The sequence below is a fragment of the Belliella marina genome (genome assembly GCF_042682445.1).
Taxonomy (GTDB): Bacteria; Bacteroidota; Bacteroidia; order Cytophagales; family Cyclobacteriaceae; genus Belliella; species Belliella marina.
On record NZ_JBHUHR010000027.1, the window covers coordinates 1 to 57,671 of the forward strand.

Genomic DNA, 57,671 nt, shown 5'->3' on the forward strand with positions numbered 1-57,671 from the left:
AAGTCTATCAAAACTGAGAATGCATTTAAGAGAAAAAAGAAACAGAGTGGAATAGTTATGTGAAATTTTAGCCCTTTTGCTTGTTTTTCAACATAGGAGGACACTAAGTCTCAGATGTACTTTAGTCGCCTTTAGGCGAAACCAAACTTGGCGGTCTTAAGCCAAAATAATTTAGTTGTTTTTATACACAGTGGAGCCAAAGGAATACGTAGAAGAAAGGTATTATGGCATCATCAATAATCCGCGAAAATCAGTCAGATCAGCGTCATCAGCGTTCCTTGACTATAGAACACGGATGACACGGATTGTGGGGATGTTCACGGATGAAATTAGGGTATTCATTTGATGAAAACACTGTAAACCACCGCATCCTCTATGCCTAATACTACTGTGGAGTCAAAAAAGCCTTGATTATCTTCAAGCAACTTTCTCTCTCTTCAAACATCCCCATATGGCCTACTCCATTTAATTCATAGTAGGAAGTTGTGTAAGGTTTGTGTTGTTGGCTCGCCTTGATGCTTATAGCAGGATCCAAAGTGCCTGCGATCATCAATTTAGCTCCACCGAAAGTTTTCCACACTTCAAATCTATCTTTTCGATCACGCATGGTTTCAATGTAGGCTAAGACAGTTTCCATTGCGGTCTTTTTCCCATACTGGATCAAAGTTGTTATTTCCTCTTCCAACCTTTCTTGATGCTGGGCAGCAAACAAGGGTGGTACAAAGGATTCTATAAACTTCTCCACACCATGTTTTTTGATAAATGCGATGGTTTTATTTCTCGTATGTTTTTTCTCTTCGTCATCCGCAAATGCAGTAGAATGAAACAGTCCGATTCCCGCCAGTTCCGAACCAAGCAATTCTGCCATAGCCAGAGCAACATATCCGCCAAGCGAATGGCCAATGATGGTTGGCTGTTGGATTTTCTGTTCTTCCATCCAGTCATGGATAATTACAGCGACTTCTTCGAGACTTATTTGCTTGCTCGCTAAACCTGATTCACCAAAACCTGGAAGATCAAGGCAATAGATTGTAAAATTATTGGCAAGTTGATCTGAAAAAGTTTTCCACATTTCTTTTGTTTCACAGAATCCATGAAGAAAGATGATTGGTTTTCCAGTGCCTTGTTTGGTGTATCTGATCATACAGTAAAAATAAAAAAGCCTTGCTGAATTTACAGCAAGGCTTCTCTTAAAATATCTATCAAAATCACCTTTTAACCTGAATCTCTACTATTTCCCTCACTGCATCTGCAATACCTTCCGGATCAAAGCCACATTCCCTATGCAGCTCGATCTGTTCTCCATGTTCTACAACTCTGTCTGGAATACCAAGTCTTTTTACCTGTGCCGAATAGCCTTGATCCAACATCCATTCTACAACTGCAGATCCAAAACCTCCCATCAGCGCTCCGTCTTCCACAGTGATTACTTTCTTAAACTTCCCAAAGACTTCGTGTAGCAAATCAGCATCCAGGGGTTTGACAAAGCGCATATCATAGTGGGCGGGATTTAGACCTTCTTTTTCAAGTGACTCACATGCTTCCACTGCGTAATTTCCAATATGTCCTATCGTCAAGATAGCAACTTCTTCACCTTCTTTGATAATCCTTCCCTGCCCTATCGGAATCTGCCTCATGGCGGTTCTCCACTCCGGCATTACACCTTGTCCTCTTGGATAGCGGATAGAAAATGGTCCCTGGTATTTCGTGGCAGTGAACATCAGGTTTCTCAGTTCCTCTTCATTCATCGGTGCAGAGATCACCATATTAGGGATACACCTGAAAGAGGGTATATCATAGGCGCCATGGTGTGTAGGGCCATCAGCACCAGCAAATCCTGCACGGTCTAGACACAATACAACCTGCAGGTTTTGTAACGCAACATCATGCACAACCTGATCATAGGCTCTTTGCATAAATGTACTGTAAATATTACAGAAGGGAATCAGTCCTTGCGTAGCCAATCCAGCGGAAAAAGTCACAGCATGTTGCTCAGCAATACCTACGTCAAAAGCCCTGTCTGGCATTTCATCCATCATGATATTCATGGAAGACCCTGATGGCATGGCAGGGGTTACGCCCATGATTTTATCGTTTTCTTTGGCCAATTCCACCAAAGTATGGCCGAAGACATCTTGGTACTTTGGCGCTTGGGGCGCTGTTGGTTTCTTTTTATAAATTTCGCCGGTCACCTTATCAAATAACCCCGGTGCATGCCAAGTGGTTTTATTGCCATTTTCGGCAGGGGCATAGCCTTTTCCTTTGACAGTAACACAATGTAGGATCTTGGGACCGGGGATATTTTTCAGATCAAAAAGTACCTCAACCAAATGATTGACGTCGTGGCCATCCACAGGACCAAAATATCTGAGATTAAGGGATTCGAATAAATTGCTTTGGTTTAAGACTGTGGATTTGATAGCTCCTTCTACTTTGGAAATCACTTCTTGGGCAGAAGATCCAAATTTGCTGAATTTACCAAGTAAATTCCAGATTTCGTCTTTTACCTTATTGTATGTCCTTGAGGTGGTGATATCCGTCAGGTAATCTTTTAGGGCGCCCACATTTGGGTCGATAGACATGCAGTTATCATTGAGGATGATGATCAAATTGGTATCTGATACACCTGCATGGTTCATGGCTTCGAAAGCCATCCCTCCAGTCATAGATCCGTCTCCTATGACTGCCACATGTTGTTTTGACTTATCTCCTTTGTACTTGGAAGCCATAGCCATTCCAAGGGCAGCTGAAATAGATGTGCTTGAGTGGCCTACCCCAAAAGTATCGAATGGACTTTCACTTCTTTTTGGAAAACCGGAAAGACCGCCATAAATCCTGTTAGTATGAAATTGGTTTTTTCTCCCAGTGAGGATCTTGTGGCCATATGCCTGATGCCCTACGTCCCAGACCAGCTGGTCTTCAGGGGTATTGAGCACATAGTGTAGTGCCACAGTCAATTCTACCACACCCAAACTCGCACCAAAGTGTCCTCCATAGATTGAAACATTGTCGACGATGAATTGACGAAGTTCATCACTTATCTGGACAAGTTGATCCTTGGAAAATTTTTTGAGATCGGCTGGTGAGTCGATCTGTGCGAGCAATTTACCTGGGTTAATGATCATTATAGATTTTTTTGTCTTTGTAAAAATGATAAACTCTAATCATGTGCTATTGTTTTGAACCAGTCAAGATTCAAGCCAAAGCGTCATGTTAATAAGCTTTTATCTCAACAGAGGTTTAATTTAGCATTAAATTAGATATCTTTGAATGCTTTATTGCTGCAAAATTAAGATAAAATAAATAGTATCCAGTGAGTTTCGAAATCAAATTACCACTTTTCGAAGGACCGTTCGATTTGATGCTCTTCTTTATAGAAAGGGATGAGCTGGATATTTATGATATTCCCATCTTCAAGATTACCAAAGATTTTTTGGATTATCTCCATCATTTGGAAAAAATGGAGATGGAAGTCGCAAGCGAGTTTATCCTTTTTGCGGCTACATTGATGAAAATCAAATCCAAAATGTTGATTCCAAGACCGGAGATCAATGAGCTCGGTGAAGAGGTAGATCCCAGAGAGGAATTGATCAGACATCTCTTGGAATACAAAAAATACAAATCCGTCATAGGTGATTTATCTACTTTGGAGGAAAATCAACTGGCAAAAGAAAAGAGGGGCAATTTAACGGCTGAATTAAAACAGTTGTCCAAGGTGGATGATGTAGAGTCCGAAATGCAGGATTTGGATTTGTACAAGTTGTTGAAAGTATACCAAAGAGTGATGGCAAAGTTCTCTTCCAGAGTGGATGAGACCAAACATACCGTGATACAATATCCCTATTCCATCGAGCAGCAAAAGGATTTTGTGATGGACAAAATAAGCTTTAGGGATCGGGTTCCCTTTACAGAATTCATTAGCTACAAACCGGATAAAATTTTTGTAATCTATACTTTCTTGGCCATTTTGGAACTTCTCCAACTCGCTGTAGTTACAATCAAGATAGGAGAAGGGTTTAATAATTTTTGGGTAGAAAAAACAGAGCCGATAGCTGTGGATTAATTTATGAAGTTAGACAACAAGAAGATTTTTGAAACACTCAATCCAAATAAGGTTTGGGTTCCGGTCATTATTGGTCTGGGGATCGTATTCCTGATGTTCTATCTGGATCCGAGTGTGAATGCAAAAACTTTAAGGGGTGTTTTTGATGCTTCTTTTGGGGCGATATTGATAGCAATAATTGTCATATTTTTCAGGGATTTGGGGTATATCTACAGGATCAGGGCCATCACAGACAAAGAACTTACTTGGACTCGTGCCATTTACGTCATTATTTTATGGGAATTTGCCTCAGCGGTGACACCTTCTGTAGTGGGAGGCACTGCAGTTGCGATTTTTATCTTGAACAAAGAAGGGATCAAGCTGGGAAAAGCTATCGCCTACGTGATGGTGACAGCCATATTGGACAATCTGTTTTTTGTCATTGGGGCACCGATTATTTTGTTTTTTGCCCAAGGGAATATTTTTCCTGCAAGTAGGGTCATGGAGATGAAGCTTGGGAGGAGTTTGGAGATTCTATTTTGGAGTAGCTACGGTTTGTATGCCCTGTATTCAGTCGTCATGGCAGCAGCACTGTTTTATAGGCCAAGGGTGTTCAAATGGGTTTTGTTGAAAGTCTATTCCATCAAGTGGCTTTTGAAATGGAAGCATTCTGCCAATGAATACGGAAACCAGATTATCGAAGCATCTAAGGAGCTAAAAGGAAAAAATTGGAGTTATTGGCTGCCCATCATTGCTGTGACTGTTTTTATTTGGAGTTCAAGATACCTGATGCTGAATGCCCTTGTGGCTGCATACGAAACTTTGAGTGTCACTGAGCATGTGATTGTGTTTGCACGGCAAGTGATTATGTGGATTGTCATGATGATTTCACCAACGCCGGGAAGTAGCGGAACAGCAGAGTTCTTCTTTGCCCAGTTTTTCACCGAGTTTTTGGGTGGCTATACATTCGTGACAAGCATCCTTTGGAGGATGCTGTCCTATTATCCATACCTGATCCTGGGAGCCATATTCCTACCTCGATGGATCAAGCAGGTATTCTTCAAAAAGTAAGTAGGTTCATCAAAATCCCCCACTTAAATATCATGATCCAAGCACTCAGTACAGAGCAAATCAGAAAAATAGTAGGTGATCAGCATCAATCTAGCGCAGCATCTGTTATGATACATCATGTAATCATTGATTCCAGGACAATCATACAGCCAGAGCAAACACTTTTTGTTGCACTGGAAGGTGCAAAATTTGATGGGCATGACTTTATACCCGAACTTTATGAGCTTGGTGTGAGCTGTTTTATGGTTCATAAGTCTTATCAAGAACCTGCACATCTACTGGGTAAATTGGAGTTGGTTTATGTAGAGGATACCCGGGAAGGATTACAGAGAATAGCTGCATTTCAAAGAGATTTGTTCCATAGCCCAGTGATTTCCATCACTGGGAGCAATGGGAAAACGATCATCAAAGAATGGCTAGGCCAGGTATTGGTACAGAAATATGCTGTAGCCAAGAGTCCGAAAAGCTACAACAGCCAAGTCGGAGTTCCACTTTCAGTTTTTGGGATATCTCCATACCACCAGGTGGCAATTCTGGAAGCAGGAATCTCTAAAGTTGGGGAAATGAAAATCCTTCAAGGCATTATCAAGCCTGATATTGGTGTTTTCACAAATATAGGTACGGCCCATGAAGAAGGGTTTTCATCTACAGATGAGAAATTGAGGGAAAAGGCATTGTTGTTTGAAGATTCCCAGTACATCATTTATAGAAAAGAGCATGACCAGGTTTCGGGGTTTTTGGAGTCTGAATTTGAAACAGATAGGCTGATATCTTGGTCAGATCAGCCCGGTGCAGATTATACATTGACCATTAGGAGGGATCAGGAAAGAACAAAAATCCTTTTGATCAAACCGGATATGGAAATGTTCACCTTCTCTGTACCTTTTTCGGATGTAGCTTCATTGGAGAATATCCGCCATGTGATCGTCGCAGCACTGACACTTGGAATGCAGACTAAGGATATCCAGGCTGGCTTGGATCATCTAAAAGCTGTGGATATGCGCTTGACCTTGAAGTCAGGTTACAACGAATCCTTGATTATTGACGATACCTACAACAACGATCTGGCTGGGTTAAGACTGGCGCTTGACTTTATGGCTGCCCAGAGGCCTAAGAACAGGAAAGTAATATTCCTTTCTGATTTTATGCAGGTGGGACAGCCGGGAGAAGTATACCAAGAAGTAGCAGAGCTAATCAAGCATTATGGGATCGATCTGTTGGTTGGGGTTGGGGAAACCATACAGACTTTGGAGGGTGGGTTGTCCTGCGATGCTGTTTTTTATAAAGATACGGAAGCATTGCTCTCAGAACTTCAGGAAGATAGCTTTGACAATGATTTGATATTGGTGACAGGTGCAAGGGTTTATGGATTCGAAAGGATCGTCAACAAGCTGCAGCAAAGAATCCATGGTACGACTCTTGAAATCAACCTGAATGCCTTGACACACAATTACAATTTTTATAAAACCAAAATACATCCACAAACCAAGCTGATGGTGATGGTAAAGGCTTTCGCATATGGTGGAGGGGCTACAGAAATCGCCAATCATCTGCAGCAGTTGCGGGCTGATTATTTGGCAGTAGCCTACACAGACGAAGGTGTGGCGTTAAGGGAAGAAGGGATTGCTTTGCCGATTATGGTACTCAATCCCGCACAGGAATCCTTTTATCTGTTGGAAAAGCATAATTTGGAACCGGTTGTTTACAGCCCTCTTTTTTATAGCCAATTGGGGAAATATTGTCGTGCTCACCAAGTATCGATGAAGATTCACCTGGATTTGGATACAGGAATGCATCGATTGGGATTTGATCAGCAGCAATTGGGTGATTTGAAGGTACTGACCCAGCAGTTTCCAGAATTGATCATAGCAAGTTTGTACACCCATTTGGTGGGAGCTGACGAGGCGACACATGAAGATTTTTCAAAGCGCCAATTGTCACTTTTTGCCCAAATGTGCGAGCGGGTTAATTTGCTTTTGGATTACAAGCCATTGAGGCATGCTCTCAATTCTGCCGGTATCATCAGGTATCCGGATTTCCAATTTGATATGGTGAGATTGGGGATAGGGTTATATGGAGTAGAAGTGAATGGGATTTTTGATCAGAAACTCAGGGCTATCTCCTCACTCAAAACGACAATTTCGCAGATCAAAGAACTAGATGCTGACGAGACTGTTGGCTATAGCCGAAAGGGGAAAATGTCCAAAAAAGGGAAAATAGCCACAATTGCAATAGGTTATGCAGATGGCTACGACCGGAGATTTAGCAATGGAAATGGTTTTGTGCTGATTCATGGTAAAAGGGCGCCCATCATTGGAAATGTCTGTATGGATATGTGTATGGTGTACCTCGATGGGATTGATGCCAAAGAAGGTGATGAAGTACTGATCTATGGGCCTGGCATTTCCCTCAAAGAGCTTGCTTCAAATATTGGAACCATCCCCTACGAGTTGCTCACCAATATCAGCAGTAGGGTGAAAAGGGTGTATTACTTGGATTAGAATTTAAGTTTTTAGAGGGTGGATTTTAGATTTGATTGGAAGGATGAGGGACGAATCAATATATGAGGCAAGACAAAGATCAAACTGAGACTTGAGGCATAAGATCAAAGATGCAAGAACAAAGACACCTTAATACATCCGTCACAATTACCTGAATTTTAGGTAAAAAAGAAATGACTATTATGTTAATAAAACCAAAATTTATATGATTTTTTATAATCGTAGTTTATATTGGAGGGTGATTTAGTTTAGTGTTTGGTGGGACTTTCGATTTAGTTGATTTGAAAGGGTAAAGTTTGGACTGAGTCAATTTCGGGATTTAACGAGTTTAAACATAAACCAACCTCATATGAAGAAACTGATTTTTGTTCTTAGCATTGCTTTTTTGACTTCCTGCGGAGGAAGGGAAGCAGAAACCTCCGGTAATCCCTACGACGACATTCAAATATCAATGGATACTGTAATCGTAGATTCGAAAGATGAAATCCTGATGGCTGCGACCAGCTCCTATGCACAGACTTACAATTCCGATAAAAGCAGAATGATTTTTTGGGATGGCAAGTCGTCCAATTTGGAAATTGTAGATTTGGAAAAACTTGAATTGCTTGAGAAAAAACTTCTAGAAAAAGAAGGTCCAAATGGGGTTGGAAAAAATGAATACCAACAATCAATGCTGATCAATGATAATTTGATCGCATTTTTTGATTGGAATATGGTAACATTGGCTGATTTTGATGGGAATGTACAGCAAAGGATCAAGCTGGATGAAGAATGGATGAAAGAAGGAATAAATGAATCGGAATTTTTAAGTTTAAGGGGGTTTTCTGATGATGGCAAGTTGATGTATTGCAGTATTACAAATTTTGAAAAATTAAATTCCAACATTGTCCAAATAGATCTGGAGCATAAGGATACAAAGTTGATTGAATTGCCAGAGTTTGATAAAAGGGAAAATTTTAGGGTTACAATGACATTTGAAGGTGGAGGAATGTCAATGAACCATCCAAATTTAGAAATGGAAAAAAATTACGATAAAGTCATTTTTTGGACCAATGCATTCAACAATATTTATGTCTATGATCCCCAGACTGATTCTTTGAAGTTTGAAATGATTACCAACAGCATCTTTCCAAATGAAAAAATGGGGAAGTATCATAATGAAGTATCATCTGAAGAAGGCTTTAGAGATGAAATGACAAAAATCAATCAGGAAATAAGCTTTTCGAATCTTTTTTGGGATGATAAAAACCATGTTTACTACAGATTTGCGTATCAGCAACTTCCAAAAGCTGCTGATGAGGATACTAAGTACAAAACATTTATCAGCATCATCGATGAAAATTATAACGTAGTGGGAGAAAAGGAAACATCTGAGGTATTTAAGTCAATACCAACAGCCAAATTTGTGAAAGACGGTCTGATATACTGTTACTTGAATATCGATGATGAATTGGGGTTTATCAGACTGAAAATTAATTGAATTAAGAAAAATTAGCATCTGATGAAAAACCTACTTATAATCATTTTAATGTTTTTAGCTTCTTGTGGTGGAAGGGAAGTAGAAACCTCCGGTAATTCCTACGATGACATAAAAATATCCATGGATACCGTAGTCGTAGATTCCAAGGATGAAATCCTGATGGCTGCGACTGGTTACTCTACTTTTCCCACAAATTCAGATCAAAGTAAACTTTACTTCTGGCATGGTAGGTCTGCGAATTTGGAAATTATAGATTTGGACAAACTCGAACTTGAAGAAAAGAGGGCGTTTGAAAAAGAAGGACCAAATGGTGTTGGGCAAAACGCTTATCAAGCATTTATGGTTGGTGATAGCTTGATTGCATTGAGTGATTGGAACCAAGTGACAATAGTTGATTTGGAAGGAAATGTACAAGAAAGGCTGAAATTAAATGAAGATTGGATAAAGGAAGGGCTCGAAGAAATGGGGTCTTTGTCAGTACTTGGTTTTTCAGATGATGGAAATTTGATGTACTGCGGAATCACCAATTTCACAAGGTTGAATTCCAATATAGTGAAAGTGGACTTGAAAAATAAAACTACCCAATTGCTCGAGTTGCCAGAGTATGACAAAAGGGAAAATTTCAGGATAACACATAAGTCAGAAATAAATGGTGGGACATCCATGTCCATGGTTTCGCCAAGTCTTCAATTGGAGAAAAATTACGATAAAGTTATTTTTTGGTCAGATGCCTTCAATAATATCTACATCTATGATTCTAAGACTGATTCATTAAAATTTGAAATGATCACCAGCAATCTTACTGCAAACGAGAAAATGGGGACTTACAAAAATGATGTCTCTTCCCAAGAATCCATGACGGCAGAAGTTGAAAAATTCTTCTTGGAAGTAAGTTTTTCAAAATTATTGTGGGATGATAAAAACAGTGTGTATTACAGATTTTCCTCCTATAACTTACCCAAAATAGCCGATGAGAATTCAAAGTCTAAGGTTTTTTTCAGCATCATCAACGAAAACTTTGAAGTGATGGGGGAAAAAGAAGTTTCAGATGTTTTTAAAAGAGTACCTGCAGCTCAATTTGTCAAAGACGGCTTGATTTATAGTTTTCTCAATGTGGATGATGAATTGGGTTATGTTAGGATAAAAATTAACTAGCAAGCTAGAGCTCTTAAAAAACAATGATGATGAGAAACTTTAAATTTTTAGTGCTTAGTCTTTTTATCTATTCCTGTGGAAAAGGTGAAAAAAAAGAAATCACGGTACAGATCGAACTCTCTTATTCCTTCGACACAGTCATTGTGGATTCAGGGGAGGAGTTTTTGCATCTGAATGATAGGCTTTTATTTTCAGATCTTTCTAGTAATGGAAAATACCTGTACAATTGGAATCGCAGTGCCTTTTACCTCGAGAAAATTGATCTTGACGAGCTTCGGCTAGTGGATAATATAAAGTATGAAAAAGAAGGACCTGATGGTGTGGGGTCATATGTAAGACACGTTGATTGCAGCCCAGAAGGCAATTCCATATTTTGGTCTTATGAAAAAAAGGGGATTTGGGATCATCAAGGTAAGCTTCTTCGCAATTTATCTATAGAAAGTATTTTGAAAGATGCAGATTTTCCTGAAGATTTTGAGTTGTTTCAAATCACCCAATTTCCAAATGAACCCGATAAGTTTCTTACATTATACGATGAATGGGATACCAACACATTAAATCTCCTGATTTTTGATTTTTCCGATGCCAGCTTTATAAAAATAGATCTCCCAAAAATAAATAAATCCATTGAATTTTATGCAGAGATTTTACTGAATGGTTCCAAGGTTGGGCGCTTAAATAAAGATGTAGAATATACTGTCGATCAGAATAAAGCAATCATTATAACAAACGCTTATAATCATGCTTATATCTATGATATGGCCACGGATTCTTTATCATATAAGACTTGGGACGGCCCATTGGTTGGAGACAAAAAGATGTCCCAATATCCAAAAGAAGTTGATTATGAAAAACTGTGGGAGACTGCTAGACTATCAGAAGAGGATATCAACTTTGGTGTTTTTAATTGGGATGAAAAAAATAAGCGGTATTATCGTTTTGCTGTTAAAACTATTTTTGGTGAAGAGAAGTACGACTATGGCGCATATAAACCAATTGATGCGGAAGTTTTTCTCAGCATTTATGGTGAAGATCTTAACCTTATAGCAGAATCAAAAATCCCAGAATTCCAGAATAGACCTGCCAAGCACTTTGTCAAAGACGGGAAAATCTGGCTTTTTGAAAATATAGATGATGAGTTGGGGTTTGTGAGGATGACCATAAACTAACTTACAATGAAAAAATTAATAATTGGAATGATTTCAGGGCTGGCATTTATAGCCGCTTGCTCTACTGAGAAAAATGAGTCTTCGGAGAATTTTGAATTTAACCTAACCCAGGATACAGTGGTGGTGGATTCAAAAGATGGTATTATCAACCTGCAAGATGGGCTGAGCTTTCCAGAACTCTCAAGTGACGGTAAACACCTGTATAGCCTTGTTTTTATGCAGCCAAAAATTGATAAAATCAATTTAGAAACATTGACTTTAGAAAAGACCCTTGAATTTGAGAGAGAAGGGCCGAATGGTATTGGGACATATGTTGCAGGATACTCTTTGACTCCTAAAGATCAAATCATGATGTGGTCCTATGGGATCAATGCTATTTTTGATCAATCTGGAGAAAAAGTGAAAGATTTCAAGCTCGACCAAATAGCTGGGGAAGAAATCAGTGGTTCAGGGTTTCTGCCTTTGCGCTTGGTTGAGCATCCAGAAGATCGAAATATAATATTTGGTCTTTATGTAAAATGGTCGGATTATGAATATTTTTTGATAAAGTTTGATATAGAGAGTGAAACATTTGAAAAAATAGCTTTACCTGAAACAGTGAAGCTTAATGAATTTAGAATGGAAATTGAGGTTGACGGAAGACCTGCGGGTGGTTTCGGGCCTCCACCGGTGGCCACAATAGCAGATGAAAAAATAATTTTGACTAACAGTGGATTCAATGAAGCTTATGTCTATGATATGATTTTGGATTCTCTTTATTTGATTTCGTGGGATAGCAAGCTTACAGGTAATAAAAACGAGGCGAAACTTCCAAAAAAGGTACAAATGGAAGAAGCAAATGAATACGCGAAGCAGTTTGATGAATCAATCAAATTTATGCCCATTTCTTGGGATCCTATTACTCAACAATACATTAGGCTGTCAAGTAAAAGTAGGTTTGGGGAAGAGTTGGATCAATATGGAAATACAAAAGAACTTGATTCAGAGGTTTTTTTGACCATCATCGACAAAAACCTGAAAATAGTGAAAGAGACAAAACTTGAAAATTATACCAAACAGCCACCAAAGTATTTCTTTATTGACAATACCATTTGGCTATATGAAAATATAGACGACGAGTTGGGTTTTGTAAGAATAACCATAAACTAATATAAGGTGAAAAAATTTGCATTAGGATTGTTTTCTGGCCTATCATTATTGGCTGCCTGTACCTCTGAGAATAAAGAGTCTGTCGGGGATTTTGAATTTAACCTAACCCAGGATACAGTGGTGGTGGATGCTGGTGATGGAATTATTGACCTTCAATATGGCTTGAGCTATCCAGAGCTGTCTAATGATGGCAAATATCTATTCAACTATATTTTCAATCAATCAAAATTTGATAAGATCAATTTAGAAACATTGACTTTAGAAAAAACACTTCAATTTGAGAGAGAAGGACCTAATGGAATGGGGTCATATATTGGTGGTTATTCTTTTACTCCTGAAGATCAAATTATGATTTGGTCTTATGGGCTTAGTGCAGTCTTTGATCAGACTGGTAAAAAAGTCAAAGATTTAGATTTGGATAAGTTTGGCCCACAAGAGATCAAGGGAGCAGAATCATTTCCGATGCGATTGGTCGAACATCCAGATGATCCATCCCTGATTTTTGGCGTTTTTATAAAGAATACGCCAAGGGAGTTTTTTATTATGAAGTTTGATTTGGAAAATAAATCTTATCAAAAGATTCCTTTACCCGAAACAGAAAAGTTTAGTGAGTTTAATATGGAATTTACCTCTGGTGGTGGGTTTGGCATTGTTCCTTTTCCAACTGTCAATTCAGGAAGAATTATTATGACCAACAGTGCTTTCAATGAAGCCTATGTATATGATATGTCCTTTGATTCACTCTATTTGATTCCTTGGGATAGCAAGCTTACGGGCAATAGAAATGAAACCAAAATGCCACCAACAGCGGATACAGAGGAAGGTTTGGTTTACAGAAGAAAGTTTTTTGAATCCATTAACTTTATGGATCCAATATGGGATCCAATTTCACAGCAATTTATCAGGTTGTCATATAAAAATAGGTATGGAGAAGAATTAAATGAATATGGAGAACCAAAACTCTTAAATTCAGAAGTTTTTTTGACTGTCATTGACAAAAACCTGAAAGTCATCAAAGAAACAAAATTGGAGAATTATACCAAGGAGCCACCAAGACATTTCTTTCTCGACAATACCATTTGGCTTTATGAAAATATAGACGATGAATTGGGATTTGTGAGGATAACTATAGATTGAGAGGGAGAAAGTTGTTTCCAATCGGACATTGTTCATTACTGATCGCTTATATGTTCGATTGAAGTACATCTTCATCCCAAACCAAAGGTTAGGCTCTTTAGTTGTAATTTTAAGTTATTGGAAATCAATATATAATGCATGTTGTGTTAATGCTGGCATCAAATTCTCACTGCTTCTAAATGTTCATTTACCCATGTCTCAGAGTTATTTTGAATCAAATTCTGTAATTTGAAGCCCAAATAATCATTATATTAATTTTACACCGCTAAGCTCCAATATCTTGGAAGGTGTGCTCCATTTAACCCAAATACGAATGAAAAAACTGTTATTATTGATTCTATCATTATCGCCTTTTGTTTCGGCAATGGCGCAATTGGATGCAAGATTGATGCATCACCCTGATGTTTCTGAGACGCAAATTGTGTTTTGTTTCGGAGATGATATTTGGATTGTACCAAAAGAAGGAGGCACTGCCCAGCGCTTGACTTCACCAGAAGGGCCAGAGATGTATCCTAAATTCTCTCCTGATGGAAGCCAAATCGCCTTCACAGCCAATTATAATGGAAACTATGATGTCTATGTCATCCCCTCCACTGGAGGGATTCCAAATAGGTTGACTTACCATGGTATGTCTGACCTTGTATTGGACTGGTCACCTGATGGCAATTCGATCCTTTTTTCATCTGGAAGAGAAAGTGGTAAGGAACGTTTTTCACAATTCTATACCATTCCAGTTACAGGAGGGCTTCCTGAAAAGCTCCCAATTCCTTATGGTGAGTTTGCTTCCTTTTCTGCTGATGGGAAGTCTATCGCTTACACAGATCGAAGTAGGGTGAATCGTAACTGGAAGAGATACCGTGGAGGAACAGCACCTGATATTACGGTTTTCAATTTGGAAAATTTCGAAACCGAAAATATCACCTCCAATGATGCCAATGATGAGCTTCCTATGTGGATTGGGGATGCAATATACTTTATGTCCGATCAAGGACCGGAAGGGAAAAACAACCTTTGGAAGTATGATTTGAACACCAAATCCCAGCAACAGCTGACCGAATTCAAGGATTTCGACATTACTTTTCCTTCTAACAGTGACAAAGAAATCGTATTTGAAGCGGGAGGGAAACTTCATCTCTACAATATTGCTTCAGGAAGCACCAAGGAAGTGGCTGTTCAGGTTATTTCGGATCAGAAAGCCTTGATGCCTGTACTTAAAGACGCTTCCAAAGACATCCAATCAGCCAAAATTTCACCTGATGGAAAAAGGGTACTGGTATCTGCTCGTGGTGATGTATTTAACCTGCCTGCTGTAGATGGGTTTATTGTGAATGAAACATCCAGCAGTGGGGTTGCAGAGCGCTTTCCTGCTTGGTCACCAAATGGCAAGTACTTGGCTTATTGGTCTGATGCTTCCGGCGAATACCAACTAGCACTCAAAGATCTTGAAAACAAGACCACAAAAGAGCTTACTTCTTTCAAAAAGGGCTTTTACTACAATATATACTGGTCACCAGACAGCAAAAAAATCGTGACAATCAATCAAGCGATGGATGTTTTGTTGATTGATGCGGCTACTGGATCAGTCAAGTCTATTGACAAGGGGAAATATATGTTTGAAGGAAACCTTCAAGGTTTTGAAGTCAATTGGTCTCCCGATAGCAGGTACTTGGTGTATAGCATGTCCAAAGAAAACAGGGCTACATCTGCAATCTACCTTTATGAGCTTGCCAACAACAAAGTAAGCCAAATAACTTCCGGATTTTATTCTGACAATTCCCCTGTCTTCAGTGAAGATGGGAAATATGTCTTCTTCACTACCAATAGGACATTTAATCCAGTCTATTCGGACTTGGACAATACTTTTATCTATCCAAATACTACCAAGATTGCTGTAGGTACAGTGGCCAAATCAGTTCCTTCCATTATTGCATTGAAAAATGATGCTCAGGAAGTGAAAAAAGATGGGGATGACAGCAAAAAAGAAGAGGACGGAAAGAAAGCTGATAAAGGGAAGGACAAAGAAAAAGATAAGAAACCTGAAAAAATCAATTTTGAAGTTGAAGGTTTTGAGAATAGGCTGGAGATGTTAGATGTTCCTTCGGGAAATATTGTGTCACTTGCATCTATTGAGGGAAAGTTGCTTTTCCTTCGGTATCCGAATTCGGGAAGTGCTTCGGATGTAAAAACAAAGCTTGAGTTCTATGACTTTAAGGAAGAAGAGACCAAGACTATCATCGAAAGTATCAATGGCTACCAACTTGCCGCCAATGGTAAAAAATTATTGGTGAGTTCAAGAGGTCAGTTGGCAGTAATCGATCCTGCTCCGGGGCAGAAATTGGACAAGCCTGTTCCTACAAAGGATATGATGATTTCGGTAGTACCAGCGGAGGAGTGGAAGCAGATTTTCAATGAGGTGTGGAGATTGGAGAGGGATTATTTTTATGACCCAACGATGCATGGGGTAGATTGGGAAAGTATGAAAACGAAATATGGTGCTTTGGTAGCACAGGCTAATTCCCGAAGAGATGTCAATAATATCATTGGGAATTTGATCGCTGAGCTGAATGCTTCCCATACCTATGTGAGTGGAGGCAGTATGGAAAGTGCCAGCAGTATCAATGTTGGTTATTTGGGAGCTGATTTTTCCTTCGAAAATAATGCTTACAGGATCAAAAAAATCGTTGCTGGTGCACCATGGGATTTGGAAGTGAGATCACCACTGCAAAAACCTGGGGTAGATGTGAAAGAGGGAGATTATATTTTGGAAGTGAATGGTGTGGCATTGGATTCGGAAAAATCTATTTTTGCGGCATTGCAGGGATTGGCAAACAAGACTGTGCAGCTTACTGTAAACAGTCAGCCAAATCTGTCAGGTGCAAAGAAAGTATTGGTGAAGCCACTTTCTTCGGAGGCTAGACTTAGAAACCTCGCTTGGATCAATGGATTCAGGGAGCGTGTAGAAGAAGCTACAGATGGGAAAATCGGATATATTTTTGTACCAAGTACAGGTGTGGATGGACAGAATGAATTGTTCCGTCAGTTTTATGGCCAGATGAATAAAGAAGGGTTTATCATTGATGAGCGTTTCAACAATGGCGGACAGATTCCAGATAGGTTTGTCGAATTATTAGATAGAGGTCCTTTGGCTTTCTGGGCTGTGAGGGATGGTGAAGACTGGGCATGGCCTCCTTCTGGCAACTTTGGTCCAAAAGTGATGCTTATCAATGGTTTCTCTGGTTCAGGGGGAGATGCATTCCCTGATTATTTCAGAAAGCGCGAAATCGGACCTTTGATCGGTACCAGAACCTGGGGAGGGTTGATAGGGATTTCCGGAGCTCCTGCTTTGATTGATGGCGGATCTGTGACTGTGCCTACTTTTAGGATGTATGATCCCGATGGGACTTGGTTCAAGGAAGGGCATGGAGTAGATCCTGATATTGAAGTTGTGGAGGATTTTAGTAGTCTTGCCAATGGAAAAGATGCACAGCTGGAAGCAGCTATCCAAGAAGTCATGAGACTTTTAAATAGTAAGGATGCCTTTAGCAAGCCAAAAAGGCCAGCTTACGAAAAAAGGTGATAAAGCAGATAATCATAAAAACAATACCCCTTCCGAATCTCGGAAGGGGTATTGTTTTTTAGTCAAATTTTGAAACTGTATTTTTATCCACTCCCGTTAACTGGGCGATTTCATTATAACTGACCTCACTGCCCACTTGAAAGGCTAGCGCCTAAAGAATTTTTTCAATTCATCAATTTTAATGAAATTTGGTGAATCAATTCACCGAAAATTATAATAATTGGTGAATTGAAGCTAGCAAAACTTTCCTTTGGATATTTAGCTGACATTAAAGACTCTAGCTTTCCGCAGCAACTTTAACTCTTACTGCATCATGAATCCCATCCCACAGCACTTTTCTAGCTTCCAAAGCTTCTATGGCTGCATACTTGGTTTCTTCCCACTTTACAGGATCGTTTCCACAAAGGTGATCCAACATTTTCATCGCCAGTGGACCATGGTGATCTTCATCCAAATGGATATGTCTTTCGAAGTAATATTCCAATGTTTCCAGTTCGCCCGGTTTGCTTTTGATAAGGTCATTCACCAATTGTCGAAACAAGTCTGGAATCAACTCTTCCCTACCAAATGTGAAAGATGCCGCTATTTGGTGAGGCTTCCCTGCTTGCACCACTGCAAAGTTTGTTCTTAGAAAATGCTTGACAGAATCTGGCTGATCGAGACTTTCTACGACTTCATCAAATGACTGTCCAGTTCTCAATTCTTCTATAACACGTTCTATCTTGCCTGTACCTGCCCCAGCTTCTTTCATAGCTCCCAAGTACAACTCAAAGTGGCTGCAATATCCTCCTTGTCCATCTTCGTCGCTCTCTTCAGCAAGAACGATGTCATTGATCAATCTTGTGACCATTGGCTCATTGGAAGGAACCCAAGGGATACTTGTGCCTGTCAGTTTCGATTGTAGGGCTTTGAGTAAGGTCATAAAATCCCATACGGCATAGACGTGCTGTTCCATGAATACTTGGAAGTCTTCAAGGGTTTTGAGGTCATTATAAATTGGGTGCTGTAAAAGGGCAGTTCTATAAGGCTCAATGGCCTTCATCAGTTTTTCAATACTTTGATTCATTATATCAATTGGGTGTTTTTTTGATAACAATAACTTACGGCAAAAAAAAATGTTTAATTTCAAAACCGTACACCAACCCGGATAGGAATTAAGCTGGCTTGTTGTTGGATCATTATGCCTGTTTTTGCATACAATTGGACTTTTGGTGAGAGCTTGATCATTGGGCCAGCCGTAATTTCTCCATAGAAGTTTCTTGCACCATTTTCATATTGATTCCAGAGATGCCCATTTCCCAATTTCAGGTTGATCAAAGGAGATACTTTTTTCATGTAATTCGCATATTCGAGATTAAAAAATGCGGCTATGCCATGGTAGGTTGGTGAAGAGGCAGCATAAAAACCATTATAACTGATGCCTAGACCAACATTGAGTTTTTCTCGAAGGATAATCCCATTGATGACAGACAGTTCATAACCGTTTCGACCAGAAAGATCATGACCTTTCCAATTTGGTCCAGGATCTACATCAAATAGCGTATTTCTAAACTGGAGATGGCCAGCTTCTATGTTTAATGAGTACTTGGCTTGACCAAGCGCAATTTCTCCATATGCTAGGAATAGAAAAGTTAGAATGTATTTCAAATGCCTCACCACAGTTAAACTTATTCCGCAAACTGTAACCTTACCAAGTTGGCATAAAAACCATCTTCTTGCTCTGCAAGATTTTCGTGTGTACCCTCTTCCACTATTTCTCCGTCTTTGAGGACATAGATTCTATCCACTTTTCTGATGGTAGACAGTCTGTGGGCAATGATAATCGTAGTCCTGTTTTTCATCAGTTCGTCCAAAGCTTCCTGTACCAAGCTTTCAGATTCGGCATCAAGTGAAGAGGTGGCTTCATCCAAAATCAAGATTGCTGGATCTTTCAAAATGGCTCTTGCGATGGCAACACGTTGACGCTGTCCCCCAGAGAGTTTGATTCCCCTTTCACCAACTGTTGTTTCCAAACCTTCGGGGAATTTGCTTATAAACTGCCAAGCATTGGCTTTTTTGGCAGCTTCTATTATTTCTTCCTCTGTGGCATCAGGTTTTGCATATGCGATGTTTTCCCTGATACTTCCACCGAAAAGTAGAACTTCCTGTGGAACAATACCTATATTTGATCTGAGTTGTTTGAGGTTCCATTCTCCCACAGCTTTCCCATCTACGGTAAGTGTACCTCTGTTGGTAGGGTAGAAATTGAGCAAAAGTTGGATGATGGTTGATTTCCCTGCACCACTATGTCCGGCCAGAGCGACTTTCTCCCCAGCGCCAATGCTCAGGTTGATGTCTTTGAGCACTTCTATTTCAGGTCTGGTAGGATAAGTAAAGCCTATATTGGAGAAGGAGACATTTCCCCTCATTGGTACTTGTTGGAAGTCAGCAGTGGAATATTCCGGAGATTCCTGCAGGATTTCCAATACCCGCTCAGACGATCCGATTGCCTTTTGGATCTGTCCATAGATATCTCCCAGTCCGGCAATCGATCCTCCAATAAATGTCGTGTACAATACAAATGACACCAAATCCCCAACGCTCATCGCACCGGAAGCAACCAAAGTCGCTCCATACCACATCACAGCTACAATCCCGCCAAAGAGGGCAAAGATGATAAATGAGATAAATGCCCCTCTAAAACCAGCAGCTTTCAAAGCGACTTTTACCACTTTATTGAGGCCATTTCTATATCTGTTGGATTCATAATCCTCCCCTGCAAAAGATTTTACAGTCATGATCGACTGCAATGTTTCTTCCACAATGACATTTGCTGCTGCCAATTCATCTTGTGCCTGTTTGGATAATGTCCTGATAAATTTCCCAAAAACTATCGCAATGATCACCAAAACAGGAAAGGTAGCCAACATGAAGATGGTTAGTTTTGGAGTAGTGACCATCAGGAATATTACGCCCGCTACCAAGGTGATGATTTGCCTGAAAAGCTCTGCCAAGGTCGTGGAAAAGGTATCTTGCAGCATGCTTACATCTGCGGTAATCCTAGAAATCAGCTCCCCAGTTCTTCTTTTATCGAAGAATGTCATTGGTAATTGGACCAGCTGACTATAAAGCGAAATCCTCACATCGCGCATGCTTCTTTCCGAAACCTTCGCAAACAACCAAACTCGGAAGAAAGAAAATATGCTTTGAACCAATAGAATTCCCAGAAGTAAAAATGCGATTCCATTGATGTCATTTACCAACCAGGATTTTCCTGAGGCAGTATCGATCAATTTACCTGCGACGTATGGGAAAGTCAGGAGTGTCAAACTTGACAGCAACAAAAACAAGAGACCTAAGATAAATGTCCATTTATAAGGCAATATAAACCTAAAGACTCCTCCCAATTTCCCTAGACTTTCTTTGTTGAGCTTGCGCTTTTCGTGTTCTTCCAGGGACTTACCTTTCTTTTTTGCCATTACAAGTTATGGTTCTGAATTAAAATTGTCCGCAAATTTACGTAATCAAGTGCTGCGAAGCTCATGAGGGTGGAGTTTTTTTTGAAAAGATTGATTTTGGTAAAATTCATTCTTTTTTCTTTTTCCCGAAGATTCTTCTAAAGAACTGTTTTTCTTTTTCCCAGAAGAAATCAAATTGTCCCAAAACAAATCCCCAAAACAAAAGGACAAGCTGATAAAGAGGAAGTACGAGGAGAAGGTAGAGGACAGTTTTCCAAAATCCCCCACGCTCCATACTGATTCCCAACAAATCAAAAATTGGTTTTTTGATAAACAATATCGTAAACCCAGTCAATGCAAATACCAACAGAACCAAGAGGACTTGCTTCAGGCTTTTGAGTTTCCATTTGCTTTGAAGTTTTTCTAAAAATGAGGGGGATTGTTTTTTATTTTTCATGGGCAAATAATCCGTGCAATGATAGTTCCAGATAGTCAGATTCTTCAAAAAGCTTCTCAATCTTTTCTATATTTTGTCGAACCAAATCGAATAGAAATCTATTTTTGATGTTTCCAGTACTAATTTATTAATAGTTTTTTTGGGGATTTCAATAGGATGTGGGAATGATGAAAGTCCGAGTCTTTAGAAATAAGGATTAGGCGATGTCTATCTGCAAAATTGGCAACTTCCATATCTGAGCTTTCATCTCCATTAGGTAAATCTAAAACGTGAATAGCATGATGACCTTTTTGTTTTAATATTTCGCAAAACAAAGGCGGGAGTTGTGCGTCAAGTAAAAATTTCATGCAGAATGGCTAAATGATTTAGCCCTGGTTAAAAGAGAAGCATATTTTAAACAGGCTATGATATCTTCTTTTTCAAGTGCTGGATAGTCATCAAGTATTTCATTTTCCGTCATCCCTGAGCTAAGAAGATCTAATATCAATTCTACGGTATACATTTTATTTCTAATTGTCGGCTTACCGTGACAAACTTGTGGGTTTATACTAATTCTCTTCAAGACATCCTCCATAACATTAAAATTAAGGATTTAAAATCATTTTTTTACAATATTAAGACGTAACTTTTTTATGGTTAGTTTTATATAATTTAGAGTTAAACTAAAACTCTACCCTATACACAGGATACCTGTTATGCTCTTTTTCTTTCCATGGAGAGTTTTCATATACCCACCGCAACTGTGCCGATGCGCTTTTTGCCAATTCTTCATTTTCTGCTTTAGCTTTTTCCAGTGCTGCTCTTATCGATGGATTTTGTGATAAATATTCTGCAGCCAAATCCTCAAAAACATAAGCAGAATAACCCTCTTTGGATTGCAAAACTGTATCGAAATAGTTCCAGGCAAAGAAGCTGTCCTCTCCCTCAGGCTCCAATACCTCAATGATATAGTTGTTGGACTCTTGGTTCATATGAACTATAAAGTCACCTTTTCTAAAATCCATCTTGGCAGTTGATTTCTCTACGGTCACATTTGTATGTAAATAATGTCCTTCGTATGGGCGCTGTCCAGTTTGGAAATCTTTGATATGATAAACGGATACCTGAATGCTGCTGTCTTGATTCAACTCCTGAATTTGCACACCATTTCTTCTCAAATTGTCAACGACTGTATGCCATCCTTGGGGAATGATATAAGCTTCTGGTTTGTCGAGAACCAATCCCGGTTGATAAGCATCATAAAATTTGATCTCTGTAGAAAAGGGTTTGTCTCGATCGTAGTAAAGTCTTGGCAGTCCCGAAATGTCAGATGGCTTCTGTCCTGATTCATATCCGTGAAATTCCATTAGCTTGTATGTACTTCTATCGGATGTGTGGTTGAGCCCGAAACTGCCCTGTTCAGCGACTTTTTCTCGGTCGGCTTTTGCCATGGCGACGATTTTCGAAGCATCTGTCTTGAATATTTCTATAAAGCTCAGGAATAATTCATAGGTGGAGGCTACTCTTTGATCGTAAGGCTTGAGCATGTGTGTCTCTGGCATAAAGCTCAAAGTCTTGAACAAAGCCGCAAATCCACTGCTGTATCTACCGATGTCTTTGAACTGTGGCCAGCCATCTTCCGGCTTGCTTCCATAAGCATTGACATAAGGAATCATAGGGAAATCTTTGGCCTTCATGCTTTCATAAAGTGCAGGATTCAATGTTTTTTCTAAATATGCTCCCAATTCCCCACCCAATCTATCATGCTGCGTGGAGATTAAGGTCATCACATGTTGATAGTCCGCACCATTGCTTACATGGGTGTCTATAAATACCTGTGGCTTCAGCCAACTGAATATTTCCTGAAATGAACGGGCATTTTTGGTGTCTGCTTTGATAAAATCCCTGTTGAGGTCAAAGTTTCTTGCATTTCCCCTGAAGCCAAACTCTTCCGGACCATTTTGATTAACCCGACTGTGGGAGCCTCGATTTAAGTGACCACCTATGTTATAAACTGGCGTGATGGCTATGGCGATATCAGCTGGGACATCTATTTTTCCCAATAAAATATCCCTCAAAAACATCATGGAAGCATCAATGCCGTCTGGCTCGCCTGGATGGATCCCATTATTGATGTAGAGCACGAGTCTGTTATTTTGATGCCAGATTTTCGGATCAAATTCTTTTTGTGCATCATACTTGATAACATGCAATGGCATTCCTGAATCGGTAATACCCATTTCCACCATTTTTACAGTCTCAAAATCCTTGGCTAATTGGTCAAAATAATCAATTACTTCTGAGTAAATTGGTGTTTTCTGCCCTTTGGATTTCTCGAAAAGGGTCTCGTATTGACTTTGTGCCATTATATCGTTGAAGTTCAAGAGTACAATAAAAAGGAATGCAAGTTTCTTCATGCCCGAATTTGATGAAAAAGAAGAATAAATACTAAAAGGATTTTATGATTGGTTTTGTTAAATGTGAATTTATTCCGTACTTTACGTTACGTATTTTACGTAACGTAAAGTACGGAATAATGAGTTTGCTAATTATAAATTAATGCCAGAGACCTGTAAGGTTTAAATCTTGATAAATGCTTTTTTATAAATTCTGCACATCGGTTAATTTCAGCAGAAAACGTGATAGGTCTTATCTAAATGAAATTGAAATCCGATGTATAAAATATTGGGAAGCAAGAATATAAACAATTAGCCTAATGAAAAAGCCTGACAATCCTTTTGTTTTGAATACTTATCATGGAAAAGCTTATTTCTGTGACAGGGAAGATGACCTGATAGCCCTTCAGGAACACATCAAAAATGGCAGAAATGTGGTTTTGTATGCTTGGAGAAGGTTGGGTAAGTCAGCTTTGGTGCATCGTTTTTTTGAAGAATTGGAAGACTCGGGGGATTATGAGACCTTATATGTTGATTTTTTGGGAGCCATATCTATGGAAGATGCGATTAAGGAATTGTCAAGTGCTGTTTTTGAACGTTTTGGAAAGAACAAGTCCGGCATCAATGCGACTATCCAAAAATTGATTTCTTCCATAGGGGCGACAATCAGTTTTGATCCCATATCAGGTACTCCAGCTTTGAACTTAGGATTGAATTCTTCAGGCAACGAAGAGCAATCACTCCACGCTTTGGGAGAATTTTTGGATCAGAGGAAGAAAAGGGTTGTAGTTGCGATTGATGAATTTCAGCAGGTGGCTACCTATAGTGAGTCGAATGCAGAAGCAATGTTCAGGACTTGGGTTCAAAAATTTCCCAGCATCAGGTTTATATTTTCTGGAAGCCACAGGGGAATGATGTCGGAGATGTTTTTGGAGAAAAACAGGCCCTTTTATCTCAGTGCGCAATTGCTTTCACTGGATCCAATTCCTTTTGATAAGTATAATCCTTTTATTCAGGCGCATTTTGGAGCAAAGAGAAAGGTGATTTCAGAGGAGATTGTCAAATCAATTTTGGACTGGTCGAGAGGGCAGACTTATACGATCCAACTGATCTGCAACTACCTCTACGCCCAGTGTCAAGAAGTGAAGGTTGCGGATGTTCAACGGGTGAAGACTGATATTTTGGCACAACAGCAAGCGATTTTCGCAAATTTCCCGAAAATGTTGACAAAGACGCAGTGGAAAGTGTTTCAGGCTATAGCCAAAGAGGAACCATTGAGGAATCCACTTTCGAAGGAATTTATCAATAAATATCGATTAGGGGCGACAAGCACTGTGAGTACAGCCATCAAGTCTCTCCAAAAGCAAGAGCTTGTCATTGAAGATGATGGGGTTTTCCTTGTCCATGAAGTATTATTGGCAAGATGGATGGCAAGATTATAAAAAACAATCCCCTTTCAGATGAATGGACATCCGAAAGGGGATTTGTTGTTTTAAGCTGGCTAGCCCTTATTTTTCAGTAAAGTGGCTGTTTTACAAAAGTTTGTTAAGTGTTAATTCGAGGCTTACATTTAACGCTTAACATTGAACATTTCGCCCTATGCTGATTGATATTCCCAAGACATATTTAAGGTCTGGATTAGAATAACACAAGCTTTATTTACCATTCAAAAAGACCAGCATTGAGGCTTTTCAATGCAGGATTTTTGAATTGGGCATCTACTAGCAGAGACACATTGTGTCGGCTGCCTCCATAAGAAACCATTCGGATGGGGTATTCTGTCAGGCAGTTCATGATTTGGGCTACACTGCCTTTTGATTCGGCAATCAGGTTACCTACCACTGAAATAATCGCTTGGTTTTGGTCCACTTCGACTGCTCCGTAAGCCTCTAGTTCTCTCACAATGTCAGAAAGATGCGATAAGTCATCGATAGTAACTGAAACAGCTACTTCGGAGGTAGTGATCATATCGATCGAAGTTTTGTATTTTTCAAATACTTCAAAAACCTTTCTCAAGAAACCATAGGCCAATAGCATGCGGCTTGATTTGATCTTGATTGCAGTGATGCCATCTTTGGCAGCCAATGCTTTAACACCTGTCCCCTGTTCCTTGGCAGTGATTGTAGTGCCAGGAGCATCAGGCTCCATGGTATTCAATAGCTTTACGGCAATGTTGTACTGCTGTGCAGGCCAAATGGATGCAGGGTGCAGAATTTTGGCACCAAAGTAAGCCAATTCCGCAGCTTCATCGAATGACAACTGGGCTATAGGTCTTGTCTTGTCCACGATCCTAGGATCATTGTTGTGCATACCATCGATATCAGTCCAGATTTCGACTACATCTGCATTGATCGCCGCTCCAATAAGGGAAGCAGAATAATCTGAACCACCTCTTTTGAGGTTGTCGACTTCATTTCTGTGGTTTTTGCAGATATATCCTTGCGTGACGAAAATGCTCTCCTCAGCATAATTCCCAAGAATACCTTTAAGCTTCTCTGAGATTTTCTTCAATTCCGGCTCATGGTTCTCATCGATGCTCATGAAATCCAATGCAGGTAAAAATACTGCCGGCACATCCAATTCCTGAAGTAAAGTATAAAACAACTTCGTCGACAGAAGCTCCCCTTGTGCAAGGATATCTCTATTGATTGCTTCGTTAAAAGAAATCTTCAAGATGATATTCAAAAACTCAAAGTGTTCGGCGATGATTTTTTCCGCTTTTTTCTGCGCTGATTCTGTTTTCAAAAGCTCTTTGTAGAAAACCAGATAGTGCTTGTGCAAAGTGTCAATCCGTTCTTTTGCCAGCTCTTTGTTGGCTTCGGCAAGTGCATCACCGATACCTACCAGTGCATTGGTAGTTCCCGACAGTGCCGAAAGGACTACTATTTTTTTCTGATTGTCTCTTGTGATCAGTTCTTTTACTTGATGCATTCTTTCGGGTCTGCCTACAGAGGTCCCCCCGAATTTCATTATTTTCATGGTATGTATTAGGTTTGAGGTTGTTTTTTAATTCAAAATACTTTTTTGTGTAAGGTCCTACATCGTCCGTGCCTACGGCACTTCATAATTTCTCTCTAATATTTAATCCCGGCAATAGATTGCCGGTCTAATATTTCGGTCATGCCTACGGCATTTTTTTTCATGTCCTGAAATTAGTTGACACTTTTTCCATTGTTTTTCATTTCAATCCTAAAAACCTGTCTCACTTTAGGGAGGAGTAGAGACCTGTCCCGCAGAATTGCGGGGAGAAATCTCGAACTGAAATTTATATGTACTTTTCATTTTCCCACTTCTTCGACCATAATCGGGACGAGACCTCTCCTGCCGTCGAGGTGACGTAGTCGTAGAAAGCACACTCTTGGTTCGTTTCTCGCTTCTTAGATTTTTCTCTTGCTTCTCGTTTCTCGACTCTCGCCTCTTGACAACTTTTCTCTCCTTAAAATCCAAGCATCTTGACAGCTGTAATGGCTGCTTCGTCACCTTTGTTTCCGTGCTTTCCACCAGATCTATCCAATGCTTGCTGCATGGTATCGGGGGTCAAAACTCCAAAAATGACAGGTTTGTTGTATTTCAACCCTACATTGGTGATTCCATGTGCTACGGCATCGCAGATAAAATCAAAATGACGGGTTTCTCCCTGGATTACACACCCTAGGCAGATTACAGCATCGATTTCTTCGATTTCAGCAAGCCATTGGGCGCCAAGGGTCAATTCAAATGATCCAGGGACATTTTTTTTGTAGATATTTTCTTTTTTTGCGCCATGCTTCATGAGGGTTTCCACTGCGGCAGAGTACAAAGAGCCTGTAACTTGGTCATTCCATTCAGATACGACGATGCCAAATTTTTTGTCAGAGATATCAAGTAGGTTTTTGTCAGTATATTGACTTAAGCTTTTCAGGGAAGTTGCCATGATTTTTTTTTAGGTTTGGATAAATAAAAAAAGAGTAAGACCAGCTGGTCTTACTCTTCCTTCATGCTATTTACGAGATAAAGCATTACTTAGAGGCAAGACCTTCCAAGCGGGCTTTATGCTTTCGTGCGTTGGTAAATTCGTATGATTCGAAGTATTTTTCTTCGATTAATTCGTAAGTTTTGATGGCATTGGCCATATCACCGGCTTCTTCATAAGCGATTGCCAGTTTGTTCAAATATCTTGGTGTGAAGAATTTGTTTTCACTTTCAGTTGAAGCTTTTTTGTATGCAGAGATTGCTTCCTTGGTGTTGCCAAGTTCCAGATAGGCATCCCCCAACAAGGAATATGCTTTGGCTTGTACAAAGTAGTCATCTGCTGAGAATTTTTTCAGATGGTCTACAGCCTTCTCAAATTGGCCTTCAGACAGGTATATTGATCCGATGTAAAAATTTGAAAGATTGGCGGCATCAGTTCCAGAGTATTGGTCAGCGATCTTCAAAAAACCAGTGTTTGTACCATCACCGTTCAAAGCTAAGTCAGTTTGGTTTTGCTCGAAGTAATATACGGCTTGGAACATTTCTGCCTGGGCTTTTTCATTTTGGTTTTGCTTGTTGATTTGCAAAAACAAGATGCCCGCTATGACAATCACAGCAGCAATCAAGATCCCTCCGAAGAGTTTAGAGTTTTGTCTGACAAAATTCTCTCCCCTTTCCAATCTACTTGCAATTACTTCTGGGTTTTCCAGTAATTCGTAATCTACTTCGCTATTTTTTGTTTCTTTCTTAGCCATTCTATTAAAATTATTGGCGCAAAGATATATTTCTTTAATTCAAATGCAAAGCCATTGCCCCAATACCTAATAATCTGTGAGTAAAAAAAGGGGAAATGTCATAAATTAGACTGATGAAGTACTTTTGTCTATAGCTATTATCAAGAAGCAACGGTGCCAAATCAGTTGTTAACAAAAAAGCCCTTGGGAAATTTTCCCAAGGGCTTTTTGAATTGCAAGGGTGATTATTCCATTACAAACGGATAATCTTCTTGCATATAGATGTCTTTGAAAGCATCTTGTCCGTCAGGCCAAGGTGATTCTTCAGCAAATTTGACTGCATCGTCGACTTGTTTCTTTACTTTTTTGTCGATTTCCTTGATTTCGTCTTCCGTCAAGATGCTGTTGTCAATGATCGTCGCCTTTACTTGTGCGATAGGGTCTCTCTCTTTGTATTCCTCTACCTCTTCACGGGTTCTGTATTTTTGGGGATCTGACATCGAATGTCCTTTGTACCTGTAAGTCCTGAATTCCAACAAAGTCGGGCCATCGCCTTTTCTCGCTCTTTCGGCAGCTTCAGCTACAGCTTCGTGGATCGCTTCTACATTCATTCCATCTACTGGGAAAGAAGGCATGTCATAAGCTTCACCGATTTTGTACAGCTCAGTCACATTTGAAGTCCTTGCTACTGAGGTACCCATTGCATAACCATTGTTTTCGATGACGAAAATCACAGGGGTTTTGTACAGCATAGCCAAATTGAAAGCTTCATGGACAGCACCTTGTCTCACTGCTCCATCACCCATGTGGCAAATACATAGGTTTTTGGTGCCTCTGTATTTTTCGGCAAAACCGATTCCTAGACCCATAGGCACTTGTGCACCTACGATTCCGTGGCCTCCCATGAAATTTCTTTCTTTGTCAAAAATGTGCATGGATCCACCCTTGCCTTTTGTGGTTCCGGTAGCTTTTCCATAAAGTTCCGCCATGACAGCACCAGGGTCTGTTCCAAGACCCAGTGGATGGGCGTGGTCTCTGTATGCAGTGATCCATTTGTCATCTTTATCCAGTGCGGTTATCGCCCCGGAAGCACAAGCTTCTTGACCAATATATAAATGACAAAATCCTCTTATTTTTTGCTGACCATATAATTGGCCTGCTTTTTCTTCAAACCTTCTCATTAACAACATACTTTCGTACCAGAAAGCATATGTTTCTTTGGAGTATTTTGCTTTCGACTTCGCAGCCGTGCTCTTCTTTGCCATATCGTTTATTGTAAAATATGCTAAATTAGGACTCAAATATAATCAAATGGGCTGAATTGTAAGTCCGAATGCGAAAATAGTCAAAAACCCTACAGTTTCTAAAAATGTACCTGAAAAATCTCCAACTCAATCAATTTAAAAATTACCAGAAGGCTAAGTTGGAGTTTTCTGAGGAGATAAATTGTCTGGTAGGAATCAATGGGTCAGGCAAAACCAATCTGCTCGATGCCATTCATTATCTGTGTCTTACCAAGGGTGCGATCAATGTCCAAGACAGCCAAAATATCCTACATGATGCGGATTTTTTCACTGTTTTTGGAGAATTCTGTTTGGAGGACAAGGTTCTTGAGATCCGCTGTGTCGTTGAGGCAGGTAAAAAGAAGCAATTGATCCAGAATGGAAAGGCCATTGAGAAAATGAGTGATCATATTGGCCTCTTGCCTGTGGTGATGATTGCTCCTGACGATACCATGCTGATCAAAGATGGAAGCGAAGAAAGAAGGAGATTTTTTGACAATATGCTCTGTCAATTGGACAAGGGCTATTTGGATAAATTGGTCCGGTTTCAGCACTTTCTCAAGCAAAGGAATGCCCTGATGAAGCAGTTTTCTGATTCGGGAAAGTTCAATAAAAATCTGCTAGAACCCTATGATCAGGAAATCATTCAATTGTCCAGATTTATTTCAGAAGAGAGGAGTCGGTTTTTGGAAGGCTTCAAGCCGTTGTTGCTGGATCATTATGCCAATATATCGGGAATGAGGGAGGGTGTGGATATACAATATAGTACTACTTGCCTTTCTACAAGTTTTGAAAGGGAGTTTGTTCAAAACCACCAAAAGGATCTTGCCCTGAAAAGAACGACAATGGGTATCCACAAAGATGATTTTGTTTTTGAAATCGATGGTTACCCGATCAAAAAGTTTGGTTCACAGGGACAACAGAAATCTTTTGTAATTGCATTAAAGCTTGCCCAGTTTGAGATTTTCCATACCATGAAAGGCGTCAAGCCCGTGCTGTTATTGGATGATATATTCGACAAACTAGATGATCACAGGATCGAAAAACTCGTAAAACTGGTTGCCGAGCACAAGTTTGGGCAACTTTTTATCACTGATGCCAGGCCTGAGCGATCTAAGGCTATTTTGAATGCCATAGATGCTCAGACTAGCTTTTTTGTGGTTGATAAGGGTGTTGTATCAACTTGGGATCAATAGCTTTTTTTCTTTTTGATTTGTCCATCTACAGACCATTTCCCCGGTCCCAACAAAAACAGACTGACGAAAACAGTCAAGTAAAGTAGAGACATTTCCTGTACCGAAAACGGATCCCCACCATGTGCGATAAATGCTGCTACGCACATTGTAATGATCAACGGGATCAAAGAGAGTCTGGTAAGAAATCCGATAGCCAAAAAAAGCGCACAGAAAAACTCAGCAAAAATAACTAACTGGAGTGATACGGCCGATCCCAAACCGATCAGGTCGGGAAAAGTCTGGAGATTGGCGCTGAAATCTGACAGCTTGGCCCAGCCGTGTGTAGCCATCATTAACCCTGCGCCTGCACGTAATACCAACAAAGCAATGTCCTTGAATATGCTTTGGCTGTAGAAGAATATGTTTTTCATTGGTTTTGTGTTTTTTTTGTTTTTTCTCTACCGATTTTGAGGTCTTCGGTTGGTCTTGGATATTTAAGCGTCGAAGATGTGGCTTGTTCGGTTTCTTTAATAATTGATTCCTCAATCAATTCTTTATTGAACCGAAAAACGCCATGTTTGAGTGATACAGATTGTGTGTTGACCCAATCAGGTCTATTCCCAAAGGTTTTTGGGATATTCTCCGTCATCGTGGAGTTTTTTTAGAGAAGCTATTACCACGGGCTTGTCTTCTGTGTAAGTGACACCAAACCAAGTTTTACCTCCTTCAAGTACTTCTACGGCGCCTTCGCCATTTTCGATGAGCGTATTGGCTACCAAGGGGATAAAGAATTCAGACTTGATGTTTTCTTTGTTGGCAGGGAGGAATTCCTCCCACATCTTTTGGAGATTGTTGAATACTGCATGGTGAAAGCCCCAAAAATTCATGGATACAGGGGTTCCCTCAGGTATTTCTATAGATTCTCCATCACCATTTGCAATGATTTTTCCATTTTCCCTTGAGATAGAGGTTCTTTCTACCATACCGATCAGTTGATTGGATTCATTCATTGTGCAAACTCCACGGCTTACAGTACCATGTTCTGAAAGTACGTTTTGGATAGCATAACCTACCATCGCGTGGAGATTTGGTTGAACTCCATTCGTAAGGAATTTCCCCAATACTTCAAAAGCTTCTTTTCCATAGAAATCATCGGCATTGATCACTGCAAATGGTTCCGAAATGGCATCTTTGGCACAAAGGACCGCATGTGCAGTTCCGTATGGTTTTACACGATCAGGGTTTTGGAATTCTTCGGGGACAAATGAGGTCAGGGATTGAAGCACAAATTCAACTTCGATTTTGCCTTCTATTTTTGGGAGGAACTTTTCTTTGGCTACTTGCAGGATTTCTTCCCTTACGATGAAGACTACTTTGCCAAAGCCACCTCTGATGGCATCATAAATTGAGTATTCCAATATTGTCTCGCCATTGGGGCCAAAGCCGTCAATCTGTTTGTTTCCACCATATCTGCTGCCCATACCGGCTGCCAGAACCAAAAGTGTTGGTTTGTTTTGCATAATGTTAAAAGGATGATTAAAATTTCACACCTTCAAATTTACCTTTTTCATTTTTCATACAAAGTCATTTACCCAAAAAATATAAATAGATCTGGTAAAAAGATCAATTTTAGATTTAGCCAACTCCTTCACATTCAAAATTTAAATGAATAGGGATTGAAAATAATATAGGGTTTGTATGAAACCATGAAATTCAAAATTGATGTTAATTTTGTAGAATTTTAAATTGTATTTTACCCAAAAATCAATTTTTATGCATGAATCATGTGAAAATAGGCTCAAAAATAAACCTGTTTTGTTTTTTCTGTAAATTTTGTTTTACATTAGCATTCAGAATTCAAGAAAACCACTAATTCTTTGACTAAAATGAAAAAAATAGAAGCAATCATTAGAACATCCAAATTCCAGGATATCTACAAATGTGTAGCAGGTCTGGGGGTGAAGTTTCTTTCCTTTTATGATGTAAAGGGAATGGGTCTCGAACATGCAAAACCTCAGACCTACCGAGGTGTCGCATTTGAGCCGTCTTATATTCCAAGAACAAAAATTGAAATCGTGACTACTGAGGATTTGGTGGATTCGGTGGTCAATTGCATTCTCACCGAAGGAAAGACCGGAGAAATAGGAGATGGAAAAATCTTCATTTCAGATGTGATACAGGCTTATAGAATCAGAAACGACGACAAAGGGGAAGAAGCCCTATAAGCCAAACCATTTATTTCCATTAAAAAATAAATACCTAATTACCTATTTCAACCTAATCTATACAAACCTATGAATCAAGAAATGTTTACCATAAACAACCTCTGGATGATGGTAGCCACCATTTTGGTTTTCATCATGCACCTTGGCTTCGCAAGCTTGGAAGCAGGGCTCACCAGAGCGAAAAATACTGTCAATATCCTTTTTAAAAACACGATCATCCCAGCAATTGGCTTATTGACCTATGCTTTTATTGGGTTCAACCTTATGTATCCAGGAGATGATTTCGTGGGAAGCTTCTTTGGACTTGGGGGTATTGGGATATCGCTTCCGGAAGGCTGGGATACCTTTGCCTACAATGAAGGCTATACTTTTTTCACGGATTTTATTTTCCAGGCGATGTTTGCCGCTACTGCTGCTACGATTGTTTCTGGTGCTGTTGCTGAGCGTGTCAAGCTTGGGCCGTTTATCTTCTTTTCGATCCTATATGTGGGTATCTTCTACCCAATAGTTGGAATGTGGAAATGGGGCGGTGGATTTTTGGATACCTTAGATACTCCATTTTATGACTTTGCTGGATCTACAATTGTCCATTCTGTTGGAGGCTGGGGAGCTTTGGTTGGGGCATATTTATTGGGCCCTAGAGTTGGAAAATACACCGAAAAGGGGATGAATGCCATCCCTGGACATAATATACCGATGGCGACCATAGGTGTGTTTTTACTTTGGTTCGGATGGTTTGGGTTCAATGGTGGTTCTGTATTGACTGCTGATCCGGGGACTGTATCGTTGGTATTCGTGACAACTGCTATTGCGGGAGCATCAGGTGCTTTTGGCGCTTTGGTAGCTTCTTATTTGAAATTCAAAACCTATGATATCACCATGGTGCTCAACGGGATTTTGGCTGGCTTGGTCGGAATCACTGCCGGTGCTGATTTGATGAGTGTAGGCGAATCTGCGATTATTGGGTTTATAGGGGGTACACTTGTGGTATTCGCCGTTGTCTTTTTTGACAGAATCAAAATTGATGATCCAGTTGGTGCTATATCCGTCCATTTGATTGGTGGTATTTGGGGTACACTAGCCGTAGGCCTCTTTGGTGACTTGGCAGGGATGAGCCAGATTTGGTCTCAGTTGATCGGAATCGGAGTTGTTGGTGCTTTCTGCTTTGTAGCTAGCTGGTTGATATTCTTTACAATGAAACGTACTGTAGGCATCCGGGTAGATGAAAGGGAAGAAGTCGAGGGCTTGGATATCAACGAACACAGCATGCGTGCTTATCCTGATTTTGCAACAAAAGAATAAAAACAGCCATATTTCATCCATTAAAGGGCCTTTCAATTCTGGAAGGCCTTTTTTTTAGTTTGGAGGAGAGGCAAGAATCAAGATGCAAAAGACGAGAAGCAAGAGAAAAGAAGCAAAGACACGACATAAGACACATGCCCTGAAAGAGCGCCTGACACAAACATAGGGTTTTTAACCCTATGTTGAGATGAAAAGGAGATCAATTTTGCCCTGAAGGGGCAATTGAATGGTTATTAGATGGATGTAAAAACAATGGAAAAAGTGTCAACTATTTCTATGACATACGATCAAATTATGATGAAGAAAAACGAAATACGATCAACCTTACTTAGCTTTTAAGCCAATTATCAAAAAGCTTTCAAGCTAATATCCATACTTTTTACCTGATGTGTCAGCGCTCCCACAGAGATGAAGTCCACCCCACACTCGGCAACATCCTTCAAGGTCGATTCTGTAATCCCGCCAGATGCTTCAAGTGGATATCTTCCACCGACCATTTTCACAGCTTCACGCATCGTGGCGTAATCCATGTTGTCAAGCATGATGTAATCAATTCCACCTACCCTGAGAACTTCAGCCACTTCCTCAAGATTTCTTGTTTCAATCTCAATTTTAAGCTTTAGCTTGTTTTCTTTGAGGTACTTTGTTGTCGAATGGATTGCTTTTTCTATTCCCCCGGCGAAATCTATATGGTTGTCCTTGAGCATGACCATGTCATATAGTGCGTATCTGTGATTCAGTCCACCGCCCAAAACGACCGCCCATTTTTCCATCATCCGGAAGTTTGGTGTAGTTTTTCTGGTGTCCATCAATTTGGCCTTGGTGTGGGAGATCAGGTTATTCAGTTGATGCGTTTTTGTCGCAATGCCACTCATGCGCTGCATGCAATTCAACACAAGCCTTTCCGTTGTCAAAATCGATGTCGCAGCTCCTTTGACTGTCAGGCCTATATCACCTGCTTTGACCAAGGTGCCATCTTCCTTCAGTATTTCAACTTTCAAAGTAGGGTCGAATTGGTGGAATATTTTTTCTGCCAAAACCAAGCCTGCCAAAATACCATCTTCTTTGACCAGTAGTTGCGCTTGGCCTTGCTGCTGGGCAGGAATGGAAGATAAAGAGGAATAATCCCCAGGGCCTACATCTTCTAAAAGTGCTTGTTCTATAAATTGTCGGATATTCGACTCGGTCAGATAGGGTAGATTTTTCACATCCCAAAAATAGGAAATTAAAAGAAGTTTTAACCTAAAATCAATACTTGATAATCTCTAAACTGTAAATCCTATATTCTTCTTGCTGAAGTTTACCCCTTAATAATATCCTATAAGATTCTCCCAGGGAAGTGTAGGTTCCTATATAATGTTTGATCTGTTCTCCAGAGAATCCTTCATGGATTATTTCAAAATTTTCGGGCGGATACTTTTTGAAAAAGTCCCTTATGACCAATTCAGCTTGGTTTTTGGAGTATTCGCCTTGGTATCCATTGATATTGAGTTCTATGCCGTTGTCAAAAAATCTTGCCAATTCCCTGCTAGACCCATTCTTGAAAGATGTAAATATCACTTCATTTTCACTGCTGGCGGCAATTGTAATAAGCGAAAGCGTACCTATGGTCAACAGGCAAAATATGAAGGGCAATAATTTTTTCATATTCTCCGAAAAACAAATTCTAAGCCAAAATGTACTAACAATGCAATTAAATCAACTGCAATTTTAAATCTCTTGAAATCTGTTAAATCAATCTTGTTATTGTTATGATTTTGGGGGGTAAGCCAAAATTTCTCTTCACATTATTGAAATGCTAGGGAAGAATATCCATTTTTGCGGACAAATGAAATGAGTTAAACCTATATTTGCAAGATGAAGAAGAAAGTTATACTGATGATTTTGGATGGATGGGGAATCGCCCCTAATCCCAGCGTTTCAGCTATCGACAAGGCAAACACTCCCTTTATAGATAGTATTTTTGAAAAATACCCTCATTCCAAACTAGAGGCTTCTGGACTTGCAGTAGGTCTTCCGGAAGGACAAATGGGCAATTCTGAAGTTGGCCATATGAATATTGGTGCTGGTCGAGTTGTCTATCAGGATTTGGTAAAGGTCAACAAAGCCGTGGAAGAGGGGGATTTGAATGAAAATCCAATACTGAAAGAAGCTTTTGCCTATGCTAAAGAGACTGGGAAGAAGGTTCATTTTATCGGGTTGGTATCTGATGGAGGGGTTCATGCGCATATAGACCACTTGAAAGGTCTTTGTGATGCGGCAAAAGCCAATGGGCTTGACCAGGCATTTATCCATGCATTTACAGATGGTAGAGATACAGATCCAAAGGGTGGATTGAATTATCTCCAAGATCTTCAGGCACATTTGGACCATTCCGTAGGGGAAATAGCTTCGGTTGTGGGAAGGTATTATGCCATGGATCGGGATAACCGATGGGAACGTGTCAAGCTTGCCTATGACGCCATGGTACTTGGAGAAGGTGAAATGTCAAAAAACATCTTGACTTCCATCAAAAAATCATACGAAAATGGTGTGACGGATGAGTTTATCAGACCGATTGTCAAAGCAAATGCACAAGGCAAGCCATTGGCATTGATTGAAGAAGGTGACGTAGTGATTTGCTTCAATTTCAGGACAGATAGGGGAAGGGAAATCACCCAAGTCCTTACCCAGAAGGATTTTGAGGATTACAAAATGAAGAAATTGAACTTGAATTACATCACGTTCACCAGTTATGATGAGACATTCAAGGGTGTGAAAGTGCTTTTCGAAAAAGACAACCTCCAGAATACACTTGGTGAAGTCTTGGCAGAGAATGGCAAAAAGCAGATCAGGATAGCAGAGACCGAGAAATATCCGCATGTGACATTTTTCTTCTCAGGCGGCAGGGAAAAAGTATTTGAAGGTGAATCCAGAATCCTCTGCCCTTCACCGAAAGTGGCGACTTATGATTTGAAGCCTGAAATGAGTGCTTTTGAAATCGCGAATAAAATCAAACCGGAATTGAAGAAAAAAGAGGTGGATTTTGTCTGTCTCAATTTTGCCAACCCGGATATGGTAGGCCATACAGGTGTATTTGATGCAGCAGTAAAAGCGTGCGAGGCGGTGGATAAATGTGCCGAAGATGTAATTACACAGGCATTGGCCAGTGGGTATACGACCATTGTGATTGCCGATCACGGCAATTCTGATGTGATGGTCAATGAAGATGGAAGTCCAAACACAGCACATACGACCAATTTGGTGCCTTGTGTGATGGTGGATGACCAAGATAGGTTGGAAGTAAACGATGGGAAATTGGGAGATTTGGCCCCTACTATTTTGACCTTGTTGGGGATATCCATACCTGCAGAAATGACTGGTAATATTTTACTGAAATAATGAATATAAAAATAGTCTGTATTTTCATTTTGGCGGTTTTGGCAGGCTGCCAATCCGAAGAAGTCAATAAGGAGGGTTTCGACCCTCCTTATTTTCAATTGAAGGAGTTTGTCGAAGGGCAGGCAACATTGCTCCATGGCAAAAAGCTAATCAAGGAAATACAGTTTGATTCTTCCAATGAACGGGTTGAGATGATACCCACAGAAGAAGAGTGGCTGGAAGAGTTGGATTTTTTTGTACAATCTGATATCAATAAACTGTCTTTGGTACAAGCATACGAAGTTGTGAGTGATGAAAATGAAGTTGTATACTCTTTGAAAAAAGGGGAAAAAAGCAAAGTGAAATCATTGAAAATCGAGTTTTTTGAAAATAAAAAACCAAGTAAAATCGAATTTGTGATCGGCTCAGCAAACACTTTTTACACAACCAACACCGTGGGGTTGTTACTGGTGGATGAAGAGACAAACCTGGTGAGTAAATTTGAAGTGAATGGCAAACAGAAGGTGGTATTTTTGGATCATATTTCCATGAGCTTAAAAGGAGAGATAAGTAACTGATTATTTAAGATTATGAATATATTTATGGCTTAATCAACGCCAAAGTATATGAAGCACCTATTTACTCTATTCTTCCTTGTTTTCGGTTTTAATGTTGTCCCATTTGCGCAGCAGAATATCGAATGGTCTCCAGAGGTTGTTTTGGAGCTTTCTGATTTCCAATCAAAAAGAACTAGGATAGATCCCACAGTAGATAGTTATTTGATACAGACTGGTTCGAAGGTTGATTTTTTGGTCAGTATGAGTAACGCAGAATTTCTGTTTACGAAAAATTTTAATTCAAAAGTAACTGCGATTTTTAGCCCAAATGCTTCATTGATCATTGCTCCCAATGAAAATGTGGCCAACAGTTTGTTGAACTTCGCAAGGTATCATTTTGACCTTACAGAGCTGTATGCAAGGAAATTCAGGAAAATGCTGTTTGAAAATAAAGGTGCATTTTCCAGTATCAATTTTATTATGCCACTGTATGACAATGTTCAAGAAGAATTAGTCGCAAGAAGCGGTGAAGCCGGAGATGTTTCAGGTTTGGGGATGGATGGAGCCGAACTGGAAAAGCTTCATTTGGCAGTCAAGTTGGAGTTGACCGATTATGAGGATTTTTGCAAAACCTGCAAGCCGCCAAAAGATAAAAAGAGGAAGTGATTTTTTTATACATTTTCTTGTTTTCAAAACCACCATCAAGTTTATTCAATCAGTTGATTCATTAAAGACCTACATATTTCGCTCTCTTGATACTTCTAAAAATCTGGGCGGTTACAAAATTAGTGGGCTGAATCATTAATTTTTCCCAAATTAACTAATAACCTGAGTTCGACTATTCTCATTTTGTCAAAACGGGTTTAAATGGTGAGAACTACGAAAAGAAGGTGCGTGAAGTATTATTGGCATATTGTGGATTGAAAAAGTGAAGTAGATTGCCGTTTAAAACCGAATAGTCGGCTCAGTCAATAAAAACACCCATTTACTGTGTTAAATTTCTGAGCGATAGCTTGGGCTATCCCTCAAAAATTTGCCTTGTAACTGGATATTTTTATTGATTTTGACTTTGTGATAACAATCGAACTCAAGTTAATAACTCAATCCACTAATCTCCTTACTACACAAAAGCAAAGAATATCAGCCAAATGATGATCAATACCGGAAGTAAAATAGGGATTGAAAACCTGATGATGTAGCCAAAGAATGAAGGCATTTTGATTCCGCTCTGCTCAGCGATTGATTTTACCATAAAGTTCGGACCATTGCCAATATAAGTCATTGCACCAAAGAATACGGCCGCCAGGGATATTGCCATCAATTCAAAGGCAGAATCATCATAATTGTTCATTGCAAAATCTTTTACCATGGCTACATTACTGATTTCGGCTCCTTGAGAGGCCATTGCTGCGGCAAGGAAATTCAGGTAGGTTGGTGCATTGTCCAGTACTCCAGACAGAATTCCCGTACCCCAATACAATGTATTGTGTGTGATCAATTGAGCCCCTTCCGGAGATTTGGCAAAATTCCCAACCAATTCCAAAGCAGGCATCATGGTGCCGAATATCCCAATAAAGATGAATGCGACTTCCCTGATCGGTTCGAAATTGAACTCATTGCCCTTGATGGCTTTTTGATCCGCAAATCTATAGGAGAAATATGCGACTGAGAGCATGATAAGTTCTCTCAAAAATGAAAATTTCTGACCATCATAATGAATGGCAGGAACCCACTCGATGACATTTGGATCCAAAAAGACGGATGCTATCACAACGGCTAGCCATAGAAAATTCTTTGCCCCAATCAGTGCAAATGTGTTGGTATAGGTGATTTCTTCCAGTTCATCCTCGTGGGCTTTTCCATATTTTCGATCGATGAAATAAAATACCACAGCCAAGAAAGATAAGGCGACGACCCATGCAGGCCAGTTATGCTCCAAAGTCCAAAAGAATGGAATCCCCTTCAAGAAACCAAGGAAAAGAGGTGGATCGCCAATGGGTGTCAGAGATCCACCAACATTGCTCACCATAAAGATGAAGAATATGATATGGTAGGCCTGTATATTTCCTTTGTTCAGTCTGATAAAGGGACGGATGAGCAACATGGATGCACCAGTAGTACCGATCAGATTTGAAATCAAAGCCCCGACCAACAGCAAGCTTACATTGGCCAAAGGGGTGGATTTTTTGTCTATTTCAATCAAAATCCCTCCAGAAGCTATATACAAAGAAGCTAAAAGCGCTATAAACTGGACATATTCAGCCAATGCGTGTACTGGACCATGGACATTTCCCAAAATAAAGAGATAATAGAATACTACCAAAACCGCAAGTCCAACGGCTACTTTTGGGTAATTGTGATGCCAGAAGTGCTCATAGAACAATGGACCGGTAGCAATCATCAAAAGTAAAAGTACAAAAGGTATTACCAACCAACCAGGGGCATCATGGTGGTGTTCATCCTGAGACTCGTCATGTATGTGTGCTGCCACACTGGTAATCGGTTCATCTTGTGAAGCACTGTCTAATTGTTCGGTTTGCGTATTTGCTTGTGCATTGACTATAGGGATGTTACAAACAAAGAAAATTCCGGATAGCAGCACAAATGCAGCAATAAAACTCTTCATTCAATGGTTTTTATAGGGTATATCAAAAGATTTGAATAGATCACAGTATTTTCTTCATGATGTGGATTTGCGATTCCAGAAGAAATTATCCTGCTAAACTACTTATTTTGAATGAAAAGCGCTAACGAAAATGAAACAGCCGATAGTAAATAATTCAAAAATATTTGCTATCGGCTGATGATTGGTGAATATGTTATACGAGTTGCTTGAGCGCTATTTCAAAAGAGGCTTGTGCAATTCGGATTTTTCCAGGATTGACCTCATGGGTCTTTTTCAATGCTTTTGAGATGGTTTTGCTCACATCTTTGAAAATCCCATCATCGGTCATCTCCACCTTGTCGGACATAAGGTAGGCAAATACCCTTGCCATGCCACAGTTTGCGATGAAGTCTGGGATTACAGACACTTTTTCATCAGCCCACATTCCGGTTGGTCCAAAGAAAATCTCAGGATCTGAAAATGGCACATTGGCACCACAGGAGATTACCTCAAGTCCCGCCTTTACCATTCTTTCAGCTTGGTCTTTGTTGACCAAGCGAGAGGCTGCTGCGGGAATAAAAATCTCCGATTGGAGGTCCCAAACTCTGCTGTTGATTTCTTCAAATGAAAGCATGTCTTCAGCAACGAGCTTGTTCCCTTCTCTTTTGATGAAAAGTTCCCTTACTTCATCCAGGCTGAAGCCTTCCTCTTTGATCAATCCGCCTTCCCGGTCTATGATTCCCACTATTTTCACCCCTTCTACTGCCAGAAAACATGCAGCAGCTGCACCTACATTCCCCCATCCTTGGATTACAGCCCTTTTTCCCTTGAGCTGCCCTCCCCATATCTTATAGTAATGCCTCACAGCCTCAGCTACGCCAAAGCCTGTGATCATATCTGCTACGGTGTATTTTTTAGGACCATTCGGAGTGTAGTCCGGATCTTCCAACACTTTGGATACACCTTGGCGTAATTGACCTATTTTTCTGATTTTTTGAGGTTCGGTCGCATGGAAATGGCCATTGACCACCCCTTCTTGAGGATGCCACAGGCCATAAGATTCCGTGATGGGGATTACTTCATGGATTTCATCCACATTGAGGTCTCCACCTGTTCCATAATAATTCTTGAGCAATGGCATGACCGCCTTGTACCATCTCTTCAATACCTCCGGCTTTCTGGGGTCATTCGGATCAAAGTTGATTCCTGATTTGGCACCTCCGATATTTGGCCCTGATACCGTAAATTTTACTTCCATGGTTTTGGCAAGTGACTCTACCTCTCTTTTGTCCAGTCCTTTTCTCATCCTGGTACCACCTCCGGCTGCACCTCCTCTGAGTGAATTGATCACTACCCAGCCTTCGGCTTCAGTTTCACTATCGCTCCATTCAAAAACAATCTCAGGTTGCTTGTTCTCAAATTTCTTGAGTAAATCTTTCATATCTCTAACTATTTGGGGTTTTTATCTTGGACAAAAATAGAAATATTTGGGAGATAGCTATAACCTTCCGCAAATTGTATAGATGATTTCTTAATTAAAAAATAACTTGATCAACTACAGATGGGCACAGAAGACATGGTTTTTCTGATCCGTGATCATCTGCTGAATCTGTTTAATCAGCGTTCTATAGCACACAGATGACGCTGATTTTGCGGATTTACGCTGATTTTTTATTGTTCGAACCTATGGAGATTGCACCTACAACTTCATGTTTGCTCCCCAAAAAACAAATGAATCAAACACAGCTAAACACAGAAGACATAGTCTTTCTGATCCGTGATTATCCGCTGAATCTGTTTAATCAGCGTTCTATAGCACACAGATGACGCTGATTTTGCGGATTTACGCTGATTTTTATTGTTCGAACCTATGGAGATTGCACCTACAACTTCATGTTTGCTCCCCAAAAAACAAATGAATCAAACACAGCTAAACACAGAAGACATAGTCTTTCTGATCCGTGATCATCCGCTGAATCTGTTTAATCAGCGTTCTATAGCACATAGATGACGCTGATTTTGCGGATTTACACTGATTTCTTATGTCCCGGTTGGGAGGCTACCGCACCTGAATCTTCTGTTTTTATTGAATTGACTGCCGATAAATGCAGGGGGCTGGTTTTATTAGTCTCGAAAAAACATATCATTTTCTTTGCGTCTCTGCGTGAACTAAATCGAGTTGTAAAATTTGGGTTTAGATACCATCCTTAATTGTCCCAAAAACCATCCCGCCACAACTATCACTATTGGCTCCAGTGACTGATGCCAAACAATTGATCTCATTCCTTATTCGAAGCACACCCAAAAAGGCGAAAATCAATGCCTCTTTGAAATTGATCAAAGTCGGATCGGCTTCAGGGATTGTAATTCGGTTACCCAAGCCTATTTTCAGCTCATCTACAAAAAAAGTATTGAAGGCTCCTCCACCTGTGAGAAGAAGATTGCCCTGTCCTTCAGGAATGGTGTTTTTGATTTGAAGTACAGTATGCTCGATGATAGTCCTCAATTTGTCTATTGGGTCAATAGCTTCATTTTCATCCAAAATCTCAAAAAAACCATCCAAATCTTCCCTTCCCAGGGATTTTGCACCCTTTATTTTATAGTAGATATGTGCATTTAGCTTTTCCAGTATCCCAGGGATGATTTTGCCGGATTTTGCCAATTTGCCATCCCTGTCATATGGCATGCCTACTGTTTTGGCATAATGGTTCATTAGAAGGTTGAAGGGACAAATGTCAAAAGCTTCCCTTTGGGCAGAGACTTCCATGCTGATATTCGCAATGCCACCAAGATTGATACAATAATCAAAATCTTGAAATAGTAATTTATCTCCGATAGGAACAAGCGGTGCGCCTTGTCCACCGAACTGTACATCAAGCATGCGGAAATCATTGATCACCGGCAAGCCAGAAGCAACATGCATTGCCCAACCATTTCCGATTTGGAGGCTGAGGCCTTTTTGGGGTTGGTGAAAAACCGTATGGCCATGGGAAGCGATTGCCTGCACCTTAATTTGGTGTTTGGAGACAAAGTTTTTGGTTGCTTCTCCCATCCATTTACCAAATTCAACATCCAATAAGCTCAATTCCAAACTTGGCAACTGATGGGAATTGAGCAGTTGTTTTTCCAATTTTGCAGGAAACGGGATGGTTTCGGCTTCCTGTATCTTGAAGGACCATTCATCCGATCTGTTAAATTGGCAATATGCTATGTCAAGTCCATCGCCGGAAGTTCCTGACATCAGGCCGACCAAATGGTATTGTTGTGTCATGTGATTGGGTTAATTTTTGTTAAATATCTGATGATAAAGTTAAAAATATTCTTTTCAAATCAGCGCTAGATTGAAAATGACTAATTTAGCCGAAACTAGTTTTTGAAAATTTATGAATTTAAACCATCTTCTTGAGATTATTTGAAAAACCTGATTGTAGATATAGGAAATTCCAGAATCAAATCTGCCGTTTTTGAGGATGATAAGATTGTTTTCGAGCATGTTTTCCAAAATCTGGAAACCTTGTTGGAGCGAGTGGGTAATCTTGGTTTTGACCATTGTATTGTCAGTTCAGTCAAGTATAGTGATGAAGAATTGAAGAAGGCCCTTGGATTCCCTTTCGTCTACCTGACGGCAAAAACGCCAGTTCCGATCGAAAATAGATATGCTACCCCAGATACTTTGGGCGTAGATAGAAAAGCAGCAGTAATTGGTGCCAGGGCATTGTTTCCTTCAGGGTCAATGCTTTCGATAGACCTGGGGACTTGTATCACCTATGATTTCCTCAACAATAAGGATGAGTATTTGGGAGGGGCAATTTCACCGGGAATGAACATGCGTTTCAAATCAATGCATGAGCAAACGGCAAGGTTGCCGCTGGTGGAAATTTCAGACAACAAAGAAATTAATTTGGTTGGAGACAGAACAATAAACGGTCTTCAAAGTGGCGTATATCATGGAATACTCTTCGAAATGGAAGGGTTTATAAGAGCTTATCGGCATCAACATCAAGATTTAAAGGTCATTATTTGTGGAGGAGACTCAAAATTCTTTGAAACCTTAACAAAAGACTACATATTTGTAATCCCCAATTTGGTCCTGTATGGATTGAATAGAATATTAACTTACAATGTCAATAAAAAATAGACTGAGATTCATTGGTGCCATAGGTGCCTTTTTCATATTAACAGATTCTTTTTCCCAATCGAGCGCCTCATCTTACAGTGCACTTGGTCTTGGGGAATTCAATTACAGTGGCCTTACACAAAATCAGGCTATGGGTGGTCTTGGGATCAGCTATGGTACCGGTTGGTCTGTAAACAATGTCAATCCTGCACTTTCGACGAGGAATACAGTGTTCAACTTCCAAGCTGCAATGAACTATAGAAGGGCTGATGCGGCGACAAGTTCCCAGAGCGAGAGCATAGATGGAGGAGGATTGTCTTATTTGGCATTGTCCCTACCATTCAAACCCGGAAGAGTTACCTTTGGGATGGGAATGAACCAAATCAGTTCGGTCAATTACAATATTATAGCCAGTGGAGAAGTGGCAAATTCCCATTTGACCTCTTTCAATAATGTCGTAGGTGATGGGGGGATTACGGAGGCATATCTATCGACTGGGATTATGGTCGCCAAAAACCTCAGTATTGGCCTTCATGGATCTTACCTATTCGGATCCACTATCCGAACCAATCAGCTGTCTTTGATAGACACAACAGGGATTCAGGTAGGAAGCACTTCTGAATACTATGAAAGATTTTCGGTAGCTGATGTGACTGTAAAGGGAGGGGTTCATTATTTTTTCAAAACAGGGGCAAGAAGCAACGTCCACCTGGGAGCCATCTACCATAAATTTGGGGATGTTAGGGGAAAGCAATTTGCCAAGGTAGCAGATATTGGCAACGCAGGTAACCCGAGTGCACCAGGTGACGTGATCAATGATAATGATAGGGGAAATGTTTTTCTGCCTGATAAACATGGTTATGGTATTACTTTCGAAAAAATCAATAAATTTGTAGTTGGACTAGAAGCACAGTTTCAAGATTTTAGTAAATACAGATCCTTTTTGGGAGAATCTGGTGAGCTTGGAAATAGCTTTAAAGTCGGCTTAGGGGGACAGTTTACCCCTGATATTTATGCCCAAGACAACCTATTGAAAAGAACGACTTACCGAATGGGTTTGGAATATCAACAAACGCCATATATAGTTAACCAGACAAATGTGACAGATCTTGGCATCAATTTTGGAGGATCGCTACCAGTGAACTCCCTGTCTATGGTTAATGTCGCCATTAAGGTCGGAACAAGAGGATCGACAGATAATGGACTGATTAGAGAGAATTATGTAAACTTTAGTTTAGGATTCTCTCTCAACGATGGAACGTGGTTTTATAAACGATCATTTGAATAAACAAAACACCTATGAAACTTAAATTTGTATTAACCGGAGTAGTGGCCTTCATGGTGGCAGGATTGGTTCAAGCGCAAGACGGTTGGAATTGGCCATCTGATGAGCAGATGGAAAAAAAAGCAAGGGAATATAATGCTTCCTATGTAGATTATATGAACTCAGAACAGTTTGTGGAAGCAACCAAGCCGTTGAATTGGTTATTGGTAAATGCCCCGGACCTCAATGAATCTCTCTATATCAATGGGGTAAAAGTATACCATGGTGCTGCTGATAAGGTTTCGGATGAAGCACAGAAAGTTGTCTATCAAGATTCTGTCCTAACTGTGTATGATCTTAGGAAGGAAAAGTATGATAATGAATCTAAGTGGGTTGAAAATATGGCTTATTATGCCTATTTAAACTACAAATCCAATAAAACAAAAATTCCTGTTGCGATAGATGCATTTGAAAGGGTAATTGAAGTTAATGGAAATTTTGGTTCTCCTCAATTGTTGCAGGCCTATTTTGATTTAGTCTACAGAAATTATGCCTATAATAAAGCATATTCAAAAGTGGAATTAATAGATAAATACGATGAGATCACATCATATGTAGAAAAGGCAGAGGCTGATGGTGTGAACGTTTCTTTGGCATATAGTACCAGGGACCAATTGATTGTAGCGATGGAATTGATAGATTGTGATTTTATCGAAAATACTCTTGGTAAAAAGTTAAAAGCTGATATGACAGATGAAGTTTTGGCGAACCAAATCTTCAAGTATTCTGTCCAATACAAATGCTTGGGAACAGAAGCGTTTTCTTTGGCATTGGAAATAGTGGATTCCAAAAACCCGACATTCTCAACCTCACAAGTAAGGGGGATGAAATATATCCAAAGCAGGGAATATGACAAAGCGCAACCAGTATTGGAAAAAGCGTTGACCCTTGCCGAGAACGACAAGCAAAGGGCTGAAGTACACTTGGATTTGGCTAAGGTACATGCACAGACAGGAAAGAAAAGTGCGGCAAGGTCAGCTGCATTGGAAGCTGCCAAACTTGATTCTGAAAAAGCGAAGGATGCTTGGTTGATGGTCGCCCAACTTTATATGGGGTCTTCAAGCGATTGTAGAGGAGGCGAAAGTAGGGCAAAAGATTACTCTATCTACATTGCTGCATACAACGCATACCAAAAAGCTGGTGATTCTTCAGGTATGGCACAGGCCAAATCTAGGTTCCCATCAAAAGAAGAGTTGTTTACTGAAGGTAAGCAGGCAGGTGAATCAATCAATACAGGATGTTGGATTGGTGAGACTGTAACTTTGGCGACTAGAGATTAAAATCCATAAAATAGAAATTTGGAAAAGGCGGTTGATCAACCGCCTTTTTTCTGTTTGTATGCTTTACGTATATTTGCATCATGTCAAGAATTCTTATCTGTATTTTGGTGGTCTTCACAGTAGCTTTAAGTTCCTGTAAAGAAGAGGTTGATACAAGCTTTTTGGAATCGTATCTAGGTCCCACCGGAATCGGACATGATATAGATCTTTTCCATTCGGACAGTACCAGGATCAAGATCAATCTGAAAGCCAAGAAGCAGCTGGAGTTCTCGAATGGGGATTACGAGTTTCCTGATGGCATAGAGATTTTCTTTTACAATGACCAAGGGGAGCTGACGACGACGATCGTAGCAGACCGGGGCTATTATATCAGAAAAGAGGATGTCTATCGTGGTGAAGGGGATGTGCAGGTCGAAAACATGGAAAAACAACAGAAACTTGCATCAGAGGAATTGTTTTGGAATCCTACTACCAAGAAAATATATACGGATAAGTTCGTGACCATCCAGGACCCACAGCGATTGATCAAAGGTACGGGGATGGTAGCTGATGAGTCTTTCAGCGATTATGAAATCACTTCTGTCATAGACAGCAGGACAATTATTCCGGGAGAGAGAAATTAAAATTATGAAATTGCTAGATATTATTCTTTTATCTTTGTCAGCGGCTTTGGTGATTATAGGGACACATTTGACTATCACAACTGGTCTTACGATGTCGTACCCTGTCTTTATGTTGGCAGTTGTTTTTTTGTTTTGGTATAGATACCGAAAAAACGCTGCTATATTTGAAGAAAAAGAACAAGAAGCTCAATCAAAAGCCAAGAAAACAATGAAAAGGAAATAATGGAATATCAGTATTTTACGTATGTATTGATCACCCTGATTTTTTCTGCCCTTTTTTCTGGGATTGAGATCGCTTTTATTTCTGCAAACAAACTTCAAATAGAACTTCAAAACAAACAAGGAGTCTTATCTGGAAAGATTCTTTCAGGATTCGTCAAAAAGCCCGGTCAATTTATCGGAACTACCTTGATTGGAAATACTATTGCGCTTGTGCTTTACGGGATCTTTATGGCCAGCTTACTTGAGCCTTGGATCAAGGGATGGGTCCCTGATGATTTGAACAACCAAGCGAGTGTGATGCTGATCCAAACGGTGCTTTCTACCATCCTGGTACTGATCACAGCGGAATTTATCCCGAAAAGCATTTTCTTGCTCAATCCCAACAGCCTACTTGCCGGCCTTTCTGTGCCATTTCTGATTATTTACTTTATCATGTATCCGGTGGTTTGGTTTGTGGTTGGATTGTCTAGGTTTTTCATTATCCATGTGTTGCGCTTGGAGTACAGCGAAGACAAACCTGTATTCAAGGTGACAGACTTGAACAGTTTCATACAAAACAACCTGCACCATGCAGGGGAAGATGTGAAGGTGGAGGTGGATTCCAAGATTTTTGACAATGCTGTAGAATTCAAAACCATTCGGGTAAGGGAATGCATGGTGCCGCGTACGGATATCGCTGCAGTGGAGATCGAAGAGAGTATCGCTGAACTCAAAGAGGTGTTTGCCGAAAGTGGACATTCCAAAATCATCGTTTACAGAGAGACTATAGATGATGTGATTGGCTATTGCCATCAATTGGAATTATTCAAAAAGCCAAAGACGATAGAGGATATCCTGACACCGATCATCATCGTACCGGAATCCGCTTTGGCCAATGAGCTGTTGGTACAGTTTATCCAAGAGCGCAAAAGCTTGGCATTGGTAGTGGATGAATTTGGAGGGACGAGTGGGATAGTGTCCATGGAGGACATCATTGAAGAGATTTTTGGAGAGATCCAGGATGAATATGACAATGATGATTTGGTGGAGCAGAAGATTTCCGACTACGAATACCTCATGAGCGCTAGACATGAGATAGATTATTTGAATGATAAATATAATTGGGAACTACCATATGGAGAGTTCGAAACCCTCTCCGGATTGGTGATATCCTTGGCCGAAAATATACCCAATAAAGGTGAATCAGTCACCTATGGACCCTTTACCTTTACCGTAGTGGCCAAGCAGGACCACCGCATAGATACTTTGAAAATCAAAGTGAATTCAGCAACAATTTCCAAGAAGTAATTTATTGACAGCGATAATATTTTGAATTTAGCTTTAGATGTAATTATTTTGCGACACTTCAAAAAACCAGAAGAATGGCATTAATTAAAAAAATCAGACAGAGAACAGGTCTTGCAATCGGTGTAATTGCAGTAGGTTTGATATTTTTCCTCGTTGGAGGAGATATATTGAGCCCTAATTCAACCCTTTTGGGTGGCAATTCAAACAAGGTAGGTGAGATTGCAGGCGAAAGTATTTCTTATGAGGAATACGTTCGTAAAATTGAAGAAGTGAAATCCGCTTTTCAACAGAATACAGGAAGAACTCCATCAGAGGCAGAAATGTACAGCTTGCGTGAGCAGGCTTGGCAGGCTTTGATTGTAGAGAGGGTCTTCAAAAACCAGTATGAAGAATTGGGGCTGACAGTTTCTGACAAAGAGCTGGTAGATATGGTCCAAGGACAAAATATTGTCGCTGAATTGAGACAACAATTGGTCAATCCAGCTACCGGTGAATTTGACAGGACTCAATTGATCACATTTTTGCAGAGCCTTGATGATGCAGGTCCGGAGCAGAGAGCTTTTTGGGCACAGCAGGAAAAACTCTTTGCGGATGCAAGGTTGAGGATCAAATACGACAACTTGCTGGCGACTTCCGATTATGCTACCAAAGCAGAAGGGAAATTGCAACACAAGATGGCCAACACCATTGCGGATGTTGATCATGTATTCATCCCATTCTATGCGATCCCAGATTCTGAGGTTGAAGTGACAGATGCAGATTTGAAGGCTTACATCAGCAAGCATCAAGACAAATTCAAAGTTTCAAATGCAGCTGACTTGGAATATGTGGTTTTTGCGATGCAGCCAAGTGGGGAAGATTCTGCTGCTGTTATCTCGGAAATCACAAAATTGACGGAAGAATTGAGGGCAACCGAAACAGATTCTGTTTTTGCAATGAGGAATTCAGAAGGAGCAAATCCTTTCAAGACATACCTTCCTGGAGAGAAGCTTCCAGAGTCTTTGACTACAAATGTAGATGAAATTGAAACAGGTGAAACCTATGGACCTTTTATCACTTCAAGATCAACTTATGTAACCTATAAGGTCACTTCAAAATTTGACGGCACACCCCGCATGAGGGCTAGCCATATTCTGTTTGGTACGAATGGTCTGGATGATGCAGCCAAAGCGGAAGTAAAGGCAAATGCAGAAGGTGTATTGAAAGATATCCAAGAAGGTTTGAATTTTGCCACTGCTGCTTCGCAATATGGCCAAGATGGTACAGCCCAAAGGGGTGGTGATCTGGGTTGGTTTGCAAAAGAAGATTTTGTAGCTGAGTTTGCTGATGTGTCATTTGCTGTGAAATCAACAGGTTTGATCGGCAAATTGGTGGAGACTGAATATGGTTACCATATCATTAGTGTCACTGAATTGCCTAAAACTGAATCATATAAAATTGCAGCGATTGAGTTGGAATTGGGACCAAGTGATGTTACTAGGAATGAGGCTTACAGAAATGCAGATTCATTTGCCGCAAAATCCAGTAATTCCAAAGAATTCAAAGCCAATGCTGAAGCCGAAGGCTACAGAATTATTCAAGCCAATGGAGTTGATGCTTTTGCAAGAAACCTTAACAACCAACCAAATGCCAGGGAAGTTGTCAGATGGGCGTTCAATGATGCCTCGGAAGGGAATGTTTCCCAGGTCTTCGAATTGGACAACAGTTATATTGTAGCCAATCTGAAAGCAAAATATGAAGAAGGACAAGCAAATCTAGAACAAGCTAGAACACAAGCCACAATCCAAGTAAGGAACGAGAAGAAAGCAGCAAAGATTGCAGAGAAAATCAAGGGGCTTGCTACTTTGGAAGAAATCAAGGCAGCGTTCCCAGATGCCGCTTCTTTGGATAATTCTCCAGATCTGAATATGGGATCCAGTGTATTGCCAGGTGTTGGCTTTGCTCCAAAGGCAATCGGTGCTATCTTCGGCTTGAAGAATTCTGGTGAAATGACCAAGCCTATCCATGAGGATGTTGGGATTATCGTGGCTAAGTTGAATTCCATCACACCAGCCACTGATGTTGCAGACTACAACAGCTACCAAAATCAAATCACCCAAAACAACTCCCAAAGAACAGCATATATGATTATGATGGCCTTGGAAGATTTGGCAGATGTGAAAGATTATAGATATAAGTTTTTCTAAGATGTATTTTCTTAGAAGTGAAAAACCCGTGATATTCTCACGGGTTTTTTTATGCCTACCTATAAACTGTCACACATTTTCCAATAAGTTGTTTTGTAGGATGTAAAGCCTGCCAAGTTTTACCTGGTCTACTTTTTATAAAAATCTGACAAAGGACAAAACCTGAAAAGGTTGCGGATATTAGGATCTATCCAAATTTCTGGGAGTAATTTAATTAGGTTTGCTTCCGTTTTTTTATCCTACTGTTGACAGCCTCTGTCAGCTGTTGTCAATTTAATTTTTTTCAATGGTGTTAATCCCTTAAATTCGTAATCATATGGACAAAGCATTCGACAAAGAAGCCTTTAAGGAAAAACTTGAGGCACAAATGACATTTCCGGCGCTATATATGTTTAAATTTATAGTCTTGGCTGGACAGGAACATGAAGTTGCCGCACTTTTGCCAAACAATGATATGGAGTTAAAAAACTCAAGTCAGGGCAAATATGTAAGTGTGACCATTCGTGCCATGATGGGTTCTAGCGAAGCCGTGTTGGATGTATATGATCGAGCTTCGAAAATCGAAGGTGTGATTGCACTATAAAGGATTTAATATCATGTGGAAAGAGGAAAGCAATAAATTGGTGAAAGAGTTTAAGTTTGGGGACTTTCAGGAAGCGTTTGGCTTTATGACAAGGGTAGCTTTTTTGGCAGAGTCACAAGGACACCATCCCAATTGGAGCAATGTGTACAATACTGTGAAAATCGAACTCACCACCCACGATGAAGGCAATAAGGTGACCGAAAAAGACAGGAAATTAGCGGAGGCGATCGACAAAATTTGAGATGTCAGAAGAAAACCACGTTCATCTTTACCTCATTCCTACGCCAATAGGCAATTTGAGGGACATTACGTTGCGTGCCATTGATATTCTCAAATCAGCAGACGTGATCCTAGCCGAGGATACCAGAACCACAGGGAGGCTCTTAAAACACCTTGAAATCCAAAGGCCACTTCAAAGCTATCATATCTTCAACGAACACAAAACAGTGGAGAGATTGATAGATCGGATGGAAAAAGGGGAAGTGATGGCAATGTGCAGCGATGCTGGTACACCGGCAATCTCTGATCCTGGGTTCTTGCTGGTCAGGGCTGCCAGGGAAGCTGGTTTGACGGTCAACTGCCTGCCGGGAGCTACAGCCTTTGTCCCCGCCTTGGTCAATTCCGGATTGCCAAATGACAGATTTACTTTTGAAGGGTTTTTGCCTCACAAAAAAGGCAGGAAGACAAGGATAGAAAGCTTGATGGAAGAAGAGCGCACCATGATCTTTTATGAGTCACCACATCGTTTGATGAAATCCCTCGTTCAGTTTTCTGAGGCATTTGGAGCAGATCGCATGGCATGTGTTTCCCGTGAGTTGACAAAGATCTATGAGGAGAATGTCAGGGGAACTTTAGAAGAACTTATCGCCTACTACGAAGAGAATACAATCAAAGGAGAGATTGTCATCGTGGTACAGGGGAAATAGAAATTGATATCTGCGGATACTGCATTGATATTGGGGTATTTCCGTTGAAACAAAAAATGTACTGGTTTAGAAATTAAAGAAGTAAGGTATTGTTTTCTTTAGGATTCGAATTCCAATATACTATCGGCAAGTATCCAATATCTATGAGTATCCATTAATATCTAAAAACAAACCAACCTACCAAATCAACAAAAACAATGATTGACTTAAATCAAGTATTAGATCAAACCAAAGAGGTTGCAAAAAGAGCTGGCGCATTTATCAGGAAGGAAAGACAACACTTTGATCTTAATAAAGTTGAGGAAAAAGGGCTCAATGATTTGGTGTCTTATGTAGATAAAGAGGCCGAAAAAATAATTGTGGAAAATCTTTCGCAAATATTGCCAGAGGCTGGGTTTATTACCGAAGAAGGTACCACGGCAGAAGAAAACAAAGAATATACCTGGATTATAGACCCTTTGGACGGTACTACGAATTTTATCCATGGAATCCCAATATTTTGTGTAAGTATCGGTTTGCAAAAAGGGGAGGAAATGGTATTGGGTGTGGTTTATGAAGTGAATTTACATGAATGTTTTTATGCATTGAAAGGGCAAGGTGCCTTTTGTAACGACACACGGATCCATGTTAGCAAAGCAAATTTGCTCTCCCAAAGTCTATTGGCTACAGGGTTTCCATACAGTGCCTTTGGGAAAATTGATGAATATTTGGCGATAATGCGGAATATGATGCAAAAGACACACGGCTTGAGGAGATTGGGAAGTGCAGCAGCAGATTTGTGTTATGTAGCATGTGGAAGGATGGATGGTTATTTTGAATACAACCTGAACTCATACGATGTTGCGGCAGGGTCTTTGATTGTACAAGAGGCTGGAGGTACAGTTACCGATTTCAAAAACGGGAATGATTTTGTATTTGGAAGGGAAATTATCGCAACCAATACCTCCATTCATGGGGAACTGAGCAGTGAACTTCAAGAAATTTGGAATAAATAAGTTGTGCCCGATCTTTTTTCTTGTTTAAGCCACTGATTTTCTATGGATTTCGTATAATGTATTTGTGACCAAAAGATATAGGACATGAAAAAGACAGTAATCATTATATTGGCAATATTCGCCATCTTTTTGACAGCACTGATAGCAGTGCCTTTTATTTTCAAAGATAAGATTATCGAGCGGATCGATAGGGAAATAGCCCAATCTGTCAATGCACAAGTGCATTATGATTTCAAAAATATAAGCCTGAGCGTTTTCAAGCGTTTTCCGGATGTAAGTGTGACACTGCGAGAGTTTGGGATCAGTGGGAATCCACCATTCCAAAACGATACATTGGTACATGTAGATGAGTTGCAGGTAGATTTCAATCTGAAGTCTGTACTTTTTGCGGAAACCCCTTCTCTTTCAGGAATCCATCTGAATGGAGGTTCTGTATATGTCAAGGTTTTGGAAGACGGACAGGCAAATTATGATATCACATTCCCTTCGGAAGAAGTTGCGGAATCTGAAAGTACTTTTGAGATTGGGGTTGATATGATTGAAATCAAGAATTTGGATTTTATCTACGATGATAGGCAGCTTGATTATTTCATGGCTTTGGGAAATATGCAAATGGAAGGTAAAGGAAACTTTACAGCTGATGTATATAAATTGCCGATCAAATTGGAGACATTGATCGCAGATGTCAGTTATGAGGGGACAAATTACCTGAAAAACAAGGTTTTCAAAGGGAATACGACGGTAGATGTGGACCTGGAAAACATGAGATTTGCCTTTGCTGAGGGGGATTTTTCTTTAAATGATTTTGTTTTCGATCTTTTTGGATTCATCGCTATGCCTACAGATGATATTGAAATGGACCTGGAATTTGAAGGGAAAGAAAATACTTTCAAAAGTATCCTTTCACTTGTTCCGGGGATTTATACTGAAAGTTTCAGTGGACTCAAGACTTCCGGTACCATGGGTTTCAAGGGTTTTCTGAAAGGTATTTACAATGAAAACAGCTTTCCTGCATTTGACATTTCCCTGAATGTGGCAGATGGTATGTTCCAATATCCTGATTTGCCCCGCCCAGTCAGCAATATCAACTTAGCCATGAATGTCGCCAATGCCACTGATAATTTGGATTTGACAAAGGTAGATATTTCAAAATTCAATATGGATTTTGGAAGCAATCCTATCTCTGGTAGATTATTGTTGAAAAACCTGGTGACGTATGATATAGATGGGAATTTGGTTGGGAAGTTGAATTTGGAAGAATTGACCTCAATTTTCCCGATTGAGGGGATGACGTTGAAAGGGATGTTGGATGTCAATGCTACTGCAAAAGGAAGGTATGATTCGGTCAACAATATCATTCCAAACATCAATGCCAAAATGCTTCTCACAAATGGTTTTGTGAAAAGTACAGAATATCCCGCACCAATCGACAAGCTGAATGTGAACGCCAGTATTGTAAATACAAGTGGAAATATGAAGGACTTTTTGGTAGATCTCAGCAATTTCGGCTTTGAATTGGAAGACGAAGTTATAAGTGGCAATTTGAAAATCCGGGATTTTGAAGCTTTGAATTGGGATGGCGCCGTGAAAGGGACTGTTGATGTAGGTAAAATGATGGCAATTTTCCCACTAGAAAACACCATCATGGAAGGGAAGATCATCGCAGATCTAAATTCGAAAGGTTCCTATAAAGATGTAGAGGAAGGAAAATTCAACAAATTGGATACAAGGGGAGATATGTCTGTACAGAAGTTCTTTTATACTTCTACAGATTTGCCACAGGGTATCCGGATCAATGATGCAAAGGCTGATTTTACACCTGAAAGGATCAACTTGACCAAGTTTGATGCGAGAGTGGGTGAGAGTCCTTTGATTGCTTCTGGTTTCTTGTCCAACTACATGAATTACCTCTTGAAGGATGATGAGACTCTGAAAGGCCAGCTATCTCTAGAGTCTTCCAAATTCAATGTAAACCAATGGATGGTCGAGTCAGGAGATGCAGATGACTCAGAATTGACTGTGATAGAATTGCCAAAAAACATTGATTTTACAATGGCAGTTTCTGCCAATGAAGTGCTTTATGACAATTTGAATTTAAAGCAGGTAAAAGGCAGCATGACTTTGCGAGAGGGGATTTTGAGTTTTAGGGAAGCCTCTATGTCAACGATGGGAGGGCAATTGGTAATGAATGGCTCCTATGACCCAAGGGATCTGACTGCTCCGAAATTTGACTTCAACTTCAATGTCATCGATTTGAGCATAGCTGAAGCTTTCAATTCTCTGAATACGGTGAAAGTATTGGCTCCTGTCGCACAACATTTGACTGGGAAATTTTCTACCAAACTGGATTTCTCAGGTCTTCTGGGACAGGATATGATGCCAATTTTGGCCTCATTGGATGGGAAAGGTGTACTCAGAATACTTGAAGCAGCCTACAAAGATAGCCCGCTGCTGAAAGGGGTGACAAGTCTTACCAAATTAAATGATACCAACACCCTTCAATTCAAGAATCTTAACCTCCCTATTGTGATCCAGGATGGGATGTTGAACTTGAGTCCTGTAGACCTCAAACTTTGGGATTATCAAGCCAAAGTACAGGGAAGTACCGGATTTGATGGATCTATCAATTACTTGGTCAATATGGAAGTTCCTGCAGGTAAGTTTGGCGCACAAGCGAATAACTTGTTGGCTACGATTTCCGGTACAGAAGCTTCGGGGTCGACCATGATTCCCGTTTCCATCAATCTTGGAGGGACATACAACAGCCCGAAAATTGGATTGGCAGGTGAGAATTCCATCGAAAGTTTATTGACAAACGCGCTGAAATCCAGGGTAAGTTCTGAAAAGGAAAACCTGCAGGCAAAAGCTACAGAGCAATTCAAAGCAGCGGAAGATAGTGTCAAAAATGAACTAAAGACCAGGGCGGAGGCATTGCAGGATTCGGCCAAAAAAGAAGCTGAGAAGAAGGTAACAGAAACCAAAGATAAAGCTGTCGAGGAAGCCAAAAATGTACTCAAGGGTGTGTTGGGCAATCGTGCAAAGCCAGCAGCGAAACCTGATACATCAAAAATCAAGGAAAATCAGGATTGAAGTACTCGCAAAGTGCGTTAAGGTGCAAAGTTTCGCAGATGGGGTGGGTTTTGGTTAAAGGTTGGAAAAGTTGGAAAGATTTTAGGTTAACGATCTCTAAGATCTTGGCTTGTGTCCTTGGTTGGTGTACTCAATTCTCAAACCTTGGTCAGGGTCTTCACAAACCAACCAGCTTTGATTCCAACCCTTTGTTTAGGGCTTCACAAACCAATCTGAATAGACAATAACCATAATAAAGTAGATTTTGCGCCCTCTGCCCCTCCGCATTTCTTTGCGAGACATTTTCTCACTACCCA

Annotated in this window: 49 protein-coding genes (1 of these 49 running past the window's edge); 27 read left to right on the top strand and 22 right to left on the bottom strand. The window is 40.1% G+C overall.

Annotation, left to right across the window (positions count from 1 at the left end; translation table 11 throughout):
- Positions 1–385 precede the first annotated feature (385 nt).
- Both ACFSKL_RS09705 and dxs read right to left on the bottom strand, forming a co-directional pair.
- Positions 386–1,144 carry an alpha/beta fold hydrolase gene (locus tag ACFSKL_RS09705; protein WP_376885758.1) on the bottom strand — a complete coding sequence of 253 codons (759 nt, stop codon included), beginning with the start codon at positions 1,142–1,144 and terminating at the stop codon, positions 386–388.
- Between the two features lie 64 nt (positions 1,145–1,208).
- A complete protein-coding gene (gene dxs / locus ACFSKL_RS09710; RefSeq protein WP_376885760.1) occupies positions 1,209–3,125 on the bottom strand; it encodes a 1-deoxy-D-xylulose-5-phosphate synthase in 1,917 nt (638 codons plus the stop codon).
- Positions 3,126–3,313: 188 nt separating this feature from the next.
- Between dxs and ACFSKL_RS09715 the strand changes: the two genes are divergently transcribed.
- The 9 genes from ACFSKL_RS09715 (at position 3,314) to ACFSKL_RS09755 (ending at position 17,281) form a co-directional block, all read left to right on the top strand.
- Positions 3,314–4,063 (top strand): segregation and condensation protein A, encoded by a 750-nt coding sequence (locus ACFSKL_RS09715; RefSeq protein WP_376885762.1) that lies wholly within the window; start codon positions 3,314–3,316, stop codon positions 4,061–4,063.
- A 3-nt stretch (positions 4,064–4,066) separates the two neighbouring features.
- The gene (locus ACFSKL_RS09720) at positions 4,067–5,113 is read left to right on the top strand and encodes a lysylphosphatidylglycerol synthase transmembrane domain-containing protein (protein WP_376885764.1); all 1,047 of its coding nucleotides are present in this window, start codon (positions 4,067–4,069) and stop codon (positions 5,111–5,113) included.
- A gap of 32 nt (positions 5,114–5,145) precedes the next feature.
- Entirely contained in the window at positions 5,146–7,614 is a 2,469-nt protein-coding gene (locus tag ACFSKL_RS09725; RefSeq protein ID WP_376886023.1) for a bifunctional UDP-N-acetylmuramoyl-tripeptide:D-alanyl-D-alanine ligase/alanine racemase, read from the top strand.
- Between the two features lie 349 nt (positions 7,615–7,963).
- Positions 7,964–9,094 carry a DUF4221 family protein gene (locus ACFSKL_RS09730; RefSeq protein WP_376885766.1) on the top strand — a complete coding sequence of 377 codons (1,131 nt, stop codon included), beginning with the start codon at positions 7,964–7,966 and terminating at the stop codon, positions 9,092–9,094.
- 21 nt (positions 9,095–9,115) lie between these two features.
- The gene (locus ACFSKL_RS09735) at positions 9,116–10,249 is read left to right on the top strand and encodes a DUF4221 family protein (protein WP_376885768.1); all 1,134 of its coding nucleotides are present in this window, start codon (positions 9,116–9,118) and stop codon (positions 10,247–10,249) included.
- 29 nt (positions 10,250–10,278) lie between these two features.
- Entirely contained in the window at positions 10,279–11,418 is a 1,140-nt protein-coding gene (locus ACFSKL_RS09740) for a DUF4221 family protein (RefSeq protein ID WP_376885770.1), read from the top strand.
- Positions 11,419–11,424: 6 nt separating this feature from the next.
- Positions 11,425–12,567, top strand: a complete 1,143-nt coding sequence (locus tag ACFSKL_RS09745; RefSeq protein ID WP_376885772.1) for a DUF4221 family protein — start codon at positions 11,425–11,427, stop codon at positions 12,565–12,567.
- A gap of 6 nt (positions 12,568–12,573) precedes the next feature.
- Positions 12,574–13,704 carry a DUF4221 family protein gene (locus ACFSKL_RS09750; protein WP_376885774.1) on the top strand — a complete coding sequence of 377 codons (1,131 nt, stop codon included), beginning with the start codon at positions 12,574–12,576 and terminating at the stop codon, positions 13,702–13,704.
- A 313-nt stretch (positions 13,705–14,017) separates the two neighbouring features.
- On the top strand, positions 14,018–17,281 hold the full coding sequence (locus tag ACFSKL_RS09755) for a S41 family peptidase (RefSeq protein ID WP_376885776.1): 3,264 nt from the start codon (positions 14,018–14,020) through the stop codon (positions 17,279–17,281).
- Positions 17,282–17,558: 277 nt separating this feature from the next.
- Here the strand turns inward: ACFSKL_RS09755 and ACFSKL_RS09760 are convergent, their stop codons facing one another.
- From ACFSKL_RS09760 to ACFSKL_RS09790, 7 genes are all read right to left on the bottom strand, one after another.
- Entirely contained in the window at positions 17,559–18,347 is a 789-nt protein-coding gene (locus tag ACFSKL_RS09760) for a DUF3050 domain-containing protein (RefSeq protein WP_376885778.1), read from the bottom strand.
- Positions 18,348–18,406: 59 nt separating this feature from the next.
- Positions 18,407–18,928, bottom strand: coding sequence for a hypothetical protein (locus ACFSKL_RS09765; protein ID WP_376885780.1), 522 nt, complete (start codon positions 18,926–18,928; stop codon positions 18,407–18,409).
- A gap of 20 nt (positions 18,929–18,948) precedes the next feature.
- Positions 18,949–20,739, bottom strand: a complete 1,791-nt coding sequence (locus ACFSKL_RS09770) for an ABC transporter ATP-binding protein (protein WP_376885782.1) — start codon at positions 20,737–20,739, stop codon at positions 18,949–18,951.
- A gap of 106 nt (positions 20,740–20,845) precedes the next feature.
- Positions 20,846–21,175, bottom strand: a complete 330-nt coding sequence (locus ACFSKL_RS09775; RefSeq protein ID WP_376885784.1) for a DUF6787 family protein — start codon at positions 21,173–21,175, stop codon at positions 20,846–20,848.
- 119 nt (positions 21,176–21,294) lie between these two features.
- The gene (locus tag ACFSKL_RS09780; protein WP_376885786.1) at positions 21,295–21,522 is read right to left on the bottom strand and encodes a DUF5615 family PIN-like protein; all 228 of its coding nucleotides are present in this window, start codon (positions 21,520–21,522) and stop codon (positions 21,295–21,297) included.
- Positions 21,519–21,749 carry a DUF433 domain-containing protein gene (locus ACFSKL_RS09785; protein ID WP_376885787.1) on the bottom strand — a complete coding sequence of 77 codons (231 nt, stop codon included), beginning with the start codon at positions 21,747–21,749 and terminating at the stop codon, positions 21,519–21,521. Before ACFSKL_RS09785 ends, ACFSKL_RS09780 begins: the two co-directional genes overlap by 4 nt.
- Positions 21,750–21,837: 88 nt before the next feature.
- The gene (locus ACFSKL_RS09790) at positions 21,838–23,571 is read right to left on the bottom strand and encodes a M14 family metallopeptidase (protein ID WP_376885789.1); all 1,734 of its coding nucleotides are present in this window, start codon (positions 23,569–23,571) and stop codon (positions 21,838–21,840) included.
- A 299-nt stretch (positions 23,572–23,870) separates the two neighbouring features.
- On the opposite strand from ACFSKL_RS09790, the gene ACFSKL_RS09795 reads away from it, so the two are divergent.
- Positions 23,871–24,992, top strand: a complete 1,122-nt coding sequence (locus ACFSKL_RS09795) for an AAA family ATPase (protein ID WP_376885790.1) — start codon at positions 23,871–23,873, stop codon at positions 24,990–24,992.
- A gap of 217 nt (positions 24,993–25,209) precedes the next feature.
- Here the strand turns inward: ACFSKL_RS09795 and ACFSKL_RS09800 are convergent, their stop codons facing one another.
- From ACFSKL_RS09800 to pdhA, 4 genes are all read right to left on the bottom strand, one after another.
- Positions 25,210–26,529 (bottom strand): aspartate kinase, encoded by a 1,320-nt coding sequence (locus ACFSKL_RS09800; protein ID WP_376885792.1) that lies wholly within the window; start codon positions 26,527–26,529, stop codon positions 25,210–25,212.
- A gap of 457 nt (positions 26,530–26,986) precedes the next feature.
- Complete coding sequence (gene ribH, locus ACFSKL_RS09805) at positions 26,987–27,463, bottom strand: 6,7-dimethyl-8-ribityllumazine synthase (protein WP_376885794.1); 477 nt, start codon at positions 27,461–27,463, stop codon at positions 26,987–26,989.
- Between the two features lie 85 nt (positions 27,464–27,548).
- Positions 27,549–28,256 carry a tetratricopeptide repeat protein gene (locus ACFSKL_RS09810; RefSeq protein ID WP_376885796.1) on the bottom strand — a complete coding sequence of 236 codons (708 nt, stop codon included), beginning with the start codon at positions 28,254–28,256 and terminating at the stop codon, positions 27,549–27,551.
- A gap of 224 nt (positions 28,257–28,480) precedes the next feature.
- Entirely contained in the window at positions 28,481–29,500 is a 1,020-nt protein-coding gene (pdhA, locus tag ACFSKL_RS09815) for a pyruvate dehydrogenase (acetyl-transferring) E1 component subunit alpha (RefSeq protein ID WP_376885798.1), read from the bottom strand.
- 104 nt (positions 29,501–29,604) lie between these two features.
- Between pdhA and recF the strand changes: the two genes are divergently transcribed.
- Positions 29,605–30,714, top strand: a complete 1,110-nt coding sequence (gene recF / locus ACFSKL_RS09820; RefSeq protein ID WP_376885800.1) for a DNA replication/repair protein RecF — start codon at positions 29,605–29,607, stop codon at positions 30,712–30,714.
- On the opposite strand, the gene ACFSKL_RS09825 is transcribed toward recF, so the two are convergent.
- The 3 genes from ACFSKL_RS09825 to ACFSKL_RS09835 are packed head-to-tail and all read right to left on the bottom strand — an operon-like array spanning position 30,708 to position 32,213.
- On the bottom strand, positions 30,708–31,124 hold the full coding sequence (locus ACFSKL_RS09825) for a DoxX family protein (RefSeq protein ID WP_376885801.1): 417 nt from the start codon (positions 31,122–31,124) through the stop codon (positions 30,708–30,710). The genes recF and ACFSKL_RS09825 overlap by 7 nt on opposite strands.
- Positions 31,121–31,342, bottom strand: a complete 222-nt coding sequence (locus ACFSKL_RS09830) for a hypothetical protein (protein ID WP_376886033.1) — start codon at positions 31,340–31,342, stop codon at positions 31,121–31,123. Before ACFSKL_RS09830 ends, ACFSKL_RS09825 begins: the two co-directional genes overlap by 4 nt.
- Positions 31,308–32,213, bottom strand: coding sequence for a nucleotidyltransferase family protein (locus tag ACFSKL_RS09835; protein ID WP_376885803.1), 906 nt, complete (start codon positions 32,211–32,213; stop codon positions 31,308–31,310). Before ACFSKL_RS09835 ends, ACFSKL_RS09830 begins: the two co-directional genes overlap by 35 nt.
- Positions 32,214–32,579: 366 nt before the next feature.
- Between ACFSKL_RS09835 and ACFSKL_RS09840 the strand changes: the two genes are divergently transcribed.
- Both ACFSKL_RS09840 and ACFSKL_RS09845 read left to right on the top strand, forming a co-directional pair.
- Positions 32,580–32,918, top strand: a complete 339-nt coding sequence (locus ACFSKL_RS09840) for a P-II family nitrogen regulator (protein ID WP_376885805.1) — start codon at positions 32,580–32,582, stop codon at positions 32,916–32,918.
- A 69-nt stretch (positions 32,919–32,987) separates the two neighbouring features.
- Positions 32,988–34,220 carry an ammonium transporter gene (locus ACFSKL_RS09845; protein WP_376885806.1) on the top strand — a complete coding sequence of 411 codons (1,233 nt, stop codon included), beginning with the start codon at positions 32,988–32,990 and terminating at the stop codon, positions 34,218–34,220.
- 347 nt (positions 34,221–34,567) lie between these two features.
- On the opposite strand, the gene nadC is transcribed toward ACFSKL_RS09845, so the two are convergent.
- Together nadC and ACFSKL_RS09855 are read right to left on the bottom strand one after the other, a co-directional pair.
- The gene (gene nadC, locus ACFSKL_RS09850) at positions 34,568–35,428 is read right to left on the bottom strand and encodes a carboxylating nicotinate-nucleotide diphosphorylase (RefSeq protein WP_376885808.1); all 861 of its coding nucleotides are present in this window, start codon (positions 35,426–35,428) and stop codon (positions 34,568–34,570) included.
- 40 nt (positions 35,429–35,468) lie between these two features.
- The gene (locus ACFSKL_RS09855) at positions 35,469–35,867 is read right to left on the bottom strand and encodes a DUF4783 domain-containing protein (RefSeq protein ID WP_376885810.1); all 399 of its coding nucleotides are present in this window, start codon (positions 35,865–35,867) and stop codon (positions 35,469–35,471) included.
- Between the two features lie 210 nt (positions 35,868–36,077).
- Between ACFSKL_RS09855 and gpmI the strand changes: the two genes are divergently transcribed.
- Genes gpmI through ACFSKL_RS09870 form a run of 3 tightly spaced genes read left to right on the top strand, consistent with a single transcriptional unit; the run spans position 36,078 to position 38,803 of the window.
- Positions 36,078–37,601 carry a 2,3-bisphosphoglycerate-independent phosphoglycerate mutase gene (gpmI, locus tag ACFSKL_RS09860; protein WP_376885812.1) on the top strand — a complete coding sequence of 508 codons (1,524 nt, stop codon included), beginning with the start codon at positions 36,078–36,080 and terminating at the stop codon, positions 37,599–37,601.
- Positions 37,601–38,158: a hypothetical protein gene (locus ACFSKL_RS09865; protein WP_376885814.1), complete on the top strand. Its 558-nt coding sequence runs from the start codon at positions 37,601–37,603 to the stop codon at positions 38,156–38,158. Before gpmI ends, ACFSKL_RS09865 begins: the two co-directional genes overlap by 1 nt.
- Before the next feature lie 48 nt (positions 38,159–38,206).
- Complete coding sequence (locus ACFSKL_RS09870) at positions 38,207–38,803, top strand: hypothetical protein (protein WP_376885816.1); 597 nt, start codon at positions 38,207–38,209, stop codon at positions 38,801–38,803.
- Between the two features lie 454 nt (positions 38,804–39,257).
- Here the strand turns inward: ACFSKL_RS09870 and ACFSKL_RS09875 are convergent, their stop codons facing one another.
- The 3 genes from ACFSKL_RS09875 to ACFSKL_RS09885 form a co-directional block, all read right to left on the bottom strand.
- Positions 39,258–40,763, bottom strand: coding sequence for a sodium:proton antiporter (locus ACFSKL_RS09875; RefSeq protein WP_376885818.1), 1,506 nt, complete (start codon positions 40,761–40,763; stop codon positions 39,258–39,260).
- A 193-nt stretch (positions 40,764–40,956) separates the two neighbouring features.
- Positions 40,957–42,183: a Glu/Leu/Phe/Val dehydrogenase dimerization domain-containing protein gene (locus tag ACFSKL_RS09880; RefSeq protein WP_376885820.1), complete on the bottom strand. Its 1,227-nt coding sequence runs from the start codon at positions 42,181–42,183 to the stop codon at positions 40,957–40,959.
- A 753-nt stretch (positions 42,184–42,936) separates the two neighbouring features.
- Entirely contained in the window at positions 42,937–44,013 is a 1,077-nt protein-coding gene (locus ACFSKL_RS09885; protein WP_376885823.1) for an anhydro-N-acetylmuramic acid kinase, read from the bottom strand.
- A 141-nt stretch (positions 44,014–44,154) separates the two neighbouring features.
- Between ACFSKL_RS09885 and ACFSKL_RS09890 the strand changes: the two genes are divergently transcribed.
- The 11 genes from ACFSKL_RS09890 to ACFSKL_RS09940 all read left to right on the top strand — a co-directional run bounded on the left by ACFSKL_RS09890 (position 44,155) and on the right by ACFSKL_RS09940 (position 57,375).
- Positions 44,155–44,880 carry a type III pantothenate kinase gene (locus tag ACFSKL_RS09890; protein ID WP_376885825.1) on the top strand — a complete coding sequence of 242 codons (726 nt, stop codon included), beginning with the start codon at positions 44,155–44,157 and terminating at the stop codon, positions 44,878–44,880.
- Positions 44,864–46,147 carry a hypothetical protein gene (locus ACFSKL_RS09895; protein ID WP_376885827.1) on the top strand — a complete coding sequence of 428 codons (1,284 nt, stop codon included), beginning with the start codon at positions 44,864–44,866 and terminating at the stop codon, positions 46,145–46,147. The genes ACFSKL_RS09890 and ACFSKL_RS09895 overlap by 17 nt, the downstream gene beginning before the upstream one ends.
- Positions 46,148–46,158: 11 nt before the next feature.
- Positions 46,159–47,463, top strand: a complete 1,305-nt coding sequence (locus ACFSKL_RS09900) for a hypothetical protein (protein ID WP_376885829.1) — start codon at positions 46,159–46,161, stop codon at positions 47,461–47,463.
- Positions 47,464–47,543: 80 nt separating this feature from the next.
- Positions 47,544–48,086, top strand: coding sequence for an LPS export ABC transporter periplasmic protein LptC (gene lptC / locus ACFSKL_RS09905; protein ID WP_376885832.1), 543 nt, complete (start codon positions 47,544–47,546; stop codon positions 48,084–48,086).
- A gap of 222 nt (positions 48,087–48,308) precedes the next feature.
- Positions 48,309–49,595, top strand: coding sequence for a hemolysin family protein (locus ACFSKL_RS09910; RefSeq protein WP_376885834.1), 1,287 nt, complete (start codon positions 48,309–48,311; stop codon positions 49,593–49,595).
- Positions 49,596–49,669: 74 nt separating this feature from the next.
- Positions 49,670–51,781, top strand: coding sequence for a SurA N-terminal domain-containing protein (locus ACFSKL_RS09915; protein WP_376885836.1), 2,112 nt, complete (start codon positions 49,670–49,672; stop codon positions 51,779–51,781).
- Between the two features lie 316 nt (positions 51,782–52,097).
- Positions 52,098–52,364: a DUF493 domain-containing protein gene (locus tag ACFSKL_RS09920; RefSeq protein ID WP_376885838.1), complete on the top strand. Its 267-nt coding sequence runs from the start codon at positions 52,098–52,100 to the stop codon at positions 52,362–52,364.
- Positions 52,365–52,377: 13 nt separating this feature from the next.
- Positions 52,378–52,605: a 4a-hydroxytetrahydrobiopterin dehydratase gene (locus tag ACFSKL_RS09925; protein WP_376885840.1), complete on the top strand. Its 228-nt coding sequence runs from the start codon at positions 52,378–52,380 to the stop codon at positions 52,603–52,605.
- 1 nt (position 52,606) lies between these two features.
- Positions 52,607–53,290: a 16S rRNA (cytidine(1402)-2'-O)-methyltransferase gene (gene rsmI, locus ACFSKL_RS09930; protein WP_376885842.1), complete on the top strand. Its 684-nt coding sequence runs from the start codon at positions 52,607–52,609 to the stop codon at positions 53,288–53,290.
- A gap of 197 nt (positions 53,291–53,487) precedes the next feature.
- Positions 53,488–54,285, top strand: a complete 798-nt coding sequence (locus ACFSKL_RS09935) for an inositol monophosphatase family protein (RefSeq protein ID WP_376885843.1) — start codon at positions 53,488–53,490, stop codon at positions 54,283–54,285.
- Between the two features lie 84 nt (positions 54,286–54,369).
- Positions 54,370–57,375, top strand: a complete 3,006-nt coding sequence (locus ACFSKL_RS09940) for an AsmA-like C-terminal region-containing protein (protein ID WP_376885844.1) — start codon at positions 54,370–54,372, stop codon at positions 57,373–57,375.
- Positions 57,376–57,664: 289 nt separating this feature from the next.
- Here ACFSKL_RS09940 and ACFSKL_RS09945 read toward each other — a convergent pair whose 3' ends face one another.
- A protein-coding gene (locus ACFSKL_RS09945) for an AEC family transporter (protein WP_376885846.1) crosses the window boundary here: on the bottom strand, positions 57,665–57,671 show its 3' portion. The gene runs 899 nt beyond the window's last position; 7 of the gene's 906 nt are visible here — the last part of the coding sequence; its start codon lies off the right edge, out of view — the gene reads right to left on this strand; the stop codon is at positions 57,665–57,667.

Excerpts from the sequence above, each read along its gene's own strand:
- gpmI (WP_376885812.1), top strand. The coding sequence starts at position 36,078 with ATGAAGAAGAAAGTTATACTGATGATTTTGGATGGATGGGGAATCGCC.
- ACFSKL_RS09895 (WP_376885827.1), top strand. The coding sequence starts at position 44,864 with ATGTCAATAAAAAATAGACTGAGATTCATTGGTGCCATAGGTGCCTTT.
- ACFSKL_RS09730 (WP_376885766.1), top strand. The coding sequence starts at position 7,964 with ATGAAGAAACTGATTTTTGTTCTTAGCATTGCTTTTTTGACTTCCTGC.
- ACFSKL_RS09840 (WP_376885805.1), top strand. The coding sequence starts at position 32,580 with ATGAAAAAAATAGAAGCAATCATTAGAACATCCAAATTCCAGGATATC.
- pdhA (WP_376885798.1), bottom strand. The coding sequence starts at position 29,500 with ATGGCAAAGAAGAGCACGGCTGCGAAGTCGAAAGCAAAATACTCCAAA.
- ACFSKL_RS09940 (WP_376885844.1), top strand. The coding sequence starts at position 54,370 with ATGAAAAAGACAGTAATCATTATATTGGCAATATTCGCCATCTTTTTG.
- ACFSKL_RS09855 (WP_376885810.1), bottom strand. The coding sequence starts at position 35,867 with ATGAAAAAATTATTGCCCTTCATATTTTGCCTGTTGACCATAGGTACG.
- ACFSKL_RS09760 (WP_376885778.1), bottom strand. The coding sequence starts at position 18,347 with ATGAATCAAAGTATTGAAAAACTGATGAAGGCCATTGAGCCTTATAGA.
- ACFSKL_RS09770 (WP_376885782.1), bottom strand. The coding sequence starts at position 20,739 with ATGGCAAAAAAGAAAGGTAAGTCCCTGGAAGAACACGAAAAGCGCAAG.
- ACFSKL_RS09740 (WP_376885770.1), top strand. The coding sequence starts at position 10,279 with ATGAGAAACTTTAAATTTTTAGTGCTTAGTCTTTTTATCTATTCCTGT.
- ACFSKL_RS09865 (WP_376885814.1), top strand. The coding sequence starts at position 37,601 with ATGAATATAAAAATAGTCTGTATTTTCATTTTGGCGGTTTTGGCAGGC.
- ACFSKL_RS09825 (WP_376885801.1), bottom strand. The coding sequence starts at position 31,124 with ATGAAAAACATATTCTTCTACAGCCAAAGCATATTCAAGGACATTGCT.
- ACFSKL_RS09780 (WP_376885786.1), bottom strand. The coding sequence starts at position 21,522 with ATGAAATTTTTACTTGACGCACAACTCCCGCCTTTGTTTTGCGAAATA.
- ACFSKL_RS09920 (WP_376885838.1), top strand. The coding sequence starts at position 52,098 with ATGGACAAAGCATTCGACAAAGAAGCCTTTAAGGAAAAACTTGAGGCA.
- rsmI (WP_376885842.1), top strand. The coding sequence starts at position 52,607 with ATGTCAGAAGAAAACCACGTTCATCTTTACCTCATTCCTACGCCAATA.
- ACFSKL_RS09880 (WP_376885820.1), bottom strand. The coding sequence starts at position 42,183 with ATGAAAGATTTACTCAAGAAATTTGAGAACAAGCAACCTGAGATTGTT.
- ACFSKL_RS09800 (WP_376885792.1), bottom strand. The coding sequence starts at position 26,529 with ATGAAAATAATGAAATTCGGGGGGACCTCTGTAGGCAGACCCGAAAGA.
- ACFSKL_RS09790 (WP_376885789.1), bottom strand. The coding sequence starts at position 23,571 with ATGAAGAAACTTGCATTCCTTTTTATTGTACTCTTGAACTTCAACGAT.
- ACFSKL_RS09915 (WP_376885836.1), top strand. The coding sequence starts at position 49,670 with ATGGCATTAATTAAAAAAATCAGACAGAGAACAGGTCTTGCAATCGGT.
- ACFSKL_RS09755 (WP_376885776.1), top strand. The coding sequence starts at position 14,018 with ATGAAAAAACTGTTATTATTGATTCTATCATTATCGCCTTTTGTTTCG.
- ribH (WP_376885794.1), bottom strand. The coding sequence starts at position 27,463 with ATGGCAACTTCCCTGAAAAGCTTAAGTCAATATACTGACAAAAACCTA.
- recF (WP_376885800.1), top strand. The coding sequence starts at position 29,605 with ATGTACCTGAAAAATCTCCAACTCAATCAATTTAAAAATTACCAGAAG.
- ACFSKL_RS09725 (WP_376886023.1), top strand. The coding sequence starts at position 5,146 with ATGATCCAAGCACTCAGTACAGAGCAAATCAGAAAAATAGTAGGTGAT.
- ACFSKL_RS09705 (WP_376885758.1), bottom strand. The coding sequence starts at position 1,144 with ATGATCAGATACACCAAACAAGGCACTGGAAAACCAATCATCTTTCTT.
- ACFSKL_RS09785 (WP_376885787.1), bottom strand. The coding sequence starts at position 21,749 with ATGGAGGATGTCTTGAAGAGAATTAGTATAAACCCACAAGTTTGTCAC.
- ACFSKL_RS09735 (WP_376885768.1), top strand. The coding sequence starts at position 9,116 with ATGAAAAACCTACTTATAATCATTTTAATGTTTTTAGCTTCTTGTGGT.
- ACFSKL_RS09870 (WP_376885816.1), top strand. The coding sequence starts at position 38,207 with ATGAAGCACCTATTTACTCTATTCTTCCTTGTTTTCGGTTTTAATGTT.
- ACFSKL_RS09830 (WP_376886033.1), bottom strand. The coding sequence starts at position 31,342 with ATGACGGAGAATATCCCAAAAACCTTTGGGAATAGACCTGATTGGGTC.
- ACFSKL_RS09910 (WP_376885834.1), top strand. The coding sequence starts at position 48,309 with ATGGAATATCAGTATTTTACGTATGTATTGATCACCCTGATTTTTTCT.
- ACFSKL_RS09810 (WP_376885796.1), bottom strand. The coding sequence starts at position 28,256 with ATGGCTAAGAAAGAAACAAAAAATAGCGAAGTAGATTACGAATTACTG.
- ACFSKL_RS09885 (WP_376885823.1), bottom strand. The coding sequence starts at position 44,013 with ATGACACAACAATACCATTTGGTCGGCCTGATGTCAGGAACTTCCGGC.
- ACFSKL_RS09720 (WP_376885764.1), top strand. The coding sequence starts at position 4,067 with ATGAAGTTAGACAACAAGAAGATTTTTGAAACACTCAATCCAAATAAG.
- dxs (WP_376885760.1), bottom strand. The coding sequence starts at position 3,125 with ATGATCATTAACCCAGGTAAATTGCTCGCACAGATCGACTCACCAGCC.
- ACFSKL_RS09775 (WP_376885784.1), bottom strand. The coding sequence starts at position 21,175 with ATGAAAAATAAAAAACAATCCCCCTCATTTTTAGAAAAACTTCAAAGC.
- ACFSKL_RS09900 (WP_376885829.1), top strand. The coding sequence starts at position 46,159 with ATGAAACTTAAATTTGTATTAACCGGAGTAGTGGCCTTCATGGTGGCA.
- ACFSKL_RS09745 (WP_376885772.1), top strand. The coding sequence starts at position 11,425 with ATGAAAAAATTAATAATTGGAATGATTTCAGGGCTGGCATTTATAGCC.
- lptC (WP_376885832.1), top strand. The coding sequence starts at position 47,544 with ATGTCAAGAATTCTTATCTGTATTTTGGTGGTCTTCACAGTAGCTTTA.
- ACFSKL_RS09835 (WP_376885803.1), bottom strand. The coding sequence starts at position 32,213 with ATGCAAAACAAACCAACACTTTTGGTTCTGGCAGCCGGTATGGGCAGC.
- ACFSKL_RS09845 (WP_376885806.1), top strand. The coding sequence starts at position 32,988 with ATGAATCAAGAAATGTTTACCATAAACAACCTCTGGATGATGGTAGCC.
- ACFSKL_RS09875 (WP_376885818.1), bottom strand. The coding sequence starts at position 40,763 with ATGAAGAGTTTTATTGCTGCATTTGTGCTGCTATCCGGAATTTTCTTT.
- ACFSKL_RS09795 (WP_376885790.1), top strand. The coding sequence starts at position 23,871 with ATGAAAAAGCCTGACAATCCTTTTGTTTTGAATACTTATCATGGAAAA.
- ACFSKL_RS09925 (WP_376885840.1), top strand. The coding sequence starts at position 52,378 with ATGTGGAAAGAGGAAAGCAATAAATTGGTGAAAGAGTTTAAGTTTGGG.
- ACFSKL_RS09935 (WP_376885843.1), top strand. The coding sequence starts at position 53,488 with ATGATTGACTTAAATCAAGTATTAGATCAAACCAAAGAGGTTGCAAAA.